The sequence below is a fragment of the Paenibacillus sp. VTT E-133280 genome, assembly GCF_002264385.1.
In the GTDB taxonomy this organism is placed as follows: domain Bacteria; phylum Bacillota; class Bacilli; order Paenibacillales; family Paenibacillaceae; genus Paenibacillus_AQ; species Paenibacillus_AQ nitricinens.
This window is the reverse complement of record NZ_NFUX01000003.1, coordinates 115,344-173,014: the sequence shown is the minus strand read 5'-3', so window position 1 is coordinate 173,014 and position 57,671 is coordinate 115,344. Positions and strand designations below refer to the sequence as shown.

The window sequence follows — 57,671 nt, the reverse complement described above, 5'->3', positions numbered from 1 at the left end:
GTTTCTCAAGCGCTGTACTGTGTACCGGCTAGTAATTATACTATCTTACCGGGATTATTCAGTAACTAGCGTCTTGCGCCAAACTTCTTGTTTAACACGCCAATTTGAAGGAGTATCTCCTTCCCAAAGTCGGAAGGCACGGTAGAACGAGTTCTGATCTTCATATCCGATCAAGAAAGCCACCTCTTTAACATCGAGGGAAGGATCTGCTAAATACGCTCGCGCCTGCTCATGTCTAGCTTGTGCCAGCAAATGCTTGAAGCTCGTATTTTCTTCAGTAAGCCTCCGTTGTAAGGTACGAGCACTCATCCTTAGCTCATTTGCAACGGTTTGAATCTCGGGTTTCCCTCCGCTAAGACTGCGTTTCATAATCCATTTGACCCTTTCCGTAATGGAGTGACTGCCCTGTTGTTCAGCAAGTGTCTGATCCAAAACGGGAGTCAGAATCTCTAGCAACTCTTCGTTATACGAGATAAAGGGCAGATCCAAATCACTTCGGCATAGTGTTAAACGGTTAGTCTCAGCACCGATCTGAATTCGACAGCCGAAATAAGCTTCAAGAACCTGTAAATCCCCTATGGGTTGTGAAAATTCTACAGACTGTGCTGTCATTGGTATACCTGTTCCCCGCCGCCCAAGCTCCAGTAAAAACGCCAGGGTAAGGCCAAGCAGCAGCGGTGGACCGGAATACTCGGGATGCTGCCAATTCAATTCGATTGTACATAGCTCTCCCTCCTCGAGAATATGCAAGCTTTCTGGAGGACACATTCGTTTATAGCGCACCATTCGGTTTAGAGCGTCACGATAATCTTTAGCATGATAAGTAGCTAAGACGGTCGGCGGATATTGTGTAGTTTCAAAAACGGTTGCTAGCTTGATGATTCCCTCAGCAGTATCTCCAACGAGATCCGAATATGCCTGCCAGATAGCGAAATATTGGGCTGTGCTGACTACTGACTCCGTGATAAGGCTCAGGGGAAGACCTGCTTTACTGGCTATATCTTGAGCGGTTATCCCTAATTGAATTAATCCAGCCCAAAATCCGGGAGGGATTTTAATGGAGTCAGAGGGATTAGTCTGCATCTATGTGGACCTCCTTAATTGCATGAAGAAAGGGCTAGTTAGAATCCAAGCAAGCACGGGCAAGCAACTCAAACGAATGCAGCCGTTTCTCATAGTCTGGAATCATAGTAACGATAATGAATTCTTCAACTCCATACAAGTGAGATAACTGTTCCAGCTTTTTTTTAATGCTTTTGGGTGTGCCTATCAGCAGTTTGCGTTCCAAAAGTTTGGATTTTTCTTCGGCTGAGCCTTCTTGTTGAAATAATGTCATACTGGAAGAGGCTAGCTGCATTGCTTCTTCCTCTGTCTCGGCGCAAATGACGCCAACTGCTACGATGGCCCGAGGCATAGCATTAACTGAAGAAGGCGCAAAGGCTTCTCGATAAGCTTGCAAAATTTCTTCCCCGGCTACATCGCTCATGAATTGACCAAACACATAGCCTGCACCAAACTCGGCAGCATATGCTGCACTCTTCTTGTTAGTGCCCAGCATCCACAACTCTGGCGATTCGGGTGGAGTCGGACGGGCGGTTATCTGACGTCCTTCATATGAATAGTTCCCCTGCAACAATTCGGTAACTCCCTTAAGCAGCTCTGGCATTTTCCAAACATTTTCGAGAAAATTTCCGCTCAGCGCTAAACTTACTTCAGCAGCACCACCAGGAGCCCGGCCTAATCCAAGGTCGATACGTCCAGGATATAAACTTGCCAGCAAATGAAATGATTCTACCACTTTTAACGGCTTATAGTGCGGCAGCAATAAAGCTCCCGACCCGATGCGGATATGCTGTGTTCTCGCTCCAATATGCGATAAAAACACCTCTGTGGAGGTACACGCTAAGCCCGGCATATCATGATGTTCGGCAACCCAATAACGAGTATATCCCAGTCTTTCAGCTGTTTGAGCCAGTTCCACCGCTTGTCCTAAAGCAAAGCTTGCATCCACATCATCAAATACAGGCACAAGGTCCAATACACTAAGCTTAATGGCTGTCATGGTCATAGCTACGTCCTACTCGAGGGTTTCGGTAAAATTCAATCATATCAATAAAAGTAACCTTGTAATCGCCAGCAACCGCTGCCAGATTATACATTCGTCCATGGCCGTCTTCTTTGGACGCGAACACAACATCGTGCCGCAGCTTATCCATAATCACTTTGCCGATGAACTGGTGCTCGTATTCCGCATATTTCTTTTTAAACGCTTCGTTAAATTCCAGCAGGTCCTGGTAAGAACGCTCAAGCATTGCATTTACCAAGGTCAGTTCATTGTCCTCTTTGTGTACCGCTACGTAATAATTCCCACGTTCATCCTTGATCAAATCCTTATACAACTCAATGTTCAAAGTTTATTTCTCCTCTCTGATTCCTAAGGGATAACTACTGCTTTAGAACCTATCCTTACATACTTGATGTCAGCACTGTTGGCTGTGTAGTAATTTGTACGTTTCCTGCTACAGCTCTGGAGATCATGCAAGAGCCTTCCGCTTTATGGGCAATATGGATAGCTTTATCGATATCGACTTGTGACGCGTCTTTAGAAAGTGTGATTACAGGTGAATGTTTGATGGCTTCATATGTAAAAATGTTATTTGTTACATCCACCGTCGCCTCTGATGTTAAGATCAGATTTGAAGTTATAAGCTCGGATCGCTCCAGCATGGCTGCAAGTGTAATGAGATAGCAGGTTGCTGCTGCACCCAGAAGCATCTCATCTGGATTCGTTCCAATTCCGGGCCCGCCCATTTCCTTCGGAATGGAAATTTGTGTCTTGAGCTGTCCGGCTTCAATCGTTCCATCACTATTACGTCCGCCGTTCCATACGGCATTTAATATAAATGGGTGTTTCATTTCTAGATGCCCTCCCTATCTTGAAATTGCATGACATATTTTTAATCGAATACTTTACATGCTAACATAGAAGAATGCGGGGAACAAACAGGCTCTGGCCTGCTGTTCGTGAGATTTATCTATTAATTAAATTTCAGGAGGCCTGATATCAAACACCTTCAGCGTTGTATTGAACTTACCCGAATTGTACTTGACGAGGGTAAGGATTCGACAAGATCAAGAAAGCAACATCTAAACTTTGTGGGGTATAAACTATAGTTGCTATATATACAGAGCCTTAAAGTTCTTATACCATTAGCATTGTAAGCGATTAACTTTATAGGAGGAAATGACTTGACAAAGCCTGCGCAACCCAATGTGCCTCTCGTAACTCATATTTATACTGCGGATCCTTCCGCTCATGTATTTGAAGGTAAAATTTATATTTATCCCTCTCATGACCTAGATCACGATATGATCTCTAATGACAACGGTGACCAATATAATATGGAGGATTACCATGTTCTATCTATTGATGGAGAGGGCTCCCCTTGTATCGACCACGGTGAAGTGCTTCATGTGAAGGATGTCCCATGGGCCAAGCAGCAAATGTGGGCTCCGGATGCAGCATACAAAAACAATACCTACTATTTGTTTTTCCCAGCCAGAGACCATGACGATATTTTCCGAATCGGGGTTGCTACCTCAGCTTCACCTTCCGGACCGTTTACACCTGAACCAAACTATATTCCCGGCAGTTATAGCATTGATCCTGCTGTTTTCGTTGATGATGATGGCAAATCATATATTTATTTTGGTGGTCTTTGGGGCGGTCAACTTGAAAAATGGCAAACTGGCTCATTTGTTGCGGATGCCGAAGGCCCGGCTGAGACGGCGCCAGCACTTGGACCTATCGTGGCGGAGCTGAGCGAGGACATGATGAGCTTTGAAGGTGAACCTAGAGAAATATCCATCATTGATTCGAACGGAAATCCGATTCTTGCTGGAGATGAAGAGAGAAGATATTTTGAAGGTCCATGGGTACATAAATATAACGGATATTATTATCTTTCTTATTCCACGGGAACTACCCATAATATTGTATACGCTATCAGTAAAGATCCGTTTGGGCCTTATGTATATCAAGGAATAATACTTTCACCAGTCCTGGGCTGGACAACACACCATTCTATTGTTCAGTTTAAAGAGAAATGGTATCTATTTTATCATGACAGTTCTTTGTCTGGTGGAGCTGACAATAAGCGTTCTGTAAAATATACGGAGCTGAAATACAACGATGACGGCACTATTCAAACTATCCATCCTTAGTTTTTTAATGAAATAGGCGGCATGCTGTAGTTCACTGGAGGGGATTCTGATGTCAATAACACAACAAGGTGCTTTTTATACGGGGGAATATCGAAATTTATTTAAGGAGCTTGGCTTCTCTGAAGATGAAATCAACGCTAAAATTGATATAACTTGGAATGATTTATTTTATGGAGATCCGAACGTACGAATCTACTATCCGCAGGACGAGAATAAAAGCTATATTCTGGATACAGGTAATCTAGACGTACGGTCAGAAGGAATGTCGTACGGGATGATGATGGCCGTTCAAATGAATAAAAAAGATGAGTTTGATCGTTTATGGAACTTCTCAAAGACGTTTATGCAGCACAAAGAAGGTCGTTATGCCAATTACTTTGCTTGGCACTGCAAGCCTGACGGTACAAGGATTTCTCAGGGACCTGCACCGGACGGGGAAGAGTTTTTCGCCATGGCCCTGTTTTTTGCCTCAAAACGTTGGGGGAACGGTCTGGAACCTTATAATTATTCTGAGCAAGCCCGAACGATATTGCGTGCTTGTGTACATAAAACTGAAACAGGCACTGGTGACTCAATGTGGGATGCGGAAACGAAATTGATTAAATTTGTACCGGAATCCACCTTCAGTGATCCATCTTACCATCTCCCCCATTTCTATGATTTGTTCGCTTTGTGGGCTGATGAAGGTGACCGCATGTTTTGGCGAGAAGCGGCGGAAGCCAGCCGCACATACCTACACACTGCATGCCATCCTATAACTGGCCTTGCTCCCGAATATGCCAATTTTAACGGAACCCCGGCAGATCCCCAGCCTCATGGTGATTTCAGCTATTTCTTCAGTGATGCTTACAGGGTTGCGGCTAATATCGGATTGGACTGGGCATGGTTCCAAAAGGACAGCTGGCAGGTCGATCAATGTAACCGGATTCAAGCTTTTTTTAGGAATATCGAAGTTTCCGATTACCGGCGGTATACCATTGAGGGACAGCCCTTCGAGGAACCGGCGCTGCATCCGGTAGGTCTTTTGGCGACCAACGCCATGGCTTCCCTTGCTTCTGATGGCCCGGAGGCAGAGCATTTTGTCCGTTTGTTTTGGAATACGCCTTTGCGCACCGGACAACGTCGTTATTATGATAACTGTCTGTACTTCTTTAGTTTACTGGCCCTTAGTGGAAATTATCGCATTTATTGAAGGAAATCGAACAAAACAATAGGACTCCATTCCTCAAAAAGGTCGAGGATTGGAGTCCTATTAATCGTAATAAAGCTTTGCTATTATTTAATAACTACATATTCCAAGTTAACAAGTTTTGCGTAAGCAATAATTTGGTCTGTTGTAAGTGTTAATGATACAACGGTGTGATGACCGCCACCATTTTCGATCCATGCTTTAACCCCGTCTTTGAAGTTTGGTTTAACATTCCAAAGGACACGAGCTACTGGAAGGTTTGGAGCTGGAACAGTTGGTTCAAAAGCAGTAACTTCATTGATCAAAAGTTTGTAATGAGTACCGAAGTCAGCCATGGAAACTACGACACCGTCTCCTGCTTTACCATCAAATACTAAACGTGCTGGATCGTCTTTACCACCAATACCTAGCGGTGATACGATGATTTTTGGTTTGTTGCTTGCCAAAGTAGGGTCTACTTCAAGCATGTGGGATTGAAGGATCGATTCTTGTCCAACCGTCAATTCATATGTGTAATCTTCCATAAAGCCGGTGGATTGATTATGACTCATCACTTTAAGCAAACGATCAAGTGCTGCAGTCTTCCAATCGCCTTCCCCAGCAAAACCATAGCCTTGTGCCATTAGACGTTGAACAGCAAGTCCAGGAAGTTGTTTCATGCCATGCAAATCTTCGAAGTTTGACGTGAAGGCATTATAACCACCTTGGTCTAGGAAACGTTTAATAGCGATTTCATAGCTTGCTTGAACTCTTACGCTAGCTTCCCAAGCTTCTTTGCTGTTAGTACCATAATCAAACTCATACAGCTCCGCATATTCAGCGAACAAAGCATCGATTTCTTCTTCTTTAACATCATTAATAATTTGCACTAGATCGCCAATACCAAAATAGTCCACAGTCCATCCAAATTGAATTTGGGCTTCAACCTTATCTCCTTCGGTTACGCCAACGTTACGCATGTTATCACCAAAGCGAGCGACTTTGATATTGAAGCTTTCATTATAAGCAACCGCTACGTCCATCCATTCTGCAATTTGCTTTTGGACTTCAGGACGTTCCCAGTAACCTACTACCACTTTGTTTTGTTTGTTCAACCGTGCATTTATGAAACCATATTCACGGTCACCATGTGCCGCTTGGTTTAGATTCATGAAGTCCATATCAATTGTTGCCCAAGGAATACTTTCATTATATTGCGTAGCTAGATGAAGCAAAGGCTTCTGCAGCATCTTAGTTCCGCGGATCCACATTTTTGCAGGTGAGAACGTATGCATCCAAGTGATGACACCGGCAACTTCGTCACGGTAGTTAACTTCTTTCATGATGTTGGTGATTTTATCTGCGCTGACAGCCAAATCCTGCAATACTAGTGGGTAAGGCAAAACTCCGCTTTTATTCAAAGCATCTGTCATCGTTTGTGCGTGTGCTTTAACTTCAGCCAATGCTTCTTCCCCATAAAGATGTTGCGAACCTACGACAAACCAAAATTCTTTTGCTACCGCTGTTGACATATTCATCCTCTTTTCGTCATTTTGTAGTTTTATTATTTTTGTCCGTAATAAGCGCCTTTTCCATGTTTGCGCAAGTAATGTTTATCTAGAATACGTTGTGGCAATTCCTCTGCAAAATGGTTCAGTTCTCTTGCATATAAATTCATTTTGGATACTTCATCCAAAACTACGCTGTTCATTACCGCCGATTTCGCATCTTTTCCCCACGTAAAGGGTCCGTGGCCTTTTAACAAAACACCAGGAACCGCCATAATATCTATCCCGCGCTGTTCAAAAGTCTCGATGATGACATTACCCGTTTCCGCTTCGTAACCACGATCGACTTCTTCTTGCGTCAAGAAACGCGCACAAGGAATGGAACCATAGAAGGTATCTGCATGCGTCGTTCCCATGACAGGAACATCTAGTCCTGCTTGAGCCCAGATGGTCGCCCAAGTAGAATGCGTGTGCACGATTCCGCCGATTTCAGAGTAATGTTTATAAAGCACTGCGTGAGTAGGAGTATCAGATGAAGGCCTCATATCCCCTTCAACCACATTCCCATCGAGATCAACAACAACCATGTCGCTGGCTTTCATTGTTTCATAGTCTACACCACTAGGTTTGATTACGAAAAATCCACTTTCACGATCAATCGCACTTACATTTCCCCATGTATACTTAATAAGTCCTTGTTTCGGCAATTCAAGATTGGCTTGAAAAACCTCTTCTTTAAGTTGTTCTAACATCTTGCCACCTCCATTTTCACACTAAATTGTCAACAGCGGACTGCTCGATCGCCAGACCCTTTTTATAACGTTCAATAAAGGTTTCAAATCCTTTAATGTCGGTTGCCTCTGGATGAATTTCTTCACCCTTAACATCTTTGAACACTTTTTGATCGAGGAAGTCTTCTAAACTTTCTTCCTGATTGTTATTCATCATGTAAGCGGCAAGAATAGCCATTCCCCATGCACCGCCTTCACCGGCAGTCGACATTACGGATACAGGAACATTCATTGAAGCTGCCATTATTTTTTGACCCACTACCGGAGTCTTAAATAAGCCGCCGTGGCCTAAAATACTATCAATGGCTACATTCTCTTCCTTCGTCAAAATGTCCATTCCAATTTTCAAAGCACCAAAGGCGCTGAATAGATGCGTACGCATAAAGTTGGACAGATTAAATTTGCTCTCCGGCGAGCGGACAAATAGCGGACGACCTTGTTCTAACCCAGTAATATTCTCTCCTGAGAGATAACCATAGCTTAGTAAGCCTCCGGCATCAGGATCTGCATCCAAAGCTTTATTTAAAAGCACGTTGTACAATTTATTTGCATCCACTTTGTGTCCCATGGCTTCATAGAACTCGCGGAATAACCCGAGCCAGGCGTTGAGGTCACTTGAACAGTTATTCGCATGAACCATGCCCACTGGACTTCCATTCGGAGTAGTAACCATATCGATTTCCGGATAAACTTTGGAAAGTTCTTTTTCTAACACAATCATGGCAAAAACAGAGGTTCCTACAGAGACATTTCCGGTGCGTTTTCTTACGCTATTCGTTGCCACCATCCCGGTTCCGGCATCCCCTTCTGGAGGACTGAGCGGAATGCCTGCCTGTAAATGTAACAATGGATCTAGAATTTTAGCTCCCGCTTCGGTTAATACACCTGCTTGCTCCCCTGCAACATACACCTTAGGAAACAGATCACTGGTCTTCCACGGATAACCTTTGCTTGCAACAAGCTCATCGAACTGCTGTATCATCGATTCATTATAATTTCGTGTGGATTCATCAATAGGGAACATGCCCGAAGCATCCCCAACACCAAGTGCTTTATTTCCAGTCAATAGCCAATGAATATATCCTGATAATGTCGTAACAAAACGGATCTGTGGCACATGTTCTTCTTTATTCAAAATCGCCTGATAAAGATGAGCAATGCTCCAGCGTTCTGGAATATTAAACCCAAACAGATCAGTCAATGCTTTGGCAGCCTTACCTGTTGTTGCATTACGCCAAGTCCGGAATGGAACAAGAAGTTCATTGTGCTCGTCGAAAGCCATGTATCCATGCATCATTGCAGAAAAACCGATTGAGCCAACCGTTTGAAGGGTGATTCCGTAATTTTGTGCAACTTCTTCCTTCATCTCGCGATATGCGTCTTGCAGACCTTTGATAATATCTTCCAAGTTGTACGTCCAAAAACCGTCCTTCAACTGATTTTCCCATTCGTAACTTCCAGAAGCGATCGTTTGAAAGCAATGATCAATAAGTACAACTTTGATGCGCGTGGACCCAAATTCAATACCAAGCGAAGTTTCTCCCTTATTAATCGCTTGTTCGATGCTTAATCGATTCGATATCACGTTTGTCACCTCTCTGAGAGCGCTTTTTTAAACGGTCATGATAAGAATTAACTTTCTTAATTGACAGCTACAGTATAATTTTTTGTACGTACATTTGTCAATTAAATTGTTATATATACATACAAATGTGGAGATAATAATGATTTAACTGTATAAAAAAAGAGCCCCTTTCTATTTTTTTCGCAGTCATGCTATAATTTGTACATACAAATTCACCAATTACACGAATAACTTAGCGAACAAGTATGGAAAGAGGAATTACATGAAACCAAAGTATCAATTGATATTAGATGACATAAAAAGCAAAATCCTTTCGGGAGATTACAATGTTGGTGAACAAATCCCTACTGAGTCTGCTTTACAATCCATGTATGAAGTTAGCCGGCAGACTGTTCGAAAAGCAATTTTAGAACTTTCCAATGAAGGCTTCCTGCGAAGCGAAAAAGGATCTGGTACTTATGTTAGCAACCACTATCGTTCGAAGACCGGCGGGAGTTCCCATAAGAAGACAATCGGTGTAATCACGACCTATATTTCCGATTATATCTTTCCTTCCATTATCCGTGGGATCGAGAGTCGGCTAAATGAGGATAATTATTCTTTACTATTAGCTAGCACCAATAACGATGTTGCTCAAGAAAAAAAGGCGCTGGAAATGATGCTGTCCTACGGTGTAGATGGTTTAATTATTGAACCGACGAAAAGCAATCTATATAACCCCAATATTGCTTACTACCTCTCTTTTAAGGAACAGGATATTCCGATAGTAATGATTAATGCCTTTTATGAAGAAATAGAACTGCCGTACCTTTGTCTTGATGACGTGCAGTCCAGCTATTTGGCAACAAAAGAGTTGATAACCAAAGGCCACACCCAAATAGGACTCATTGCAAAAATGGATGATTTACAAGGAAAGTATCGGATGAAGGGGTATATTAAAGCGCTCGGAGAATCCAAATTACGATTTTATCCTGAGCAGATTTTTTCATTCAACACGGAGACAAAACAGACGTTATCTACAGACTTGAAGGATTTTCTGAATAAAAATAGAGATACGCTCACTGCTATTGTTTGTTATAACGACGAGGTTGGATTGGAAGTGGTCCATGCCTGCAGACAGCTGGAAATCACTATTCCGGAGGAATTATCGATTATTGGACAAGACAATTCTTATATTGCCAAAAACGCGAACATCAAACTAACCACCTTGACACACCCACAAGAAGCCATGGGACGAGATGCAGCAGATTGGGTCATTAAGAAACTACAAGGAAAAAAAGACCTGCCCAACAACACTTATTATCAGCCTGTGTTAATTGAAGGTGAGACTGTAGTTGAGAGATAGATTACATTTGCAACCCACCAGTCATGGCTGGCGGGTTGATTTTTTCATTTTGTCTCTACATTAAGCAGTCCGTCTCCAACTTCCATGTGTGGAATATTTACTGGATTTCCAGATAATCAAGGTAAGCATCCCATGTTCCGTTATCAGCTGTTACGACGAGCTGGATCTCTTGATTTCCGGTTCCATGACTGACATTGTTTAGCGTATAAACGGCTGGACTGCTTCCCCCGAAGTAAAAGGTACCCTTGGTTACTCCCCCGATTTTCAAATCGACCCTCGCCATAGTGGAGTTATTCGAAGCCCCGCGTAGTGAAAAATTATGGGTACCGCTCGAGAAATTTTGTGTGTATTTCACTAAATCATTGTTGGCGTATAAAGCAACTCCGGAGAACGGTGAGCTTATATTGGCAGTATACTGACCACCTTTGGTCATGTTTTCAGCTTCAATCTTTGTGCTTGTGCCAGGACTTGGTGTAGATGATGGCGTTGGTGTTGGAGTAGGTGTCGTACCTCCGCTATCAGGAGCGACTACCCGGCCTGTGCTCGTCGAGATCATGCCAGAGCATAGACCGCGGTTCTTGAGATTCTGTGCAATCTGTGGAATCGCTTGAACCGTAGTTTGGTACTGATCGTGCATAAGGATCACGTCGCCATTTTGCATTGTACCTACAGCATTTACAATCTGAGCGGTACTGGCTCCATTCCAGTCCTGGGAGTCAACGTTCCATAAAACTTCAGTGAGACCATTTTGGGCCTCAATGGACTTTAAAGTTGCGTTAGTCTCACCATATGGCGGACGAAACAACTTCGGAGCCGTGCCCGTTATAGACTGTAGTGTCGTTTGCGTGTTTGTAACCTCTGATGACATTTGTGAGGTGGTCAGTTGGGTCAAATGCGGATGAGACCAGGAATGATTCCCAATCCACATGCCTGCTGCCTTCTGCTGGTTTACTAGGGACGGATTATTTTGGGCATTCTGTCCAAGGTTGAAGAACGTTGCACGCAAGCCGTTTTGTTGTAGTGCATTAAGTAGTGTTACAGTGTTGTTAGGGTTCGGACCATCGTCATAGGTTAATGCTACATAGCCGTTCGAACAATCGGCCGCGAGAGCCTTGTCACCAGTCATCGTCAGTGAGCCTGTAAATAAGAATACGACTAGCGACGCAATGGCCGTCCATTTTATTACGTTGGCTCTAATCATCTTTTCATCCCTCCTAGCAACTTTACCTCTTCAAATCTTTCCATTAAATAAACGCATTCTCTTTGGTCTCATTTGCTTTCCTCCTCTTGGTTGTACTGCAACTAGTCTTACTAAGATGCTGTGCAACCCGTTTGATCAACCTCCTTTTTATTCCATATTTATAAATGTAAGCGGAAACAATTAAATTCTAACATTGTCCCAATTTTTTCATATGCATAAACTAAAGCTTATATCGTGAAAAGTTTAGATCTTTTGTAGTTGGAAATAAACGAAATTAAATAAGCTGCTTCCGGTTGAGTACCGGAAACAGCTTATTGGTAAGAAAATTTTAATCACTGTCATGGAGTCCAAACTTAAAAGAAAATAACCTTCCCGCCGTTTACTCACCACGACTCACACGAAAACCTTGATCAGGTCCCATGCCATTTGCCTCAAACTTGCCCTGAAAAGATATCTCGTTGTTTGTGATGTTGCCGATCCAACCACCACCCTTTACAACCCGGAAAGAACCGATATCACTTCCCATGTCCCCGTACCAGTTCCAACACCATTCCCTGACATTTCCAGACATATCATAAAGTCCTAACTCATTGGGCTTTTTGACACCGACGGATTTTGTTTTATTATTGTTGTTTTCAATGATAGGCCAGTTCCATTCACCCGTTAAGTATTTATCTCCAGCATTTTTCCAATACCAAGCTACTTCATCTGCATTATTGCTTCCACTGTATGTGTAACTCTTGCTTAATTGACCTCCACCTGCAGCATACTCCCACTCTGCTTCTGTCGGTAAGCGATAACCATTAGCTCCCACATTGATCGTTACGGTCCATTTTATAATATCATTATCGCTCTTATTATTTGTGTCTTTCTTATTCTTATCTATATTGTAATAGGGTTTTAAACCCTCTTTTATACTCCGCTTATTACAGTACTCAACAACGTCATACCAGCTAACCATTTCAACCGGCAAATTGTCGCCCTTGAATTCTGAAGGATTGCTTCCCATTACCTCGATCCATTCTTTTTGAGTTACCTCATATTTACCAATATAAAAGTTGGATAAGGTTTCACCATTGTAGTTGGATTTTGAGTTTATAAAAGTCCCTCCCTCTACAAATACATTGTCATTACTCGTTTCAGGCTTTTCTTGTGAGCAAGCGCTGATAACAACTACTGTTGCTATGAATAGGAAACTCAATAGTTTTCTCATTGATTTATCTCCTTTGAACGGATAGGAAAATAATAAGTCGTGACGATGATCTTAGTAGTATGTAAGTAATCTTTTGGAATAAATAAGGCCGCCGGTTGTGAGACCGGCAGTCCTTAGTACTTTCATCGATTAAGAGCCTGATGTTTATTGGTTACCACACGGTTACGTTAGAGCTCCCACTACTTTGATATCCCTCAGTAGCTAACACTTGGTAAGCCCAACTACTACCCAAATTCATTCCATAATTCTTCCATGCATTAACGTGGTTGCTAAAAGTGATAGCGGCATTGCTTCCCGTTGCTCTCTTCGACTGTCTTACACTCCAGAACTGTGTGAATGTAGCAGTGCCGTCAATGGAAGGTGCGTTGGTTCGCGTAGTGGTATAAATATCATAGGTGCCTCCATCACTGGTCACGGTGCCTTTAAATGTTCCAGTTGGTCTATAAGTGCCCCAGCTATCAACAACGTAATACTCTATGAGTGAGTTTCTCGTCCATCCATAGAGTGTCAAATATCCATTACCCGACGGAGCCCAGACGCCGGCATTGTAGTTTATTGTTCTTGTAGGTGATCCGGTATTCCAGCCCTTACCGACAACAAAATTCCCGGTATTCGACCATGTAACACTGTAATTACCACCTGATCCATTGGTAGCATTTACTGTTCCACCACCATCGGTCCAATTTTGCCAATAATCTGTCGCTGCATTTGTGGTTGCTGCGAACAGGCTAAAGCTCATAGTTGCTGCGAAGAATACAGTCAAGATTTTCTTATTCATCTTAAACATAATCTACCTCCTAAGATTTTTTTGACTACATACTACTTGACTGAACTCTAATATTCCAAGCAATCGTCTGAGGTTTACTTTGTTGTTTGGTGAGAATCCCGGTATCCCACATCCTTCCATTTATATAATTGTAAGCGATTTCAATTAGAAGTTTATCATAGCTTACTTACATTTTATCTGTTCAAATTAAAGGTTTTACCCCAAAAAGTATTGTTCTTTTGTATTTGTAAATGGGGATATAAAGCAGTTGCTTACAAAAAGGGAGGATAGAGCCCCCCCATTTCAAAACTCCATAATAGAAGACAATAAATCCCTAAATGATCACATATAATGGAAGTTCGTTTAACGATATACTTTTATGTAAGCGTTAACATTCTGTTGCTGGAGGTGGCTCTTATTCGTGTATGCTCGTATCATCACCCTAGTGAATAATCTTAAACTCAGAACGAAGTTATTTCTGTCATTTGGCTGTGTTGTGCTTATTCCAGTCTTAATTGTAGGACTGTTCCTCACTATTGAACTACGGAATATGGCAATGGCTAATGCGCTGGAGCAGATTACCGCTAACGTGGATCGGGTGAAGAAACGGACAGGCGAAATGCTTAACGTTCCGATCGACATCGCTTACCGTCTATCAAATGACAGCCGACTTGAAGAGGTAGCTAATCATCATTATGAATCTGTCTATGATGTCGTGGAAGCTTACTGGAATTATCCTGATTTCCGTGATTTTGTCCGACTGTACAACGAAGTTTCCAGCATCCGCTTGTATATTGATAATCCAACGATTCTAGACAACTGGGAGTTTCTACAGACGAGCGAGAATGTTACACAAGAGCAATGGTACCAAACTGCGCTCAATCAAAGAGGACTGGTGTGCTGGAATTATATACGGGATAACCGTAATGGACGTTATTATCTAAGTCTAATCCGAAAGTTGAATTTTTTTAAGGAGAGAACCACAGGGGTCCTAGTTGTGAATGTAAATACGAATAAACTAAATGCTATCCTTAACCAGGAATCATTTGAAACGCTTATTATGGATGAGAACGACAATATTGTCGCCTCCAATCGGGTAGATACACAAGATAAATCACTGACGAACATTGACCTCATAACCCTATCTGATACAAGTCAAGGTCCCCACAATGTAACCATTGACGGTAAACCTTTCAAAATGGTGATCGATCACTGGCAGCCAGGCGGAAGCTTGAACAGCCTGCGTATCATTTCAATTTTTTCTGTTGCAAGCATTGTCGATGAGCCCAACCAAATTATTTTCCTAGCATCAATTGTAGTTCTTTCGGCATTGTTTATGGCTATTCTCTTAATTTATTATGTCTCGCGACTACTCACTGGAAGGATACTGCATCTTAGCAAGCATATTTCGAAGGTCGCTTCGGGTAATTTAGAAGCCACGCTTGTTATTGACGGCAAAGATGAAATCGGTCAGCTCGCCAGACAATTTAATCATATGGTACGGAACATTAATGAACTAATGAGTGAGGTTCAAGAATCCAACCGACAGAAAAATGCGATCCAGCTTAAGCAAAATGAGATTAAGTTCAAGATGATGGCCAGCCAGATCAACCCCCACTTTCTCTTCAATGCCCTGGAATCAATCCGAATGAAAACCCTAGTTAGGGGACAAGCGGATATTTCTCAAGTCGTTCGACTGCTAGGGAAAATGATGCGTAAAAACCTTGAGGTTGGCAATGGGATGATCAGTCTGCAAAGTGAGCTTGAAACCGTAAGCTGTTATCTAGTCATCCAAAAATTCCGTTATGATGACAGACTCACGTATGAGCTTCATGTGGACCCAAGGGCGAACCCTTTACAAATCCCTCCTTTGATTATTCAACCTCTGGTAGAGAATTGTGTCATCCACGGACTTGAGAATCGAATAGATGGCGGCATGATCCGTGTAGAAATCCGCTTAGAAGACCATTATTTAAAGGTTCAGGTATCTGACAATGGAGCCGGTATCTCAAAAGCGCGAATACAAGAAATTATCAAAATGCTAGATCATAATGATGACTATGAAACTAATAGTATTGGGATTCGCAATATTCATTTACGGCTCCAGCTGACCTACGGCCCGCAATTTGGGCTAACTTTAACAAGTCAAATCGGATTTGGAACGCAAATCAGCTTTGCAATCCCATTAAGGAGTGATTCATATGTATAGCGTGTTAATTGTCGATGATGAGCAGGCGATTCGTGAAGGACTTGTTGCTTTGCTAGACTGGGAGAGTCTTGGATATCAGGTCGTTGATTCCGCAGCGAACGCCTTAGAGGCAAAGCATAAATATGACCTTTACTCCCCTGATTTAATGATCGTAGATATCCGTATGCCCGGTAGAGATGGTCTAGAGCTTGTTGAAGAGCTGAGAGCTCTCGATCCTGAAATGCATATCATTATCCTCAGTGGCTATGCTGATTTCAGCTATGCCAAGCGTGCGATGTTTTTTGGAATTGATAACTATTTGCTCAAGCCGGTGGATGAAGCTGAATTGCAGTCATACTTAGAAAATCTGTCCATTGAGCTGCATGCACGTATAACCCATCATAAGAAACAGGCTGCAGTTAAGGAATGGAGCCGGGAAATGCTGGTTCAATCCTTGCTATTGGATCGAAGCATGCAGACTTTACCCATATTGGAGGCAACCGTACGCGAAGCAGGACTCCTTTGGGATTCCTATCAGGTGGTCCTAATTCGGCTGCTACTTCAGGACAATTCAGACCACGGACCTTCAACGGTCATAAAGACAAGACTTACAAATAGTTTTGAAGAACATGGCTGGGGCATAGTATTGTTGCTAGATTCTTATTTGGGAGTTTTGCTGCAGCCCTCATTTCAGAAAGAGCTTGTACGTAAATTAATGGTCCAAAATATACAGGAAGTAGTATTTGAACATGGACTTGAATGTATCATCGCTGCAGGTGATATGGTGAACAACTTGGAGGATATCTCGGTCTCCCACCAATCTGCTCTTACAAGGATGAAGGAGCATTTTTTCTACGATGAACCGGAGATGATTGGACCGGATTCCATAAAAATAAAGAAAGAGCTGATAGTTAGTCCAGAGGAAATAGAGAACAGGCTGGAGTCCGTTGTGGAACGAATATTTTTTTGTATGGATACTGGCAGCAGTGCGTTACTCTTTACCCTGATTCAAGAAGCTGGAGAGCTTATGATTACCGCCGATTATTCCGAGATGAGCGTGAAATCGCGTTATGTGCGTATTGTCTCTCATCTACTAAATAAACTCTCTCTTCAATATAAGGAGCAGAGTCCTCTCCACAACGACATGGATGAGCAAATTGAACAAATATATAAACATACCTCTCTGCCTCAATTGCAACGGTATACCACCACTCTTCTGGAGCATTATGCAAAAGATATTGCCCGTGACGATATGGAGGTCTTCCTAAAGCGAATGCTGGACCTCATCCATCGGCATTATAATGAGAATCTTAAGCTTGATACGCTTGCGGATGTATTCAGTTACAGTAGCGCTTATTTGGGGAAGCTTTTTAAGAACAGCACGGGGTATTCCTTTAACAGTTATCTGGATAAAGTCCGCATGGAAAAGGCCAAGGAGCTATTAATTCAAGGCTACAAAATTCATCAGGCCGCAAACGAAGTTGGCTTCAGCGATGTGGATTATTTCCGTGAAAAATTTAAAAAGCTTGAAGGTATCTCTCCCTCAGACTACCGCAGAAAGAACTTGATTTAATTTTACTTTTTCAGAAAACGCTTACGAAAATGACGGATTCCCCCCTGTTTTTTATATGAAATATTCGGGTGTTTCCTACACTTTCTATAGATTATGATTATGGCATATCGAAGGAGGGACATAAATGAAAGCGATTACCTCAAAAGCTCAATCTGAGCCGAAGAAGTCAACCTCACGCTTTTGGCCAACTTTTTTACAGCAAAAATACCTCTATATGATGGCCTTTCCATTTGTGCTCTGGGCATTTGTATTCAATTATTTGCCTTTATGGGGATGGACAATGGCTTTTCAGAAATACAAGCCCGGGAAATCCTTTTTCGAGCAAAAATGGGTCGGCTTACAGTACTTCAGAGAGCTTATTCAGGATGATCAATTCTTCAATGCACTTCGCAATACGCTCGCAATGAGCATCATGGGCCTATTGGCCGGATTCATCATTCCCATCCTCTTTGCCATCCTTCTGAACGAGTTGCGACTACAGTTTCTAAAACGGTTTGTGCAGACGGTCTCGTATCTCCCCCACTTCGTATCATGGGTGGTGGCTGCCGGGATTATTACCAAAATGCTCTCTACCGATAACGGTGCGGTAAACGACCTACTGCTGGGTCTTCATCTAATCAGTGAGCCTATTCAATTTATGGCTAAAGGTCATTTATTCTGGGGAATCGTCACGGCTTCGGACGTTTGGAAGGAAACCGGATGGAACACCATCATTTATCTTGCAGCCATCTCAGGCATTGGTCCAGAGCTTTATGAAGCAGCGCGGGTAGATGGTGCAAGTCGCTTGCAGCAAGTGCGAAACATTACACTTCCAGGTATCCAGACAACGATCATTATTTTGCTCATCATTTCCATCGGGCATTTAATTAGTATTGGGTTCGAGAAGCAGTTCCTGCTCGGTAACAACCTGGTGCGCGATTATTCTCAGACACTGGATTTGTACGCGCTGAACTATGGTCTGGGCATGGGTCGATTCTCCTTCGGTACGGCCATTAATATCTTTAATTCTGTAGTGAGCGTGATTCTGCTGTTTGTCGCCAACGGGATATTCAAAAAAATAACAAAGGAAAGCATCATATAGGAGGCCCTTATGCTAAGTAAAAAACTGGCCACCGTATCATGGTCGGACCGTATCTTCGATCTGGTAGTCTATATAGCGATCACTGTAGTGACCATAGTTACGCTATATCCTTTTCTGAATGTGTTGGCCATTTCCTTTAATGACTCCACAGATAGCATTAAGGGTGGAATCACGATCTATCCTCGCGTCTTCACTTTTAAGAACTATGAGACGATCTTTGCGTATTCTGGTCTGATGACCGGACTCAAAATCTCGATCTTGCGTACGGTGATTGGCACGATTCTTGGGTTGGTCAGTGCATCCATGTTAGCTTTCACTCTGAGTCGGGTAGACTTTCAAGCCCGAAAGTTCGTCTCTACATTTCTCGCGCTTACAATGTATGTCTCTGGGGGTCTCATCCCTGGTTACATCTTAATCAAGGATCTTCATATGATAGGAACCTTTAGTGTGTATGTCCTCCCCGGTCTTGTCAGTGCATTTAATGTATTTGTTATCCGTTCCTTTATCGATGGCTTGCCCTATGCGTTGCAGGAATCCGCTAAGCTGGATGGGGCTAATGACTTCACAATTTATTGGCGGGTTATTCTTCCGTTGACCAAACCTGCGCTAGCAACCATCGCTCTCTTTTTAGCCGTTGGCCAATGGAATTCATGGCTGGATACTTATCTCTACAATGGTTCCAAGGATGCGTTGACTACCCTGCAATTCGAGCTTATGAAGGTCATACAGAGTACGACAACTAATGCGGACAATTTCCGAGGTCGCAATATGACGGAGGTTATGGCACAAATTTCTCCGGAATCCGTCAAAATGGCAATCACGATCGTAGTCACAGTGCCTATTCTAATCGTCTATCCATTTTTGCAGCGCTACTTTGTTAAAGGAATGACTTTGGGTTCAGTAAAGAGCTAATACGCTTATGGTATCAGCAGGCTCAGCCTGTATACACAATAATTTTTTGACCAGAAAAAGGAGGGTTTCTATTCATGACAAGAAAGACAGTAAAATCGCATGTGATATGGATGGTCATGACTTTACTGATCAGTGTACTGGCAGGTTGTAGCGGATCAAGTAACAAAACAGCAGATAACAACGTAGAAAATAAATCTACGAATGAAGTCAGTGCCACTGCAGAAGCTACCGCGGAAGCAACTGCACAAGCCGAAGATTTAAGCCCGCTGACACTCTCCTTCTTCGCAGAAGATCCAAATCCGAACTGGAACAATATGAAAGACGACATCAGTAAAGTGATTACAGAGAAAACAGGCGTCACACTCGATGCTGAATTTGCGGTAGGTGATCCACAACAAAAAATCGCATTGATCGCTGCTGGTGGTGATTATCCGGATATTATCTCCGCCAAAGCGGATATCGGTAAACTTGTAGACGCTGGAGCAGTCATCGATCTAACCGAATTCATCGACAAGTATGCACCTAATATTAAACGTGTACTCGGCGACAACCTTGCTCGGGCAAAATATACGAATGAAGACCAATCCATTTATGCCATTCCGACCTGGGCGGCAGTTGATGAGAAGAAATTTGTGGCTGGCGGCGGTTTTGAGCTTCAACATCGTGTCTTGAAGGAAGCCGGATACCCTGAAATCAGAACAGTCACCGATTATGAGAATGTAATTAAAGCCTATCTGGAGAAGCATCCAACTGATGAAAACGGCAATAAGAACATTGGAGTCTCTCTGAACGCAGATGATTGGCATATGTATATTTCTGTCACTAACCCTGCTGTTGCTACGACAGGTGGTTCGGATGACGGAGAATATTATGTTGATCAAGAGACCCATGAGGCGATTTACCACTTCCGTCGTCCGGAGGAGAAAGAGTATTTCCGCTGGCTGAATCATATGAATGACATCGGTTTGCTCGATAAAGAGAGCTTTGTGCAAAAATATGACCAATACAAAGCTAAAGTAGCCACTGGACGGGTTCTAGGTTTGATTGACCAGGATTGGGACTACAATGATGCTCAGCAGGCGTTGAAGACGGCAGGCAAGTTCGAACAAACTTACGGTCATTATCCGGTAACTTTAACGAAAGAATACAAGGAAACTAGCTTCTGGCCTACCGGCTTCATGGGTGGCTATGGCATCTCGATCTCCAGCACAAACCCAGACCCGATTCGTACAATTAAGTTCCTTGATTTCCTCGCTTCTGACGAAGGACAAATCTTGAACAATTGGGGAATTGAAGGTAAGCATTATGTGGTGGAGAACGGCAAACGGGTCGTTCCAGCAGATGTACAAGAACGTATCAACAATGACAATACAGCCTTCACTAAGGAAACCGGAATCGGCTTCTACTGGAATATGATGGTTCATTACGGAGACGGCGCTAAGGATGCAAGTGGTAATTATTACACTAAAAACTTCCCCGAACAACTTGTACTTGGGTATAGCGATGTCGAGAAAGAAACTTTAGCCGCCTACAAGGCAACAACTTGGAAGGATCTATTTCCGAAAGAAGAAGAATTCATTGAAAAAGCCTATGGTGCAGCATGGAATATCGCGATTCCAGGTGAAGATGAGGTCACCATTCTAGGCAACAAAATGAGAGATATTACATGGAAACGTATTCCGGAAGCCATTCTTGCCAAACCAGCAGATTTCGATAAAATCTGGGATGACTACATGGCAGCTTTAGAGAAAGCCGGCGTAGAAAAAATGGAGAAAGGTTACACCAAATACGTGCAGGATCGTGTTGCCTTATGGAGTAATAAATAAAAATACTCTGAGTCGTGCGGATGTCCGCACGGCTCTTTACGTTTCCCCCTACTCAACTTCCCAGAATAAATCACCTCCAAGAATGGCATTATAAGGTAGACGGTTCCGGTTTATTTAGGAGGATGAGGAAAATCAAAACAAATATTACGTTTATTCAAGCCATTATGATTATTATGCTGAGCACAGGCCTTCTAAATCATGTCATTATCATCCCCATCCTATTGGACGCGGCAAAACGTGACGCATGGATCTCAGTGCTGCTTGCTGGGGCATGTGCGCTAGTTTGGATCTTTATCCTGCACATTAGTACTACCAAAATCAAAAAGCAACATCTTTTCGCTTGGCTGGCAAAAGCTTACCCTCCTATCGTGAGCCATATTCTTTCGGTATTCGCTTGTGTATATTTGTTTCTCTTATGCATGCTTACAACTAGGGACACTGTCTACTGGGTGCATTTAACCTTCTCTCCAGAGACACCTATACTGGTCCTTACTTTCATATTGCTTTTAATTTCCGTAATAAATGCATATTTAGGTATTCACTCTCTCGCTAACACCGCTGGTATTTTGTTGCCTTTTGTTGTGATATTAGGTTTTTTTATAATGATCTCTAACACAACACATAAAGATTATTCCTTGTTAAGGCCGATGCTTGAGCACGGTATGCAGCCCGTTTGGAATGGGACAGTGTACGTAGGCGCAGGTTTTGTTGAGGTCATCATGCTTTTCTTTATGCAACACCACATCAAATCACGATTGTCATATCTATCGTTTATGATCATGATCCTGCTTATCTTAGGCCTAACGATGGGACCGATTATTGGTGCAATTGTTGAATTCGGTCCGGATGAGGCTGATAAACTCAGATTTCCCGCGTATGAAGAATGGAGATTACTAACGATTGGACGATATATTGAGCATCTGGACTTTTTTAGCGTTTATCAATGGTTCAGTGGTGCTTTTCTGAGAATTTCCTTAACCATGTTCCTTATTCTCGATATACTCCAAATTCAAAGTAAAAAAGTGAAAATGTTGGTTCTTGGGAGCATTTCTTTAACTATTGTAGTGTTCACAGCCATACCTTTTAGTGATCAATTTTTTCTGAGCATGTTAGCTCATTATGTACTTCCCTTTTCTTTATGGGGCGTACTCGCTTTTTCTGTAATTATTGCAGGGCTGATTAGCTTGGCTCAACGAAAGGGGAAAGTAACATCATGAAAGAGCCTGAGCAAAAGGAGTTAAATACGTTCGAGAATATGTTCTCACGAATATTTGGTTCAAGCTCAGACATTAAGAGACTGACTCTCTCTTTGTCTGACTCTGACAATGCCGTTCAACTGGTTTATTGCCAGGGGTTGTGCGACGAAATCAAAGTAGAAGAATACATCATACCCGAATTAAAAAAGATTCCGGAATCTATCCTCACATCCCATGAACTCGATCTCATGCAAAAGGTTCCGTTTCACATGACCACCCTTCCATCAAGTGAAATTGAAATTGAAAATTCAATGATTGACACTGTGCTGAGTGGTGATCTTTTCCTTCTATTTACGCCATCAAATCAAAGTTATCTCGTGAAATTAGCTGATCCTCCTAAACGACAACCTGAGGAACCAAATACGGAAGTGTCCACACGGGGGCCTAAGGATGGCTTTACGGAAGAATCATTTACCAATATTGCCCTTATTCGAAAAAGGCTCAAGACCGAATTATTAGCGGTTGAAGAATTCACGATTGGAACCCAAACCTCGACTGAAGTTCATCTTTTATATCTCAAGGAAACGATTAAGCCTCATGTACTTAATGAAATCAAGTCAAAACTAAACAGCATTCAAATCCAAGGATTGGTAAGTAGTACCCAGCTTGAAGAAAGTTTGACTAGATTTTCATTCTTTCCATTATTCTCATATACGGGCAGACCTGACTATGCAGCGAATTCAATTCTTCATGGAAAATTCGTGCTGTTAACGAATGGTTCACCTACTGTAATTATTGCGCCAGTGAGCTTTAGCTTCTTATTGAATACTTCGGAAGATGCACATATGGTAAATATCTTTGTTGCTTTTACTAGGTTATTAAGAGTCCTAGGTGTGATGCTTTCCCTGTTTTTACCGGGCTTTTGGATTGCGCTTACTACGTTTCACCAAGATCAAATTCCCTTTACACTGCTTGCAACATTAGTGAATTCGAGACAAGGCGTACCTCTTCCGGCTCCTCTGGAAGCAATTGTGATGCTCATTTTATTTGAGATTTTTCGAGAAGCCGGGATGAGATTACCTACCGCTTATGGCCAGACCTTATCGGTAGTTGGAGGTTTAATTATCGGTCAGGCAGCCATTAGTGCCGGCATTGCAGGCCCAGGTACGATTGTGGTTATAGCCATTTCAGTATTAGCTACCTTTACATTGGTGAACCAGTCATTAGTTAGCGTCGTTAGCTTGCTTCGAATTATTGTACTCTTTATCAGTGGGTTTCTAGGATTGTTTGGTACAATGACATGTCTGCTTTCGCTGGTGCTCTTTATGGTCAATTTACGTTCTTTCGGCACCTACTATCTTTCCCCTTTATCCCCGCTTCACTTGAAGGATTTTTATAAAGTTATTTTCAGAATGCCGTGGGGAAAAGGGAAATTTACAGACAATACGGGAACTAAAGGACGAGATCGATCATGAAATTGATCCGATGCATACTTATGACCGCTCTGCTCTCCACGCTGCTTACAGGTTGTTGGGGATCAAAAGAAATTGAGCATATGATCTATGTGAATACATTAGGAGTCGATTATGTAGATAACAAAGTCGTTGTTTATATTCAAATGGTTAACTTTAGTGGTATTGCGAAGAAAGAGGCGGGTCAGAGCCAGGAACAAAAAACTTTCATTGGAAAAGCCGATGGTGATTCGTTTGATAATGCGATATTCAATTTATATGCTACTAGTCCACAAAGAATTGTCTGGAGCAATGTGAAAACGATCGTATTTAGTGAAGCAGCGCTAAAGAAAACTAGCGTCATCAATCAAGTATTAGATGTATGGGATCGTTATTATGAATTTCGTTACACCGTTTGGACTATGGCGACCAACGAACCCATGGAAAAGGTGCTGAATACCTCTTCAATCGCTGATCTATCGGTGATTTACTCACAACTTAACAGTCCCATGCGAACCTATGAACAGAGCTCGATTATCGCTCCGCTATATCTGTACAAATTTATATGGAAATGGAGAGAGAAGGCCGAAACGGTGCTATTGCCTTATCTTAAGATTGCGCCAGACTGGACCAATAACCAAGCGCCTTCTCCCAATATTAGCATGACAGGGATCTGTTTTCTGCAAAATGATCAATTCCGTGGATGCTTGAAGTCTAAAGATATTTTAGGAGTTCGATGGCTGGAAAAAAAGACACAAAGAACGCCAGTGGTAATCAAAGATGACAAAAAAGTATTAGCTGTGATCGTCATGAACAAAGTTAAATTCTCTATTCGTCCCAAGATGAAGAATGGCAAACCTGTCTTCGATATTAAAGTGTCTATGCAGGGCACACTTCCGGAGTTGAGCGCAAACCTTAATCGAGATGATCTTGAACTGAAAGCAATAAAAGTAATTGACGATCAGATTAGGGAAACTTACTTGAAAGGTTTAGAAATAAATGCCGATGTATATGGACTCTCAGGCATATTCTATCGTAGCCTTCCAAAGGAGTGGAACAAACTGAATGATAAGGGAATCTTACCGCTCGATTCAAGCAGCATCGAAAAGATTGATATCAGAGTGAATCTGACCAGTGGTGGGATATCTAAAATTGAAAATGAATATTCTTATAAGTTTAGGCACTAGAGGCTGACGAACAACTTTTGATTATCAAAGGTTGTTCATTGGCCTCTTTTCTTTCATTAGCTTCCCCCTCAGAAGGAGGAAATCATTGTCACAACGAATTAACAATATATCAAATTCTTTTTAAACTGGTGGGAGGGCTAAGATGCTGTATATAAAGGATTTTTTGTTACAATTACTGTTTGCCCTAACCCCCTTTGTCCTTTATACCATCTACTATCGTGACAAAGCTGAAAATTATTCAAGGCAATTCATTACCATAACCTGTATGATTTGTCTTTTCATGTCGATGTCATTTCCATTTACTGTGGAGGATGGAATTATATTCGACATTCGTTATGTGATCATGTTTTTCGGAATGGTGTATGGTGGTATGACTACTGGAGTTTTTCTTCTCGTTGAATTTTTAACCTATCGCCTGCTTATAGGTGGGCAGGGACTATTTTCAGCGATCATTATTCTTTCCATCACCTTTAGCTTATCTGCGCTTTTATCCAACGTATACCGTCGCCGTTCCGAATACCGAAAACTTATTACATTCGTTGCAGGTTTTAGCTTTTCCGTCATTCCTATAGCTACGATGTTTGTAACGGAATATCAATATTCGATTCAGCATTTAAAGTTTAACATCCTGGTGATGCCAGTACTAAATTTCCTTGGAATTTGGATATTGATTTCTCTTTTTAATAAAGCAGTATCTGATAAGGAATTGTATTTGAGGTATCTACAAAGTGAAAAATCTGAAACGATTGCTCATGTAGCCGCTTCACTAGCCCATGAAGTCCGTAATCCACTTACAGCCGTTATGGGTTTCTTGAAATTATTAAAGGACGATTCTATCACCAGAGAAAAGAGTCAGAAATATATTGCTATTTGTCTTGAAGAAATTAAGCGGACTGAGGTTATTCTTTCTGAGTATCTTTCGATAGCTAAACCAAATCATGCAGTGGTAGAGAAAATTGAACTTGTGCAGCAGATCAACTCGATTGTAGAGATTATGACCCCGTACGCCATTATGAATAACGTCTCTTTGGAAATGCAACATTTGGAGGATAAACTATATATCTCTGCAAATCCTACTGAAATCAAACAACTGTTCATTAATTTTATAAAAAACGCGATTGAAGCTTGCGCTGTTCTCGCAACAGGTAATGTAAACATTCGTATCGAACGTCAATCCGAATATGCAAAAATAACAATCATTGATGATGGAGTCGGGATGAGCAACGAGCAGATGGAGCGACTTGGAATCATTTATTTTTCAACTAAAAGCAAAGGAACAGGATTAGGACTTACCCTTTCTTATCAATTCATCCGTTCGATGAACGGTGATGTAACTGTACGAAGTAAATCAGGAGAAGGAACTGAATTCATTCTCACTTTACCTTTGACTAATTAATATCGGAAAAATGTTCCAACAAAGCAAAAAAGACGCTCAGCTCAAACTTAGCGTTTGAACCGAGCATCCCGCTGAATCATTTAGTTCATAAAATTCAAGTATTGTAAAATTTGTTTAATCATCACCGCTGCCTCAGCACGTGTTGCTGCATCTTGCGGAGCAAATGTTGTTTCTGTTTTACCTTTGATAATTCCTTTGGCTGCTGCTTCTGTTACTGCTTGGGTAGCGTAACCTGAGATGCTAGCTTGATCGGTAAATGGAGTGCGCAATTGAGCTTCTGCTCTATGCTCTCCTTGCACAAGCTGAACAGCGTTCATGATCATCACGACCATTTGCTCTCTCGTAATTCGTGAATCCGGACTGAATTTCGCTTCACCAACGCCTTGAACCAAACCTAGTTTTGCTGCTGTGTTCACATCCTGTGCATACCACGCAGTTGTATTAACATCTGCAAACACATTCGATAGCGACTCTGTCGATAACCCTAGTCCTCTTACCAGTAGTGCTGCAAATTGAGCACGTGTAACTTGGCCTGCTGGTGCAAACGTCCGGTCTGACATTCCGTTAATGATCAGTTTAGAGGCTAAGGTCTCAACATCCTTTAGTGCCCAATGTCCCATCATATCATCGAATGTTTTCTTGTTCTGAACGATCGCGTATACGCCATTTGCTTGACTGAATATGGAGACTTCAGTCTTACCGTTCTTCACGGTGAACACCGATGGCACGAAGCGCATTTGTCCTGTAATCGGATCAAATATAACAGCGGTCGCAGTCGCTGGATCTTGAGTAACGCCATCCATATTTATGACATGTGTCATAAACGGATTTCCAAAGCGTTGAAGCTCTTCTTCTTTATCATTCGATTTTAGAATGACTTTGTACGCGATGATGTCACTTACCCGCTTCAATCCTTGTTCTAATTTGGATTGTTCAAACTTCTGCTCATGCTGTGAAGTCGCTTGATCCATTCGAATGATCAAAGTTGCACCCGTAACTTTAGCTGCTTTCTCAAGTTCTTCACGATTTAGACTGGCAAGCGGAAGTTCATAACTGCCTAAATGGCCTCTTAGTGTTATGATTGTGTCCTTATTCGCTTTCATACTGTTGTACAAGACATCCAATGGCAGATTGACTGCATTCCATGAAATCATTCCCGGAATCTCGATGTCAAGATTAGGACTTCCTGTTGCTTGGTTAAGTGCTTCTAATTTCTTCGCTAAAGCTTCCTTATCAATGTTAATGGTCAGGCTCGTTGTTCCGTTCTGTGCATTTTCATTTTGTAGTTCTATACCAGTTGGCACATAACGATGTGGATCTTCTTTTGTAGGAGGGGTCGATGGTGTAGGTGTAGAACTCGTTGATGTCGTTGGGTTGCCTGGATTTGTTCCTGGGCTTAGAGTAGGCTCTGGGCTGTCATTTTGACCGCTTATCATAATCTCTTTTATTCCGTAAACTGTGGTGTTATCAACGGATGCTGCAACGACTTTCACAACGCCGTTCTTCGCAGCCGTCAACAACCCGTTTGTATTGATGATTGCTTTATCCGCTACAGTTTTTCCATCTGCTTCATAGACCGCCCACGTAACGGTTTTGTTCGTAGCATTAGCCGGTTGGACTTCCGCTTGTAACTGCAGCGTTCCTTTCGTCACTTCAATGGACGACGATGCGCTCGTAATCGAGATGGATTGTACTTTTACATGTTGATTCTTTGATGCCTCGAATACTTGAAGATCTGAATTTAAATCCAATGTTGCTTGTTCTAACTCAGTCTGGGTAGCTGAATCATTGTCAAGCACTTGCTGTGCTTCCATGATCGAATCCAATAATTTCTGTTTTGATCCAATCGGATACTGACTGACGTCCATTCCTTCCAAGGCTACATCATGAATGGCTTGAGCATCTGCGATACGCGCTGCAAGTTGTGCTCTATAAACATCCTCACTTACGATTACATTCGCAACAGCTGGAATCACCGTGCCGTCTACCACTCCACGCACGCTAAAGCTACCCGCTTCGGCATACTGTGAAGGATCGATTACGCCCCATACAACTGATTTATCTTGGGTTGTTCCATCGCTGTACACAGCCGTTACGACTGTTGGCAGCACTGGTGGAATTCCGGTCACCGTAGCTACATTGACTGGCATGATATTTGTAATCACTGGTGCGGCTACACGCACCCATTTCGCATAAAGAGTAATATCATTTGTTGGGACCGTATCAATAGTGAAATCCCATACTGTACTTAGTGCTTCGTCTTTATACCAATTTACAAACTTAAATCCTTCCCGAGTCGGTTCTGCAGGTGCAGTGATTTTCGTTCCGACTTCAGCCCCATACAAGGAAGAAATCGAACTTCCTCCATTACTGTTGAAGTTAATAGTCGTACCGGTATTGAGTTGGGAAACTTTCCACTCATCTTGCCAACTTATCGCAACTCTGCGATTCTCATTATCGAGTTCGAGCGGAAGCCAAACATATCTGGAATCACTCAGATTATTCGGGTACCAGCGATCGGCCATAAAGATAAATTTATTCGGCACGAGAGCGCCATTACCATCCCGATAAGGCAGTACAAATGTGCTTTGACTTCTGAAGGTAGTACCATCATAGTCGTTAACCATAGGATCGCCTTTATATTCCCACGGTCCAAACATTCCTTGAGTGGAGACGTGGTATTCGGCCCGATTAGGGTTCCAACCGGTCAAGCCGGACGAAATCATATAATAAGCACCGTCTTGTTTGAAAATAGCTGGCGCTTCTCTCTTGTAGCTAAATGCTCTCACATAGTGAGTTCCTTCTAAGGTTTCACCCTTCTCATTCTGAGCTGGACCTGTGTAATCATCATTCAACATCATGATCACGGTCGTTACATTTTCTTCGGAAGAATAAACCAAGTAGGCTTTATCATGCGTTGCTTCATTGCCATCTTCATCGACATACAAGGTCATATCTCGAAGCATTCCTTCATTGCCATCTTTATCACCTACATTTGGCAATCGGGATGTGCCAAGATATTTGAATGGTCCCGTCGGCGAATCGCTGACAGCAACACCACCTTCTGCTGTCCAATATTCACCAGCAATCGGCCCGTCTTGATGCCACCACATTACATAAGTGTTGTTCTTCTTGTTGTAGACGACTTTAGGACGCTCGACAACCTTATCCCAGTTGAAATTTTTATACATCTTTTGCTTCTCTTCATTCGAATAATTCACATACAGCGCATTTAACTCAGCGATTCGAGCCGGTGAATTGTGCTTACTGAGTGTATTGTTCGGCGCTTTCATGTTACCTGTGTAATCTTCATCTTTATTTTTAATTTCTACTTTCCTATCCGGATCATATGGTACCCCGCTATTCTTGTACGTTTCAGAATTTTCATCCAGATATAATGGAAGATCATTTCCAGCCGTCACTACATCTTCGCCAAGTTGAGGGTTATTGAAGACAGGCAATACGATGCCTTCATTTTGCCATTTGTACAAATCTTTAGACGAATATGCGTGAACTCCAGTAGGAAGATAACCTTCCGTCTTGTCTTCACCGTACCAGTAATATGTCTTGTTCTTTTCGTTATACAGAATACCTCCGCCATGCGCTTGAATCGGCACACCTTCCGTATCCAGCCATACTTCACCGCTCTTAATGGAACTTCTATTATTTACAGTCAAATAGACGTTATATAAATCGTTTATCTGCTTGGTGTAATGCGAAATGCTTTCTTCGGTTAAATCACTAAGATCACCCATCGTTGTGATTTGCTTTTCTATCGCAGCTTCCACCTTTGGACTAATAGATGACAATGTAAGCAAGTGATCGATTGCTGCTTGTAGTTTACTAGTATCAAAAGTCGCTGTTTGTTTTTGACTTACTGCAATTTCTGCTGTACTGAGTGTGTTACCGTCACCGCCAGTAGTTATAGCCTGAATCGCAATATATCGAGCTTCAACTGATTTGATTGTTGCAGATTGAACACTCGAGCTATAGTCATCAAAAGAGCCATTTGCTGCAAATTTAAAATTGTCGTCCAAATAAGCTTGCGTACCGACAGCGTCAGCAGGTAAATTCTTCAGGTTCGCATTGCTGTAATAGATTTTGAACTGTTTGATGCGGCCATTCGCCTTGTCTAGTCTTGGTGTAACAAGCACCTTCCCAACGTCAGGAACGCTCTCTCCCAGATCTATAACGATATAATCGCCCGATTTGTATTTCCGTCCATTCTTATCCCAGTTAGATTCGTAAAAGGTCGAAATATCGTTATCTACCATTAGACTAGCTGGATTCGCATGATAGGCTTCTGGTGTATAGAAAAGGCTCATTCCCTTAATATTTTGATTACTGTTTTGAATATTGGATATTTCAGTGAAGATAAGACTGGCAAATTTCACGATCTCTTCTTGAGTCGCTGATGCGCTCTTCAGCAAAGTATCAGCTTGAATAAGAATCGCGTCCAGATTCTTGAAGTAAGACTCATCTTTCTCAGAATTTGATTTGAACTTCTCTGCAGCTTGAATTGCGCTGTCTAAGCTGGAGAAATCCACTTTATATCCCTGCTTGTTAAAAATATTGATCTCTGCAGCAGATGCATATTGCTTACCTGCATCGCTTCTCGATTCAAGTGCAGTAAATCTAACATATTTAGCACCCTGTGCATTAAAGGTTGCTGTTTTCTCTGTCTTATCGGCATTCCAAGTTCCTTTTGCAACTACTTTGGTGAATTTATCACCATCGTCACTTACAGAAACTTCGAACTTAGTGATTACACCATTCCAGTCCGCATCCTGTCGTGGCAAATATTGAAGTTTATAGATACTGTTATATGCTTTACCGAGATTATAAGTAATGGAATGCGGAAGTGTAGAATATTCGTTGTTATATGCTGTATGCCATTTAGTCAAAATATCGCCATCAATAGTTTTCTCCGGTCCATCCTCAGATGCGGAATTGTCAGACGTTGCCTTCATCTGGCTTTGTGGGATAAGACCTTGGCCTAAAACGCTATATTCAACGTTCAGCTTGTAAACGATTTGTATGATCTCTTCCTGTGTTACTAAAGTGTTCTTTTGAACAACTTTGGCTTCATCCACCAAATCTTGCAAATGCGATACATTTACATTTACGTTATTAGCTGAGATATAGTCTTCTGCTCTAGAAATTGCATTAGCGAGTAGAGTCGTATCAACTGTGAAATTGGACTTTCTCATAATATTTATCTCTGCAGCCGACGCGTACTTTGCTCCAGACCCATTACTTTCATCTACCTTTAGCCTTACAAACTTCGCTTTTCGCGAAGAAAACGTTGCAGTTTTTTCAGATTTATCGTTCTTCCAGGTTCCTATCGCAACCGGTGTGAAGTTATCGCCATCCAAACTAACTTCAATGGTAAACTTCGTTACGATACCGTTCTCATCTTTATCTTGCCGAGGCAAATAGCTCAGCTTGTAGACATCATCATATTGCGCTCCAAGATCATAAGTAATCGAATGCGGTCCCGCATTATAAGGTTCCCATGTTGTGTGCCAAATCGTCCAATTATTCCCATCCAATGTTCTTTCAGCTTCTTCACCAGACTGAGCACTACTTGCGGTTACCGTCATATCGTTTTGAGGAATAAGTAAGTTGCTTGTAAAAGAAGCTCCATCAATTACGAAAGTTGTAATGGATTTCGCGCTAACCGTCGCTTGCAGCATTTTATCCAAAACAGGAATTTTGCCCTTTTGTACGACATTCTCAGTCGCGGAAGAAACATAAGGCGTTGCATCCCCAGTGACCGTATCGAACTGTGACAAATCTAAAGAAATATTTTGACTGGTTACATTTGGATTTCTATATACAATATGAACTTTATTAGTTGAAGGATCATATGCAGCTAAGGTGTTATCATCATTGTCCCCAATGAAGTTGGAGCCCTGTGGAATAAATTTGCTGAATTGCTGCATGGCGTAATACTTCTTCGTATACCACCATTCTTGCGTGTCGAAATCCGCGTGAAGGAGACCCCAGTTCATGTTCTCCTTATCCTTCTGCATGTTCTTCTCGCTTTCAAACGCTTGCCAAGTAATCCAAGCCTTAGGCTCTAACCAAGTAATGTCTGTCATAATTCTTTCTGCCAATGCTAGTGCTGGCTCGAAATCATCGTGATCGTGCGCAATCCCAGAAGGACCTAAGTCTACTTCAGACATCCATAACGTCTTGCCTGCTTCTTTGGCGGCATCTCTAATCTCGGCACGCTTTGACCCACCGTAGGAGTGGGTATTCATTTTACCAATATTACTTTTTGTTGTCTCATCATAAGAATTCCAGTTACTAACAAAGGTATCCAGGATGGATTCATCCATGGCAGCAATTTGTACAGATTGTAGATTAGCTGCATCCAATTTAGCGCGTGTTGCATTAATGATCTTCATTTGGGAAGCAACATCCCAATGGGAACCCTCTTGCCCTCCTCCAAATCCCCAATAATTCGTACTTGGTTCATTCACTGGTGAAAGATAATTGAAATCGACATTCCATTCTTCTTTAAAATGCTTAACCACTTCTGTCAAATAGTTAGCAAAATTTTCGTACTCATCCGGTTTCAAATTGTCTTTCGACGACTCCCAATGACCAGTCGTACTTCCACTGACCGTCATATAATACGGCGCAGAATTTGAGAATGCTTCCAGAATATTGGCGCCTCGTTCTTTAACCGCCTGCAGCCACCAACGCTGATTAGCATCTTGGGCCCAATCAAATACTCCAGGTGATGGCGAGAATCCGGGCACATCCCCTCCTTGGCGCATCGAATTGTAAGCAGGATTCTCTCCGCCGCCTATATTATATCTGGCAATATTAAAGTTTAATCCGTCTGGAGAATATAGTGCATCAGCCATTGCTTCTTTGACTTTATCGTTCCAACCGCCAGTGATATTACCGAACCAAGCAAGTGAGGTTCCCCATCCTTCCCAAGATTGCTGCATATGGTTTGGATCTAGTTTAATCGTAGTATTCGCTGCATCTACCTTCTGGCCTGTTAAACCCATAAACATAGGTACAACCAAAGAAATAGAAAGAAAAGAAATAAATAACCTTCGTTTAGCTGTAGTGATCATCCAAATTACCCCCTTCTCATAAAAATAATCATAGAAACCACTTCGTAACTATCTTCCGATCAACCTTGCAAACTATTTTTTAGATTCCACACACCTCCTTCATAGAATGTAAACGGTTACAAACATGCATAAATCAACTATTCTATCACTCACAAATAGGATTTGGTTGCCCCAACCTTATCCATTGAGGCAACTGCTATCCGTCTCTAATTATGCTCTACGAATTGTAAATTCAAAATCCAAATCTTTTGATGGATCAATTAGATATTCATCAAGAACTGGCGCTCCCCAGCTGTCATCACCGCCAACGCCCATTTGCCGACCGGCAATCGTAACAACGGTATGATGAATGTTCGGCAGCTCATATTGATGCGTCGCACTCTCCAGCTCCATTGCCGAATATGGCGATATGTTGGCTTCAACAGGGGCTGAGACTGGTGAGGATATTATAATCCCTTGACCAAGATCGTTGGTTATCGATACTTCGCGTACACCTGTACGGTTGCCCGATTCCTGCGGTACCAAATAGGACGATACATTGTCCACCGCATGATTCTGAAAGCGACACAATCTCGCGCCAAAGGAACGGTCAATATAATTTTCTTCTGGTCCATTCGCATACCAATTTAGCTGGTAATAATCCGCTGGTACCTTAAAGGTTAAAGCAAAGAGGGGAAACTTCGGTAAACCCGGCTCTCCATAGTAGCTTGATTTCACCTTTATGCTCCCATCGGAGAACACCGTGTATGTCACACTTACTCGCACTCCCTCTGACACACTCAGTTTATATACATAGGTCACAGTCGCTTGGTCTTCTTCTTCCATAAGCTCGAAGCTTAAGGTTCTTCGGCTCAAACTTGCTGCATACCAAGCGGAAGAGTCGAAATGCATTCCCGCACCCTTGTCGTTATCTGTCATCGCTCTCCAGAAGAGCGGTGCCGGCGGCGAAGAGATCATTTCTCTTCCTGAATATTTAACGGAGATTAATGTACCAGCCTGCTTCGAGAACATTACGGAGAAGTCACGACCGTGAACGCCAATATTTACATCCCCTTCAACTACGCGAAAATCATTCAGGGCAGGAGTTACCTTAGGATGGATGGAGTTCATATCAGTCAATGTGCTCTCCACTTGAAAAACATGCTGTCCAAAAGCGATTTCATAACCAGCGTTCGCCCATAATGAATCTTCCTTGAGCACGAGAGAAACATCTAAACTATACTCACCAGACTGATTAGTCTCTGGTAAATCAAGTTCTACATAACTTTCTTCTCCGGGTTTCACCTGGACGTATACAATACCATGATGGAATTCCCTGCCCTCATAATTCAGACAATAGTTCAATTTATACGCATCCAAGTTAACAAATAAATTCTCATTTCTGATGGTAACGCCGTGGCAATCCGGGGACAGTTTGACGTTCTGATACAGAAATTTCACTTCTTGCATTTTCGGAGACCATCTCCGATCCGCATACACAATTCCGTTTCCGGAGAAGTTATAATCGGTTGAGCGGTCATCAAAGTCTCCACCATAAGCCATGTAGGGCTTGCCATATCGATCATTTTTTACAATAACCTGATCCATGAAGTCCCAGATAAATCCACCCTGGTACATTGGATACTTCTGCTCTAGCTCTGTGTATTTATGCAATCCTCCGACAGAATTACCCATCGCATGCATGTACTCACAGCTAATATATGGCTTTAATGGATTATCTTTTAAATACATTTCAATATCTGCTGCTTTCGCATACATCCTGCTTTCCATATCACTCGCATCATCATAATCCCGGTTATGGAACACCCCTTCGTAATGAACCAACCGCGTAGTGTCCTTCTCTCGAAAATAATTCGCTACATTCCGGATGACTTCTCCGGCAAAAGACTCGTTGCCACAGGACCAAATCAGAATCGATGGATGGTTCTTATCTCTCTCCACCATGGAAATCGCACGATCCATTACGATATCCTGCCATTCAGGCTTACTGCCCGGTATGTTCCAAGACGGTTCTACAATGCCCATTTTTTGCCATGATCCATGCGACTCTAAATTCATCTCGTCAATAACATACACACCGTATTCATCACACAGTTCGTACCAGAGTGTTTCATTTGGATAGTGCGACGTCCGTACAGCGTTGATATTCGCCTGTTTCAAAGTCTTTATATCCCATAACATATCTTCTTTCGTAATGCTGCGACCGAAACGGGAATTAAACTCGTGCCGGTTGACACCTTTGAATACAATACGTTTACCATTTAGATGCATAATCTTATCTATCATCTCGAATTTTCGAAAACCAACCTTTTGCGGCACGACTTCTACAAGATCCCCAGATAAGTTGAAGACAGATACGTAAAGGGTATACAAATGGGGATCTTCTGCACTCCACAGATGAACCTTTGATGCTTCAAGCATCAGCGAAACACTATCACCTGAAACACCTGTCTCACCACGAACTACAAGATTTCCTGCTTTATCCTTAAGCTCTAAAAGAACTTTCGAAGCTGGCCCACCCATCATCTGCAAATCAGCTATCAGCGTTCCCTGCTCAAAATTCTCATCCAGATCAGTTTGAACGTGGAGATCCCGCACATGAACATTCGGCACAGTGTATAGATACACGTCACGAAAAATTCCGGAAAAGCGCCAGAAATCCTGATCCTCCAACCAACTTCCGGTACTGCGCTGATACACCTCAACCGCAAGCTTATTCTCACCTGCCGTCAAGTACGGTGTCAGATCAAATTCACTAGGCGTAAAGCTATCCTCGCTATAGCCAATAAATTCCCCATTTAGCCAGATATAAAAAGCAGATTCAACTCCCTGAAAAGAGATATACACTGGACGTTGCTCCCAGCCCGCAGGCACTTCAAAATATTTCACATAGCTGCCTACTGGATTGTGATCTTCGGATATCATCGGAGGTCTAAGATGCTCATGACCATCCCATGGATACATCGTATTCACGTACTGAGGCTGCCCAAAGCCCTGAAGCTGGATATGCCCAGGAACCTCAATATCATCCCATCCTCTACAGGACACGTTCTCCTTATAAAAATGCGCCTGTCGTTCCATAGCATTGTGAGCATAGCTAAATTTCCAGCTTCCGTTCAGGCTATAGCGCCAATGCATTTCTCCGAGTCCTTCAGCTTCAAGTTCCGTCTCGTAATACCGATGATCGGAGTGCGCGTGTGTTCTGCCTACTGCATAAATGGAAGGGTCTGACAACCATTCCAGACTTGGAGCGACGCCCCGTTCAACCTGCTGCTTCATCTAAATTTTCCTCCTTCTGCTGTAAAATGATCGCTAACTTATTTAACTGAACCCGTCATTCCAGCCACAAATTGTTTTTGCATCATGAAGAATACAAGTGCAGTCGGCAGCGTCGTAATGACAATCGCGGACATAATTAGACCATAGTCAGGCGCATAACCCGATCCAAGATTTGAGATTAAGAGTGGCACGGTCATATTTTCTTGCGATTGCAATACGATCAGCGGCCACAGATAATTGTTCCAGCTGTTTAAGAATGTGATAATCGCAGCGGCAGCGTAAGTTGATTTCATCGTCGGCATATAAATGCGGAAGAATAAACCGAATTCAGATAAGCCATCGATGCGACCGGCCTCCATCATTTCCTTAGGAAACATTTTTGTGTTTTGACGGAAAAAGAAAATTAGGAATGCTGTTGTAAATGTTGGCAGAATAACTGCTGCTGCTGTATCAATGCCAAGAAATGGGACAACGCTTGATACTTTGGCGAACATTTGAAATAGAGGTACCATGATCGCCGCAAATGGAATCATCATTGAAGCTAGCAAAATATTAAATACGATGTCTTTACTCCGGCTGCGGTACATTTCAAAACCATATCCAGCCGCCGATGCAACCAGCAATGAAAGCACAGTAGTCACCACTGAGATTTTTGCGGAGTTCCAAAGGGCTTGCCACATATCCACGGAATTGAACAGATTGTCAATATTTTTAAAGAGATGCGCACCTGGCAGTAATGTCCCTTTAGTTACATCAACCGACTGATTCGTGGCACTAATAACCATCCAGATAAATGGAAAGATAGAGATCAGCGCAGCGATGATTAGAAATAGGTAAGTAAACATGCGTTTAGTTTTCATTATCTCTTGTCTCCTCCTACTTTGTTCTGAATTAGCGTCAGAATGAGTACCATTACAACAATCGAGTAGGAGACGGTTGCAGCGTATCCAAAGTCAGGGGTGTATTCAAAAGAAAGGTTATAAATATATTGGGAAATCGACATGGTTGCATTGCCGGGTCCACCTTTCGTGATGTTAACCACCTCATCAAACAACTGAAGGGTTCCAATGGTCGATGTTATCGTCGTAAACAAAATAATCGGCTTCAATAGAGGAATTGTAATTTTGAAAAACTGAGTAAATGCACTGGCGCCATCAATGTGAGCTGCTTCATAAATAGATTTGTCTACATTTTGCAGGGATGATAAATAGAAAATCATATTATAGCCAGTAAAGCGCCAAGTGATGGCAATGATGATCGTAACTTTGGCCCAGAAGGGGTCTGTAATCCATTGAATCGGTTCGCTGATTAGATGTAAACTCACTAGAGACTTATTGATGATTCCTTCGGCTCCAAACATGTACTTGAAAACAACGGAATATGCTACAAGCGAGGTTACCGTCGGCAGAAATATGGCCGTTCTGAAAAATCCCTTGAATTTCAGTCTTTCATCATTTAGCAGGACGGCGATGAAGAGCGCCAATATCAGCATCACTGGGACCTGAATAATCAAGTAAATAAATGTGTTTTTGACTGCTGTAAGAAACGTGGTATCGCTAAACAGTCGAATATAATTATCAAACCCGGTAAAATGAAGATTGCTACCTCTACCCGTCTTAAAAGATAGAATTAAAGCTTGGATCATTGGATAAAAATAGAAAATACTGATCATAATGACCGGCACAAGGACGAATAACCAGCCAGTCAGATGGATCTGCCGTGACCCTTTTGAACGCTTATGTTTTTGCGGGCTTAACCCTGTCTTTATAGTTTCCACTCCACTCCGCACCCTTCTGTCTTATATATTAGAGATGAAAGCCCCTGCTACCTATCCTTCTGTAGAAATCCAATTTACAGGAGAAGAAGGAGCAAGGGCATCGGTTGTACAGCCTAAGTGCGATTATCGAATTTGAGTGTCCGCTTGCTTCTGCGCATCTTTCAGAACAGTATCTACATCTTTGCCACCTAGATAAGATTGTACTGCTACAACCATAATGTCCTCGATGGCGTAAGTGTTCATGCCATAGTTGACGTTAGGAATTTGCTCGGTCCATGCTGCAAAGTCTGATACGACCTTTTGGCCTTTGAAAAATTCATCCGCAGCTGAGTATGCTTCGCCGCTCGCCGCAGCTTTCAAGGTGCCGATAACACCTACTTTAGTATTTAACGTCTGATACAGCTCAGCATCAGAGGCAAAAGTCTTAGATAGGAACTCTGCTGCTGCTTCTTTGCCATCTACATTCATGACGTACCAGGAACTGCCTCCAAGGTTGGATGCGTGGACAGAGCCTTCAGTTGCACCTAACTTAGGCAGTGGAGCTACTGCCCATTTACCAGATTGGGAAGCTTCTGCTTTAATCGAAGGTGTAATCCAGTTACCTGTAGGTACACTAGCCACTTCCCCGCCATTGAATGCGCCTACAAACTGGCTCCAGTCTGAAATCACTTTTACAATACCGGAATCCATCATTTCTTTGTATATTACCAGTGCCTCTTTCAAAGCAGGGTTGCCTTCTATGGTCGGTGTCTGACCATCATCTCCGGTATACCATGCGCCCGTCGATTGAATCATCACTCGAATAAGTCCAAGATCGTTTGGATCAAGTGTTAGCATGCTTTTGCCGGTTTTCTCTTTTACAGCTTTACCGATCTCGATATATTGCTTCCAGTCGATATCCTGTAATGCATCCAGGCTGTAGCCTGCTTGCTCGAGATAATCTGTCCGTATATACATACCAGTTACGCCGGAGTCAAACGGAACACCGTATTGTTTGCCTTCTACACTGGTAGGGCCAATCTTATAATCCGCAAAGTCAGCTGCCTTTACAACATCCGTCAATTCATAAAAAGAATCCGGATACGCTTGTAAGAAGCTCTGAGCACGATAATCTTCGATCAATACAATGTTAGGCAAACCCTTTGTGGAACCAGAGTTTAATCCTGTATTCAGCTTTTGAACGATATCAGCTTGCGCGTTCTCAACAACGTTAACCGTTACGTCCGGATTAACTTTTGCATAAGCATCTTTGGCAACATTCATAGCAGCAATGTTAAACGCCGGGTCCCAAGCCCAAACTGTAATCTCTTTTGGCTTGCTGCTACCTTCGGCTCCGGAGTTACCAGAGTTGCTCGTTTCATTTTTTGTTCCACCTGTGGAACATGCCGACAGTAGAACCACACTAGCCAGCATTACGGATAATAATTTCTTCACTACGTAAACCCCCTTATAATCTGTAAAATAATAAAGATGGAAGCGTTTTCCTGAGTACGCTTCCATCTTATCATCTTGTATCCGTTTTCTTTGGCAGTATCTTTATTAGCTTTGGTGTTATTATTGGGTCCTGTTGTGTCACGCTTATCGACTCTGGTATTATTTTTAGGTTCTTGTAAAATCTTTGGCATTCACCAATGGAAGCGTAATCTTGATGTTCGTACCTTCATGCCGTTTACTTGAAATGTTAATCCCGTAGCTCTCTCCGTACAACAATTTGATTCTGTCATCTACATTTCGTATACCGATCCCGGAGAACAATTGACGTTTATGCTTCGATGCTGGTAGCTGCTCCTCCTTCATCAAATCCGGATCAAGATCCATCCCATCGCCATTATCTACAACTTCACATACAAGTTGATCTTCCTGAACGGCAATCATGATGAGAATCCTTCCCTCATCTTTAAGATTGAATGCATGGAAGAATGCATTCTCTATAAAAGGTTGAAGAATTAGCTTCGGCATATGATAATCCAAGCTCTCGGGCTCCACAAAGAAATTCACACGGATCTTCTCACCATACCTTACATGATTGATGTATACATAATGCTCCAGCGACTCTAATTCTTGACGAACAGGTATGGTAGAGTGAACATCACTGACTGTATTCTGCAGAAGTGAGATTAGAGCGTTTATCGTTCCAGCTGCTTTTTCCTTGTCACCCTGCTGCACCAAAAATTTGATTGAAGCCAGCGTATTGTATAAGAAATGGGGATTGATCTGCATTTGAAGAGCGGCGAGCTCTGCATTACGCTGCTGCTTCTGGGTCTCCATCAATCGATCAACATAATCTTGTAGTGAATCAAGCATAAAATTGAAGGCGCTTCCCAGCTCCTTAACTTCATAACTACTATTGGCGACATCTACATGATTATCAAACTCACCTGTAGGGATACTAGACATCTGTTCAACGAGAACACGTAGAGACTTCGTCATTGTTCGGGTAATTAAAAATACAATAATAAGCGATATCGCAACGATAGCCATGATCGTCAAGGTTACTGCTTTGGCATTTACCATCTGTCCGATCACGGCGTTCTTATCGATGAGATTCACCAAATAAAAATCAAATTCAGGTAAGTATTCAGAAAACACAATTCGTTCATTCCCCATAAAATAGGTGGATTCACCATCTTTTCCGCCACCTTGCACTTCTTGCAGCAATTGCTTATCGAGGACCCCAATCATCTCAGTCTTGCTACTGGATACAATTAACCCCTTCTCATTTAGCAGTACAACATCATTACCTTCACTCGTAAAGTTAGCATAAAAGGGCTTGAAATCGCGATCACTAATGGCTACGTACATGGTGCCATAGATTCTACCAGTCGAATGATCAAATAAAGCTTTGGAAGCCACCAACATAGGTTCTTTTCCGTTCGCTTTATTATCCCTTAGATCGAGCTGGTACAAGATTTGCTCAGGATGGGCTTTGGTCTCCTTCGTAATCGGATGATCCTTCAGTTCCTCGGCGGAAATGGACCAATACCAAGGATCAGTTGAATAACTCCTGCCATTCACGCCCACAATCATGATCCCAACATCAAAAGCACTGAGGTTAGAACGTATTGCCCGCATGCCTTCTGTCATTTGATATGTTTTGATGGCGAGGTTTACTGTGTCCGTCTCTCCGCTAGATAAGTAGTTTCGAATGGCTTCATTCTGAGCCATCATAGTGGCACCAGTGGCTACAACATTGTTGTAAGATTCCAGGTTTGTCTTCATCTGGTTCAGAAGTTTACCGTTGGTTATGCTGAAGGTCTGCAGAAATAATTTTTCTGACATGCTGATGGTAATAGACAACGTCAGGAGCGATACTGTAACGATGCTAATAAGTGTAACGAGAAATAACTTGAGGAATAGCCCCTGCTTTCTAATCTTATTCTTGATGTTTTTAATCATGCTCCTCTACATCCCGTCTCCGGTACCGGCTTGGAGAAATGCCCGTCTGCTTTTTAAATACCTTGGTAAAATAACTCTGATCTGAATAACCCACGCTGGCACTGATATCGGAAATAGAATGTTCTGTTGTCTCAAGTAGCTCCATAGCTTTTTCCAATCGAACTTTGTTTAAGTACTCACTAAACCCTTCACCATTATGAGCAGTAAAATAGCTGGATAGATAAGAAGCGTTAAAATGGAACTGCTTCGCTACCTCTGTAAGCGTGATTGGATCTGCATAATGTTCCTGAATATAATCAATTAGCATTGTCATATTTGGATTAACTGATGTATTCGTCTCTCCTATAGTGCGCTCAACTTCTCGAATGAACGCTTCAGCAACAGCTATTGCATCCCCTGCATACAACGCTTCATCTATTCTTCGGAAGTAATCGTATTTAGCTTCCTCCAGCCCACCGATTTCATACTTCATTTTTCCAAGTGTGGTCGCTACGTTGAATATAAAGTTCCCCAATAACGATTTGAATTCGAAAATGTCGATGCGATAATCCATCGAACGCAGATGAACATTTTCAAGAAAAGCTGTGAATGCCTTCTGGTATTGCTTACGTCTAAGCTGTTCCATTAATTCTCCGATGTCTAATTCTTGGTACGCCCCTGGAAGACCCGGTAAATGATCATTTTCTATTAGGTTTCGTTCCGGCAAATAGAAACTGTAACGTGCAAGCTTTAAATAATTGTCACGGTAAATCTCACCAAGTCTTTTAAATTCCATAAAGCTCTGACTAATAATAAAATGCGATTCTCTTGCCCCTTGCACCATTTCGGAGACCAGGTATCTAAGCTCAATTACAAGTTCGTCCCATGGCTCCGGATTAGCATTAAGTAAATAAATAACCGAATCGTTGACAAACTTTAGCCGAATAAACACAACATCGTCCAAAGCTAACTTTTGTATTCCTCTTTCGATTTCATTTGCGAACGTTAACTTATCACTAGAGTCTTTAATATGTCTCATATCCGTTCCGAAAAACGCGAACTGTCTGTAAGGAAACATCGATTGAAGCAATGTGGGCTCAACCATAGACTCATAACCTGTCATTAGCTTCTCGATGACTAGCAAAAGCTGTTTTTCCCCAGCATTGGAACCTTGATCAGTCGTCTTCATTCCTGTCATTTTGGCAGTAACTTTATTTAAGATAGACAACAGGTAATCGGCTTCTAGCTTAGGCTTTAGAATGTAGTCCGCAACACCACTCTGAAATGTGGATCGAACGTAATCGTATTCACTGAAACTGCTTAAGACGATGATTTCAATGTGAGGGTACTTCTCCTTTACAATCTTGACCAGTTTCTCACCGCCCATAACAGGCATTACGATATCTGTAAGTATGATATGAGGACTGACCTCGTCGATCATATTTAGTGCTTCAAGACCGTTAGAGGCCTCACCGACGATTCGATACCCTTCTTGTTCCCAATCCCAAAGATGTTTAATTCCCTGTCTAACCAGCATTTCGTCATCCACAATCATAATCTTAAATATTGGTTTCATATCTGCCCCCTTGCAGCTGTTAAAAAGTCATACCAATGATCAGAACGCCGTTCCTTCATTCTATCGAAGCATTGGATGTAACCGTTTTCTATTTATCTGTTACTGTTCAATCCATCCTACTTGGAGCGACCTCCTATACAAAAAAGCCTTGAGACTTACATGAATTTGTTTAAACCAAATAATAGTCCTCGCCAGCAATTATGGTCAAGTCCCCTTTTTCAAATCAAATTCTAAGCACAAGTTAATTCATTTGAATCACAATAATGATATATCGATTATCAATAAATTAATATTGATTTACGAGTTTGATTTGTGTATTATAGGGTTATTAAGAAAAGGAGAATGTCATATGAAAAAGAAATATCTATTAGCAGCTTCACCATTATTATTAAGCATCATCAGTTTAATGATCTCACGTATGGTCGGTTCAAGCGTGGGACCGGATGGAATCTTGCATGAGCCGGTTTTTTTCTTAATTCCGCTTAGTTACCTATTTTTTCTCTGCAGTATTGTAGCATTCCTATTCGTAGGTCTCGGGTCAGTCGTCAATAATAGAAAAAAAATTTCGTAATAGCGTTGTGTCGGGACATTAACGGTTATAGCAAAAAGAAAGAAGCCGCAATATTTCGCGGCTTCTTCTGCGTTAGATGTTCATTTTAAATTTGACATAGACTCTATAAACTCAACTTCTGCTGGAGCAAAACTACCAGCTCTTCAGCTGTATCCCAAACGATAGGACGGATATTTTTCACTTGTACGAAAAGATCATTAGCATCGCTGCTGTTTACAGTCCAAATTACTGGAATGTTCAACCCGAGTGCATATCCTGCAGTAAAATACACTTCAGGGGATTGGCCGGTTAAATCAGCGATAATCAGTTTGCTCTCTTCTATAAGCTCCAAGGAATACGGTTCACGGTTTTGCGTTGACGTATGCCTTAGTAGCCGTGGAATATAACCAAACTGCTCGATTTTAGGAAGCAGCTTATCCACCCACTCCGTGTGCAAATCCTCCGCATCTGACAATAGAACGATACAGGGTTTTAATTTTTTGCCTCCTGCGATTGCGGCAGCTTCATTCCATCCCTCGTCCGTCAGCTTAAAGGTCATGCCCTCCCTGATCATAAACTGCTCGTTTATCAGCTTATCTATGATATATACCAGTTCTTGCAGATTAGGTGAATACGTTAGGTTATAGCTACTGGAGAGTGGCTGAATAACAACGGATTCCCCTGGGGCTTCAGAATGTCTGTATAAGTATTGCAGTAAACGGTTGCCTTTATCTTCAATCGTCACTGGAATTTTCGAGGAATTTACAATGGATTCTAAATCACCGGCCGATAAACTGACCTTCTCTCCACGATCTGTCAGCTCCCGTATATAAGCCGATACTACATGAAACATATCGCGTTTCTTTGAATGCGCAAGAGAATTTATAGGCTCATAGCTGTCTCTCAATAAGCTATAGAACCCGTCAGGAGAACAATTACAGCCTAAATATCTATCGTAATCGCCTTCCGATGTAATGGATACCATCTCATCACAGAACAAGCAGTATTTCTTAATCATTACAACTCATCACCTCTTATTTATTGATATCCCCTTACCTTACCAAGAATATCTTAAAAAGTAGACAAGAAGATATTTCCTATTAGCACTGAACCTAGAAATTCAATATCATGAATGCCCACAAAAAGATACGGATTTGGCCGTTTCTTTTTATGATCCGGTGAGTATTTTTTTTGTTTTTGATATGCTCATTTAAAGCAGTTGACATTATTATTTTTATATAAATAGTGAAAAAAATCATATTGACTCATTATTTTATATTAAAGTATATTCTTAGCAAATGAACCATTATTTATTTATATTTAATCTATTTACTTTTGAAGATAGATTTTTCAGATTCTATTACATGATATGCAGTACATTTACCGATTTAGGAGGTGATTAAATTGAATACATAAAACTTTTTTAAAATTGGACAGGCCGCAATTAAATTAAATTGAAGAAGGAGTGTATTTTCATGAAACGATCTCTCATTCGCTACGGTTTGAAAACGATTTTGGCACTTGTGTTAGTTGTATCTGCATCATCACTCGCACTAACTTCAACGACGCACGCTGGAGTGCCAATCCCTCTCAGAATTATCAATGAACACAGCAATAACGTGCTGTCAGTCAGCGGAGCGGATTCACAAGCGGACGGTGCGCTTATCGTACAATACATCGATCAAGGATTAGATTATCAGAAATGGTATCTCGAAACTGCAGAGAACGGATATTATAATTTCAGAAACATAGCTAGCGGAGATTTATTGGATGTCAACGGATCATCATCATCCGATGGGGCCAGTGTTATTCAATGGCCGAGCAATACCGGGTGGAACCAACAGTGGGAACTTATTCCGACTGGTGAAAAAAACTCGTATAAAATTAAAAACCGGGCCAGTGGCAAGTTATTAGATATATCGGGACAAGATAAAACCAGCGGTGCGCAGGCCATTCAATGGAGCGATAACGGCGGTCACAATCAGCACTGGTATATAGAATATATACGGAAAAATTAAGCTATTGCCGAATACAAGAAATGACGGTGCTGGGATAACATCCCGAGCACCGCCATTTCCTAATTTAACATTTTTTTGGATTGTCATTCCTTTTGATAGCGGAACCAATCATAATATGCGATTGTTCGGTTGGTTGAGTAGTTATACATTCCAAAGAACACTCCGGTAAATCCGCCTGCCACTTCTGTAGAGATCAAGTGCGTCTCCGCTTCACCAAGTGGATGCCATAACTGATCTTCACCTCGATAAAAGAACAAATATTTCTCAGGTAATGCTTGAATCCTCAATTCTACGACTGTGCCTTCAAATGGAGAAGAATATTTCACATCACTTATGCTACCCACTTGTCTTCGCAGCGTAATCACATTTTCACCCTCTACCTGGGTTAGCCCGATTGCGTAGTGATACATCCGATCCATAAACACAACAAGACCTGCTTCATCACCATCTAGTGGGTTGAATTCCATTTTAGTAGAGATTTCACAATCCAAGTGGCGCTGTCTACAGCCAATAAATGCAGGCGTTCCCTGTTCGCTTAATCTCACATCCGCTCCATATAATGCTAGCCACCCTGGTCGCTCTTGCAAAGACCAATCGACTTTTTTAGCATTGCGGATAAAGTTCCAGCTCATTCTTAAATCAGATCGATTAAAATCATCGGTCTCAGGCTCATTTTCCCATAGCACTGGTGGTGGAGTGTCAGCTTCCATTTCTAATCCAACAACACCGTGATCTCCAATCATCGGCCATCCATCTTCACTCCAATGGACCGGAGCAAGGAATGTCTCTCTACCAAGATGATGTCGATATGGATATCCTACTGGTCGTATCCCTAACAATACCGCCCACCAGCTGCCATCCTGTGCTTCTACCAGATCGCCATGTCCCGTAGCTTGAATAGGGTAATCCGAGCTCCGGTGAGTCAAAATGGGATTCCAGGGAGAGGATTCAAAGGGTCCATAGGGTGATTTACTTCTTGCTATGGTCTCCATATGTCCATATTCTGTCCCGCCTTCAGCACACATTAAATAATAGTAGCCATTTATATTATAAAGATGTGGTCCTTCAGGAAATTTACCGCCACTGCCTGTCCATATTAAGCGAGAATCGCTCAGCTTATTGCCCGTTTCAATATCAATCTCACATTGGTAGATTCCCATACCATCTTTGGTGCCAGTGCTTGTAAAATACACTTTTCCACCGTCAAAAAATAAGGAGGGATCAATCCCTTCCTGATCCACGTAAATAGGATCCGACCACTCACCTGCTGGGTCTACCGTCCAAACGTAGAAGTGTCCACCGCTATCCTGATTTGTCGTCACCATGTAGAATCGACCGTTATGATGACGAATGGTTGGTGCCCACACCCCTCCAGACACGACCGATGTATCAAATTGAAGCTGGGAATCACGCGTTAAGCAATATCCGAGCTGCTTCCAATGGACTAAATCTTTACTATGCCAAATGGGGATTCCCGGAGAGTAAGCAAATGAACTGTTTACCAAAAAGTAATCCTCGCCTACTCTGCAAATGCTTGGATCTGGATAAAAACCTGGTAATATCGGATTGTTATATTTCATGAAGCATTCTCCTTTTATTGAACATTTGCATCTATGTCAAGGATTATACTCCACTAGCTAAACGATAAACCTTGATTATCCAGTCGTAAAATAGCATGATATAGACATTCATCTAGACATTCTTTTGGAGGGTTACGGATTGAGCGAATTTTATTTAAATTGGTTTACATCAGATCAGAAATTCCCATTTTTTATTCAATACGGCTTCCACGACAATGATACTGACCTTCATAGACATGTGGACTTTTCAGAGCTCGTAATTGTCTTGAGTGGTACTGCTACTCATATTGTGAATACCGAAGAATCATTCATCAAAAAGGGGAATGTCTTTGTTATTAATGGTTCAACCCCGCATGCTTTTAAAGATCCTCAGGATTTTAAGATCTGTAATATTATGTACAAGCCTGAAATGCTGTCGACAGCTGGATCAGATCTGCGAACTTCGAACGGCTTTCAGGCGCTGTTTGTATTGGAGCCGTTGTATCGTCATAAACACGCCTACACAAGTAAACTAAGCTTGCCAATTCCCATGCTGGAATTTGTCACTACACTCATTGCCGGTATGATTGAAGAATATAGCCACAAACTTCAAGGATATCAGACTTTGCTCGTCTCACGATTTATGGAGCTGGTTGTCTATTTATCAAGGCATTATGAAAAACAGGATAAAGGCAGCCTGGATAATCACCTAATACATTTAGCGAAGTCGCTCTCTTTTATGGAAGACCATTATCTTGAAGCGTTGTCGCTGGATCAAATCGCCGCACACTCAGGGGTATCCGTTAGACATTTAAACCGGATCTTTCGCTCTTACTATCATACGACTCCTATCTCCTATCTCCATCGATTGCGTCTGGAACGGGCTTGCAGCTTGTTGAAGCATTCTGACTTCAGTATTACTCAGATCTCACATGAAAGCGGGTTTAGCGATAGCAATTACTTTACACGACAATTCACCAAAACCTACGGTATGTCTCCCAAAGCTTATCGGAAGAATCTATAAAAGAACATCCTTAACACAACAATAAGCCCTCAAAAGAGGACTTATTGTTTACTCAATCGTTCAATTTTTGCATCCATCCGTTCCATTACTCTGTTCATCTCTTCCATTCTAGATAAAAGCTGCTTCCGCTGATCAATCAAGAGTTCTACTCTAGCATGATTAGCCTCATCGCCCTGTCTATACAGCTCGACATACTTAATCAAGATTTCAACAGGAAGCCCAATGCCTCGCATACACTTGATATGTTCAATCCACCTGCAGTCTTCTTCCGAATAATCTCTATTTCCACTTTTATTGCGATTCACGTGTGGAATAATACCGATGCGTTCATAATAGCGGAGCGTATCCGGCGTAAGATTAAATTTTTCACTTACTTCTGTAATGGTCATACTTTCATTATCCTCCGATCCTCAATATTAATTAAAACCAATGATTGGATGCGGTGTATAGGGTTCTTCCAAGAACGTAATTTCTTGAGGTGTTAACGTAATGGATAACGCTCCTACAGCATCTTCGAGATGAGACATTTTCGTAGCACCAATAATTGGAGCAGTTACCGGTTCTTTTTGAAGCAACCATGCAAGAGCAATATGAATCCGCGGAACACCATGCTTTTCGGCAATTGCAGCTACCCGCTCCACAACTAAACGATCAGCATCTGCAGTTCCATCATATTTGGATTTTTGTATTTGATCGGTCTCTGAACGATGTGTTGATACTGTCCAGTCGCGAGTTAATCTACCGGAGGCCAACGGACTATATGGAATAACACCAATTTTTTCTTCCTTACAAAGTGGTAACATCTCGCGCTCTTCTTCACGGTAGATAAGGTTGAGGTGATTCTGCATGGATACAAACCGGGTCCAGCCATTCTTCTCCGCTACATATAAAGCTTTCTGAAATTGCCAAGCATACATTGCAGAAGCACCAATATATCTTGCCTTTCCCGCCTTAACCACATCATGAAGTGCCTCCATCGTTTCCTCGATAGGTGTGTGATAATCCCAGCGATGAATCTGGTACAAATCCACATAGTCTGTTCCCAATCTTTTTAGACTCTTATCGATTTCACTCATAATTGCTTTTCGGGAAAGTCCGGCACCATTGGGTCCTTCATGCATACGATTATAAACTTTAGTGGCGAGGACAATTTCATCTCGATTAGCATAATCCTTGAGTGCCCGTCCAAGAATCTCCTCACTCGTTCCGTCAGAATACACATTAGCCGTATCAAAAAAGTTAATTCCGAGCTCTAGAGCTTTTTTTATGATCAGCCGACTCTGCTCCTCATCAAGCACCCACTGATGGATCCAGCGTTCTGCTACCCCAAAGCTCATACAGCCAAGACACAGCCGGGATACTTCTAAGCCAGTATTGCCAAGTTTCACATAGTCCATTTACAATGACTCCTCTCTTTCAATAGAAGGTAAGGTTCACTAGCAGTTATCTGTTATTATTTCACTTGGAGTTCACTCCAAGTCAAGCTATTTATAAAGTTGACTGCTTTTAACGCTGTTCACTCGCCCTTTTCCGAAGGAATTGTGTCGTTAAGTTCTTTGTTCCATAGAATAGCTTAATGATGTTTCTAGAGTTCTACTTGGCCAAAAGAGGTGAAACGATGAGTTTTTCTGTGAACGGGGGAACGCCCTCTGGATATTACCGGAGCATCTTGGAACTTGAAGCAGAATGGGGACAAAAAAGAACTATCCATAAAGCTGGACAGGTTATTCCCTTTGATTTCGGTAGGGCTGCCCATTTCATTGCTCCTAAAAGCACTGAATCGAGCATTCATCCTGCACTGACACCTTATTGTTTACAGCCTATTGGCGGATACGTAGCCACTATCTCGAGTGGAAGGGTATGGGGAGAATCTGGTGCTGTTCTATCTCCGGAAGGAAAGCTGATCTTTGATCTGTCACAGGAATATGACGCCATGCAAAATAGAATGCTAGAAGCAGAGGAACACCCTGTATTCCACCAGTGGAATGATCCAAAACTTCAATATTTAGAAGGAACTGTGGCTGTGTTGACGTTTTGCGGAAGCTATAACTATTTCCACTGGTTGTATGATGTGCTCCCTAGGTTGGCGATGCTCAAAATGAGTGGAATTCCTTATACCTCCATCCTCATGAATCCAAATCCATATGGACCATTTGTGGAACAAACCTGGGCTATGCTCGGGATATCAGAGTCTTCAGTAATCCGGACAAATCCTGAAGCTTTCTTTGAAGCTGATCAGCTACTTATCCCTTCTTTGATGATGAATTCCCACTATCCCCCGTGGACCACGGATACGCTACGTAAATTATTACTACCTCATAGGGAATCAACACTCGCTACACCTGAGCGCATTTATATTTCTCGAAACAAAGCAAGCACCAGGCGCTTGGTCAATGAAGAGGAAGTTATACGCTGCCTTGAAGAATATAGCATTCAACCTATTCACCTTGAGGATTGGACGGTTGCACAGCAAATCCAGTTATTCGCTTCGGCTAAGCTAATCTTGGGAGCGCATGGCGCTGGACTGGCCAATTTGGCGTTTTGTCAACCTGGAACACAAGTTATCGAAATTGTTCATAAACAGCATGTCGTTCCAACGTATTGGATGATCAGCAACCATAACGCTCTTGATTATTACATGATGTATGGTCAAGGCTGGCCAGATCCTGCTATTCGTTTTCCGGGATTCGAAGATATCTATGTGGATATGGATCGTCTGAAGCAGATTTTGCATTTGGCAGGATCGGTTACAGGAATTTATAGCTCCATTATCGGAAATCCGATAGATCCACAAAGCACCGCCTGATAAATTCTTCAGGCGGTGCTTCGCTTTTATTTTTCCGCAGAACGGTTCTTATTTCCGGTAATTTTTCGTTCTTTCATCCTCTATAACACCATTCCAATTCATTCCAAAGGCAAAATCATATACATGTCCTTCTGAATCCACATGACATTCCATGTCACGCGCCACATCTTCCAGCTGCTCTTCTACCGTTTGCATACCTGATGGCATTTGTACTGGAAGCAATCCAGAAGGCTCCTCCGCACCCGTTAAAACCTCCATAAGTGCTTGATCCTGCAACCCAAAGTTAACAAGGATAACATCAGCCTCTCCCTCAAATTCTGCAACAACCGAAGGATTGGACAGCAACATTGACACAATTACCGGTTTGTCTTTCATCAGCTTGCGAGCTTCCAGGACATGATCCAGATCGCTCTCATTATGCGTAACAACGGTTTTTCCTTTATAAGAACGGTTAAGTACATCGTTATCCCGCGCATCTCCAGCTAAGCTCTGCTCCCGAGCATGTTCCGCAGTGTACGGTCTATACTGCAAGCTGATCGGCACGTAGCCGTTACCGCCTTGATCAGAATCTTCCTGACTAAAGCCTACTCCTGATTTGGGACTGCTTATGATGACGAGAGCAAAGTCTGCTTTATCCGGCTGATCTGTCACATGATAATATTTAGACACAACCTCCAGGTTCACCGGATATTCTGTCTTTTCGGGCGTTGGGTTGCCGAACCAATCCTTTCCTGCTGGAGTATAACGCTTCGGAATAAATACGGTTTGTTTCGCTACCAACGGCAATACCCGATTTTTGTTCTTCAGCAGCACGATCGACTTCAGCTGTGCATCATAGCCTGATTGCATAAACGCCGGATTCCCAACAATCTGAGCGCTCGCCTCAGGCTTTAAATACGGGTTCTCGAAGAGACCCAGACGGAAAATATTAAGTAGAAGCCGAACAGCTGACCGCTCAAAGCGATTCCGCATCCATACCTCTCCATGCTCAGCTACTCCCATTCGGTATGCTTCAAGGACTGGCTCCATCTCATTGTTGCCGCCGAATTGGTCAACGCCTGCCATCAAGAGCTTGTAATGCCGTTCTGCGACGGACATACCCTCCACTCCCCAAGGTTTACCACTGAGAAAGGAATCCTTACTATCTGATTCGTCTGCTGTAATGAGCCAATCTGTGCACACAACACCATCGTAACCGTATTTTTCCCGAAGCAGATCGGTAATAAGATAGGAATTATAAGAATTTCCGACATTCTCCCCGTTCAACTGATCTTGATCTGTAGAAATTGTGTAATATGGCATGACAGCTGAAGACTGCTTGGTTGGGCCATCCAGCTTAAAAGCTCCTTCTGTAAAAGGAATAAGATGTTCTTCAAAGTTACCGCCCGGATAGACGGCATACTTGCCGCAAGCATAATGCGCATCCCTTCCGCCTTCCCCGGAACCACCGCCAGGCCAATGTTTTACCATAGCGTTCACACTATCATATCCCCAGCCTTCGTGAATCTCCCGCTCATCTTCCGAGCTCTGGAAGCCGTCGACATAGGCTCTTGCCATGTCAGCAGACAACTTAGAATCCTCACCAAATGTGCCGTTAAAGCGAAACCATCGCGGATCTGTAGCTATATCTATTTGCGGCGATAGCGCCGTACCTAGACCCAGTGCGCGATACTCACGCGAGGCAACTTGCCCGAACTGATAAGTGATCTTCGGATCGAAGGTAGCCGCAAGACCCAGCGTCTCAGGCCACATGGAGATTTGTCCACCAGCTCCAGCATTAAACTCCGAGCTAGAATCTGAGCCATGGCGAGGATCGGAGCTGTTGTTGGCTGGAATCCCTAGACCGCTTCCTTCTGCAAATGCTTGTACCTGGTTGTTCCACAGGGCGGCAATTTCCGGAGTTTCCACGGTGGTCACCAGAATATGTCTTAGATGGTCCTGTGCCAGAAATGCCAGCTGTTCATCGGTAAGCTCCCATGGCTTGGCTCCGCTCTCCTCATAGGATTTACCGTTATAAGTTCCTGAGAACCAGCTGCTGCTAACTGCTGGGATGGATTGATGACGACTATACAGCATGAGTCCAGCAATTTGTTCAATACTCATCTGTGAAGCCAAATCTTCAGCCCGCTCTTGTGGCGTCAATCGCCAGTCCTCATATTTATCCAGCTTGCCATTACGATTTAAATCTTTGAAGAACAGTCCGTCCTGCTGGAGAATCTGCACTCCAGATTCAGGGGAATAACCCAAGGTTGGACCGCCCTTATTGCTTACGTAAGAAATGGTATGATGGCTTTTAGTTTTAATAGTCTCTCTCTGATTCATTTGGTTTCCCTCCACTGTTTTCTTGTTTGTTTTTTCTTAGACCAAATTGGCTTTTTGTGATTGTGTTTCGACAGCCGTCAGTTCAGCAGTTTGAGCTCTTTTCTCTGTTCCCACTTCTGGAAGTGGCTTCACTGCCAGCATACCGAATATGGTGCAGACGGCAAGGAAGATATAAAAGAAGGTCCAGCTGCCAATGCCTAACAGCACGGGAGCAATTGCTGGAACAATGGACTGAGGCAACGCATTAGCTACGTTCATAATTCCAAAGTCTTTGGCTGAATCCTCTTTACTTGGAAGAATCCGTGCAACGAGTGCCATATCTACGGCTGAGAAGCAGCCAAAGCCCAATCCGATCACTGCAGCTCCGGCAATGTAGGCCGGATAACTTGGCACAAAGGCAAACAACAGAACCCCAATAGCAATGATGAACCCTGAAACGATCAGGAATGGTTTTTGCTTACCAAATTTATCTGACAACACCCCACCGAAGATACTTGTAATTGCAACACCCACTAGCATAACGATATTAATCGTAGCAACCTTTGCGGTAGCCAGCTCTTCCGTAAGTCCCATCCGGTTTACCAGCATGACTGTGAGGTATAAAGTGCTACAATATCCCATCATGATCAGGAACTTGGATACGAAAGCCCAAGAGAATTCCGGGAATTTGCGTGGACTAGGAAAAATCGTACTCAGCTTCTTACCCAGCGATATTTGATTATTTGTCTTGGGAACAAGTTCTACTTTACCTTCTTTAATAATCAACGTACTGAGGAGTGGACCTATGATGCCGATTACTCCGAGCAAAAGCCACTTAATTTCTGAAGAAACTGAGGTCATCACTGTCATCATGATCATCCCTACCGTCATAGCGATTGGAATAGTGAGACCGATTAATCCTGAGATTGTCCCTTGTTTTTCCTGAGATACTTGGTCTGGAATAAGCGCTGTATAGGCTGCCATCCCTACATTGAAGAAAAATTGTGCGACTGCCCAGCTAATCATGATCTGCCAAGGCTCGTTGGCGAAACCAGTACATACCAGCGCTGTACAGCCAACTAGTGGACCAAGGATAATCCACGTGCGCCGCCGTCCGAACGAAAGATGGGTTCGGTCACTGAGTGCACCGCCAATCGGATTTCCGATAAGTGCAAAGATTGCGCCAATTCCTGCAACCAGTCCATAGGAAGAGGTGTAACCATTCGGATCCACTTCAATCATTTTAAAGGTCAGCAGCAAGGTGGCAGGTGTCATCAGTGCCAGCATCATCATGCCGTAACCAAGCAGAATACCAAAGGTCAATCTACGAAAAGGGGTGAGAACCTGCCCTTTAATCGATGCTCCAGTCATTGTAATTCCTCCTCATCCTTTTAGAAAACGTTTACAATTCGATTATAAAATAAACCACCTCTTACAGGAGAGGTAGTCAATTACACACTTTTAGGTTCATTTTTAATCTAAATGAAAGCGTTTCAAAAATCTTTATCAAGATGAAGCTTAAAAATTGACTCATTTTCTCAAAACAATGGAGTCAGCTCAATGAGTTCTACGCTATGAGGTTCCATTCTAATGACAACAGAAAGCTCTTCACCTACTTCAAGAAGCTGAATCTGTCTGCCTGGAATAGAGGCAGCTTTTAGATAAGCAGTGTCCTCTGCAGTCAGAACGGTTGGAGCCCCCATCTCTACCCACTTGTCAAAACTGCTGCCATGTGCCCTGCTGATCGTATGGTTTACTTGCTTATATCTGCCAGATGGTAATCCAGTTAATGTGAGCTCAACTTTAAGAAGCCTCTCGTTTTTGAAGCCACTATAACGGCTAGTAGGTGTAATGAATGAAGTATCACCAAGCGCGTACAAATCATCAAAGTGACAGTAATTATAAGCCAGAATCTGATAACCGCCTCTACCAGCCGTCACGATATAACCCTCTTCGTGTGCGACTAGCCGATTCCCCAGCTTAGCGAGCATTTCATAGGCATGCATAGCTGCTTTCGGAATTCCATACTGAGCCATAAGTCCAAGCCCACCATGAAACATCCGGGATGAAGCCGCTGTTTCTTCAATATTGTCACTCAGTACCCAATATCCGAACCCACTGATGCTGTCGAGATTTTCGATGATATTCTTTACGATATATGCAGCTTTATATAATGTGTCATTGGTCAATTCGCGATGAAATGCTGTTGAATTCCATTCGGTTAAATATAGCTCTTGTCCGCTAAGTCCTAACTCAGCGAGCAGCCCGATTTCACGCACCAGTGATTCCTTCAAATAGTCAGGGTTTGGGGACACTTTGTTGAACCCCTCTACTGTCAGGGGAGACATTTCTTTTTCACTTGATAGTTCTTTTTGCCCCCAATTGTTACTAAGCAGATCATCCATGTCCTCATGCGGATAAAAATGTAACGGGATAAAATCTGGAAGACAACCCCGTTCTTTGCAGAATGTGAAAAACTGTTCACAAAACGCATTGGAGTTCAGCGTAATAATTCTACCAGGAGCGCCAATCTGTAGGTTCAGAGAGATGGCTTTGAGGGTGTCGAACGTTCGGGCATACAATTCGTTGTACGCTTCTTCCGTCGCAGGCCAGAACAATCCATATTCCGGTTCATTCCAGAATTCAAACCTCCAGCTTTCCACCTCTTCAAGACCGTACCGACTGAGACAATGGCGAATAAAGCGATCAACTAATTCACACCAACGGTCCATGGATTTAGGTGGACTCACGTAACTCTTTTCATAAAATACATGTTTACTGCTGTCTACTGCGAGATCAAAAGGCATAAAGCCCAGTTCTATAAAAGGTTTCAAGCCGATCGATAACAGAAAATCAAACAACTGATCTACAAAGCGAAAATTATAATGTGCCTGCCCTTCGTGATCCTCCCGGTACACCATCATTGAATCATCAAAAATTCCATGAAAACGTAAATAGCGAAACGGACACCGCTCTTGTACATATTTCAAATGAGCTTGTACATCACTTTGAAGTCCTTCATTTGCTTTACTGATTGTAATAATATTTTTCCAGCTATGCTGAATTTGCCGCTGAATCCTGTCTAACGAAATGCTCGCAGACAGCTGAACAACCGGATGCACGGGTTCAAGCTGGTGCGACTGACTACGCCGGAGGAATTGCCGAATAATGCCCAGTGCGCTGGATTGATTAAACGCTAAGTATCCGGAAGTAGAACCTTCCTGTTTCGAGTGAGTTTGCGGCCGATATTTTTTGCGATATTCATGTGGTGTGATATGATATCGGCTTTTGAATGCAGTGTAAAAAGATTTCGCGTTTGGAAAGCCCTGCTCAAGTGCCAGTTCAGCAAGGGAATGCTCTTGATCTCTTAAAAGGGCTTCTACGGTATTTTTTAAACGAATGCTGGTTAAGTACGTCTGGAAGTTGACCCCAATATTCTCGCTAAAAAATTTGGATAAATACGGCACCGACAAATACTCTCGTTCCGCGATTATCTGCAGCGACACCGGGTCTTTATAATGTTCATCTATATAAGTGATGATGCTCATCATTCGTTCCATATATTTTATATTCATCGCTTCGCCGGAATTTGGCAGCTTGAACTGTTTGACCAAAACAGAGAATAACCCAAGCATACGTGCTTCCATCCCCAGTTCATAGGCTTCCCCACCTTTGTATTTCAGCTGTACCATTTCAGC

40 protein-coding genes (1 of these 40 only partly in view) are annotated in these 57,671 nt (G+C 42.4%); 16 read left to right on the top strand and 24 right to left on the bottom strand.

The genetic code is table 11. From position 1 onward, the window contains the following. Positions 1-54: 54 nt before the first annotated feature. The 4 genes from CA600_RS02620 to CA600_RS02605 are packed head-to-tail and all read right to left on the bottom strand — an operon-like array spanning position 55 to position 2,916. Positions 55-1,083: an AraC family transcriptional regulator gene (locus CA600_RS02620; protein ID WP_094868783.1), complete on the bottom strand. Its 1,029-nt coding sequence runs from the start codon at positions 1,081-1,083 to the stop codon at positions 55-57. Positions 1,084-1,117: 34 nt separating this feature from the next. Then, entirely contained in the window at positions 1,118-2,068 is a 951-nt protein-coding gene (locus CA600_RS02615; RefSeq protein ID WP_179281497.1) for an LLM class flavin-dependent oxidoreductase, read from the bottom strand. Beyond that, a complete protein-coding gene (locus CA600_RS02610) occupies positions 2,049-2,411 on the bottom strand; it encodes a hypothetical protein (protein WP_094868781.1) in 363 nt (120 codons plus the stop codon). Before CA600_RS02610 ends, CA600_RS02615 begins: the two co-directional genes overlap by 20 nt. A gap of 55 nt (positions 2,412-2,466) precedes the next feature. Continuing rightward, on the bottom strand, positions 2,467-2,916 hold the full coding sequence (locus tag CA600_RS02605; protein WP_094868780.1) for an OsmC family protein: 450 nt from the start codon (positions 2,914-2,916) through the stop codon (positions 2,467-2,469). Between the two features lie 333 nt (positions 2,917-3,249). Between CA600_RS02605 and CA600_RS02600 the strand changes: the two genes are divergently transcribed. Continuing rightward, positions 3,250-4,224, top strand: coding sequence for a glycoside hydrolase family 43 protein (locus CA600_RS02600; RefSeq protein ID WP_094868779.1), 975 nt, complete (start codon positions 3,250-3,252; stop codon positions 4,222-4,224). Between the two features lie 49 nt (positions 4,225-4,273). Next, the gene (locus tag CA600_RS02595; protein WP_179281496.1) at positions 4,274-5,416 is read left to right on the top strand and encodes a glycosyl hydrolase family 8; all 1,143 of its coding nucleotides are present in this window, start codon (positions 4,274-4,276) and stop codon (positions 5,414-5,416) included. A gap of 83 nt (positions 5,417-5,499) precedes the next feature. Here the strand turns inward: CA600_RS02595 and araA are convergent, their stop codons facing one another. Genes araA through CA600_RS02580 form a run of 3 tightly spaced genes read right to left on the bottom strand, consistent with a single transcriptional unit; the run spans position 5,500 to position 9,276 of the window. Next, positions 5,500-6,924, bottom strand: a complete 1,425-nt coding sequence (araA, locus tag CA600_RS02590) for an L-arabinose isomerase (protein ID WP_094868777.1) — start codon at positions 6,922-6,924, stop codon at positions 5,500-5,502. 32 nt (positions 6,925-6,956) lie between these two features. Continuing rightward, the gene (locus tag CA600_RS02585) at positions 6,957-7,652 is read right to left on the bottom strand and encodes an L-ribulose-5-phosphate 4-epimerase (protein ID WP_094868776.1); all 696 of its coding nucleotides are present in this window, start codon (positions 7,650-7,652) and stop codon (positions 6,957-6,959) included. Between the two features lie 16 nt (positions 7,653-7,668). After that, positions 7,669-9,276 (bottom strand): xylulokinase, encoded by a 1,608-nt coding sequence (locus tag CA600_RS02580; RefSeq protein ID WP_094868775.1) that lies wholly within the window; start codon positions 9,274-9,276, stop codon positions 7,669-7,671. Positions 9,277-9,538: 262 nt separating this feature from the next. On the opposite strand from CA600_RS02580, the gene CA600_RS02575 reads away from it, so the two are divergent. Beyond that, the gene (locus CA600_RS02575) at positions 9,539-10,621 is read left to right on the top strand and encodes a GntR family transcriptional regulator (protein ID WP_094868774.1); all 1,083 of its coding nucleotides are present in this window, start codon (positions 9,539-9,541) and stop codon (positions 10,619-10,621) included. Between the two features lie 97 nt (positions 10,622-10,718). Here the strand turns inward: CA600_RS02575 and CA600_RS02570 are convergent, their stop codons facing one another. The 3 genes from CA600_RS02570 to CA600_RS02560 all read right to left on the bottom strand — a co-directional run bounded on the left by CA600_RS02570 (position 10,719) and on the right by CA600_RS02560 (position 13,822). Continuing rightward, positions 10,719-11,822 carry a polysaccharide deacetylase family protein gene (locus CA600_RS02570; RefSeq protein WP_094868773.1) on the bottom strand — a complete coding sequence of 368 codons (1,104 nt, stop codon included), beginning with the start codon at positions 11,820-11,822 and terminating at the stop codon, positions 10,719-10,721. Between the two features lie 379 nt (positions 11,823-12,201). Beyond that, positions 12,202-13,035: a formylglycine-generating enzyme family protein gene (locus tag CA600_RS02565; protein WP_094868772.1), complete on the bottom strand. Its 834-nt coding sequence runs from the start codon at positions 13,033-13,035 to the stop codon at positions 12,202-12,204. A gap of 151 nt (positions 13,036-13,186) precedes the next feature. Further along, positions 13,187-13,822, bottom strand: coding sequence for a glycoside hydrolase family 11 protein (locus tag CA600_RS02560; protein WP_094868771.1), 636 nt, complete (start codon positions 13,820-13,822; stop codon positions 13,187-13,189). Between the two features lie 400 nt (positions 13,823-14,222). Between CA600_RS02560 and CA600_RS02555 the strand changes: the two genes are divergently transcribed. The 9 genes from CA600_RS02555 to CA600_RS02515 all read left to right on the top strand — a co-directional run bounded on the left by CA600_RS02555 (position 14,223) and on the right by CA600_RS02515 (position 26,611). Further along, positions 14,223-16,010 carry a cache domain-containing sensor histidine kinase gene (locus CA600_RS02555; RefSeq protein WP_094868770.1) on the top strand — a complete coding sequence of 596 codons (1,788 nt, stop codon included), beginning with the start codon at positions 14,223-14,225 and terminating at the stop codon, positions 16,008-16,010. Continuing rightward, positions 16,003-17,562, top strand: coding sequence for a response regulator transcription factor (locus tag CA600_RS02550; protein WP_094868769.1), 1,560 nt, complete (start codon positions 16,003-16,005; stop codon positions 17,560-17,562). Before CA600_RS02555 ends, CA600_RS02550 begins: the two co-directional genes overlap by 8 nt. A gap of 124 nt (positions 17,563-17,686) precedes the next feature. Further along, entirely contained in the window at positions 17,687-18,643 is a 957-nt protein-coding gene (locus CA600_RS02545) for an ABC transporter permease (RefSeq protein WP_094868768.1), read from the top strand. Positions 18,644-18,652: 9 nt separating this feature from the next. Next, the gene (locus CA600_RS02540) at positions 18,653-19,555 is read left to right on the top strand and encodes a carbohydrate ABC transporter permease (RefSeq protein ID WP_094868767.1); all 903 of its coding nucleotides are present in this window, start codon (positions 18,653-18,655) and stop codon (positions 19,553-19,555) included. 74 nt (positions 19,556-19,629) lie between these two features. After that, positions 19,630-21,381: an ABC transporter substrate-binding protein gene (locus CA600_RS02535; protein ID WP_094868766.1), complete on the top strand. Its 1,752-nt coding sequence runs from the start codon at positions 19,630-19,632 to the stop codon at positions 21,379-21,381. A 122-nt stretch (positions 21,382-21,503) separates the two neighbouring features. After that, the gene (locus CA600_RS02530) at positions 21,504-22,598 is read left to right on the top strand and encodes a GerAB/ArcD/ProY family transporter (RefSeq protein ID WP_094868765.1); all 1,095 of its coding nucleotides are present in this window, start codon (positions 21,504-21,506) and stop codon (positions 22,596-22,598) included. Next, a complete protein-coding gene (locus CA600_RS02525; protein WP_094868764.1) occupies positions 22,595-24,052 on the top strand; it encodes a spore germination protein in 1,458 nt (485 codons plus the stop codon). The genes CA600_RS02530 and CA600_RS02525 overlap by 4 nt, the downstream gene beginning before the upstream one ends. After that, the gene (locus CA600_RS02520; RefSeq protein WP_094868763.1) at positions 24,049-25,215 is read left to right on the top strand and encodes a Ger(x)C family spore germination protein; all 1,167 of its coding nucleotides are present in this window, start codon (positions 24,049-24,051) and stop codon (positions 25,213-25,215) included. Before CA600_RS02525 ends, CA600_RS02520 begins: the two co-directional genes overlap by 4 nt. A gap of 142 nt (positions 25,216-25,357) precedes the next feature. After that, the gene (locus CA600_RS02515; RefSeq protein ID WP_094868762.1) at positions 25,358-26,611 is read left to right on the top strand and encodes a sensor histidine kinase; all 1,254 of its coding nucleotides are present in this window, start codon (positions 25,358-25,360) and stop codon (positions 26,609-26,611) included. 80 nt (positions 26,612-26,691) lie between these two features. On the opposite strand, the gene CA600_RS02510 is transcribed toward CA600_RS02515, so the two are convergent. The 7 genes from CA600_RS02510 to CA600_RS02475 all read right to left on the bottom strand — a co-directional run bounded on the left by CA600_RS02510 (position 26,692) and on the right by CA600_RS02475 (position 43,715). Continuing rightward, positions 26,692-33,708: a discoidin domain-containing protein gene (locus CA600_RS02510; protein ID WP_094868761.1), complete on the bottom strand. Its 7,017-nt coding sequence runs from the start codon at positions 33,706-33,708 to the stop codon at positions 26,692-26,694. Between the two features lie 210 nt (positions 33,709-33,918). Next, positions 33,919-36,987: a glycoside hydrolase family 2 TIM barrel-domain containing protein gene (locus CA600_RS02505; RefSeq protein ID WP_094868760.1), complete on the bottom strand. Its 3,069-nt coding sequence runs from the start codon at positions 36,985-36,987 to the stop codon at positions 33,919-33,921. Positions 36,988-37,025: 38 nt separating this feature from the next. Further along, complete coding sequence (locus tag CA600_RS02500; protein ID WP_094868759.1) at positions 37,026-37,847, bottom strand: carbohydrate ABC transporter permease; 822 nt, start codon at positions 37,845-37,847, stop codon at positions 37,026-37,028. Then, a complete protein-coding gene (locus CA600_RS02495; protein ID WP_256989697.1) occupies positions 37,847-38,659 on the bottom strand; it encodes a carbohydrate ABC transporter permease in 813 nt (270 codons plus the stop codon). Before CA600_RS02495 ends, CA600_RS02500 begins: the two co-directional genes overlap by 1 nt. A 228-nt stretch (positions 38,660-38,887) precedes the next feature. After that, positions 38,888-40,198, bottom strand: a complete 1,311-nt coding sequence (locus tag CA600_RS02490; RefSeq protein WP_094868758.1) for an ABC transporter substrate-binding protein — start codon at positions 40,196-40,198, stop codon at positions 38,888-38,890. Between the two features lie 165 nt (positions 40,199-40,363). Further along, positions 40,364-42,160, bottom strand: coding sequence for a sensor histidine kinase (locus CA600_RS02480; protein ID WP_094868756.1), 1,797 nt, complete (start codon positions 42,158-42,160; stop codon positions 40,364-40,366). Next, entirely contained in the window at positions 42,153-43,715 is a 1,563-nt protein-coding gene (locus CA600_RS02475) for a response regulator transcription factor (RefSeq protein WP_094868755.1), read from the bottom strand. The genes CA600_RS02480 and CA600_RS02475 overlap by 8 nt, the downstream gene beginning before the upstream one ends. 349 nt (positions 43,716-44,064) lie before the next feature. Between CA600_RS02475 and CA600_RS02470 the strand changes: the two genes are divergently transcribed. Next, entirely contained in the window at positions 44,065-44,286 is a 222-nt protein-coding gene (locus CA600_RS02470; protein ID WP_094868754.1) for a DUF3955 domain-containing protein, read from the top strand. A 103-nt stretch (positions 44,287-44,389) separates the two neighbouring features. Here the strand turns inward: CA600_RS02470 and CA600_RS02465 are convergent, their stop codons facing one another. Next, positions 44,390-45,283 (bottom strand): hypothetical protein, encoded by an 894-nt coding sequence (locus CA600_RS02465; RefSeq protein ID WP_094868753.1) that lies wholly within the window; start codon positions 45,281-45,283, stop codon positions 44,390-44,392. A 457-nt stretch (positions 45,284-45,740) separates the two neighbouring features. On the opposite strand from CA600_RS02465, the gene CA600_RS02460 reads away from it, so the two are divergent. Then, positions 45,741-46,283 carry an RICIN domain-containing protein gene (locus CA600_RS02460; RefSeq protein ID WP_094868752.1) on the top strand — a complete coding sequence of 181 codons (543 nt, stop codon included), beginning with the start codon at positions 45,741-45,743 and terminating at the stop codon, positions 46,281-46,283. 83 nt (positions 46,284-46,366) lie between these two features. Here the strand turns inward: CA600_RS02460 and CA600_RS02455 are convergent, their stop codons facing one another. After that, positions 46,367-47,863: a glycoside hydrolase family 43 protein gene (locus CA600_RS02455; RefSeq protein ID WP_094868751.1), complete on the bottom strand. Its 1,497-nt coding sequence runs from the start codon at positions 47,861-47,863 to the stop codon at positions 46,367-46,369. Positions 47,864-48,002: 139 nt separating this feature from the next. On the opposite strand from CA600_RS02455, the gene CA600_RS02450 reads away from it, so the two are divergent. After that, positions 48,003-48,866 carry a helix-turn-helix domain-containing protein gene (locus tag CA600_RS02450; protein ID WP_094868750.1) on the top strand — a complete coding sequence of 288 codons (864 nt, stop codon included), beginning with the start codon at positions 48,003-48,005 and terminating at the stop codon, positions 48,864-48,866. Positions 48,867-48,907: 41 nt separating this feature from the next. On the opposite strand, the gene CA600_RS02445 is transcribed toward CA600_RS02450, so the two are convergent. Then, positions 48,908-49,255, bottom strand: a complete 348-nt coding sequence (locus CA600_RS02445) for a MerR family transcriptional regulator (RefSeq protein WP_094868749.1) — start codon at positions 49,253-49,255, stop codon at positions 48,908-48,910. Between the two features lie 27 nt (positions 49,256-49,282). Beyond that, positions 49,283-50,263, bottom strand: coding sequence for an aldo/keto reductase (locus CA600_RS02440; protein ID WP_094868748.1), 981 nt, complete (start codon positions 50,261-50,263; stop codon positions 49,283-49,285). A 221-nt stretch (positions 50,264-50,484) separates the two neighbouring features. Between CA600_RS02440 and CA600_RS02435 the strand changes: the two genes are divergently transcribed. Continuing rightward, positions 50,485-51,672, top strand: a complete 1,188-nt coding sequence (locus tag CA600_RS02435) for a glycosyltransferase family 61 protein (protein ID WP_179281495.1) — start codon at positions 50,485-50,487, stop codon at positions 51,670-51,672. Between the two features lie 48 nt (positions 51,673-51,720). On the opposite strand, the gene CA600_RS02430 is transcribed toward CA600_RS02435, so the two are convergent. The 3 genes from CA600_RS02430 to CA600_RS02420 form a co-directional block, all read right to left on the bottom strand. Further along, positions 51,721-53,994, bottom strand: coding sequence for a glycoside hydrolase family 3 protein (locus tag CA600_RS02430; RefSeq protein ID WP_094868746.1), 2,274 nt, complete (start codon positions 53,992-53,994; stop codon positions 51,721-51,723). Positions 53,995-54,030: 36 nt separating this feature from the next. Further along, complete coding sequence (locus tag CA600_RS02425; RefSeq protein WP_094868745.1) at positions 54,031-55,344, bottom strand: MFS transporter; 1,314 nt, start codon at positions 55,342-55,344, stop codon at positions 54,031-54,033. 167 nt (positions 55,345-55,511) lie between these two features. Then, positions 55,512-57,671, bottom strand: the 3' portion of a protein-coding gene (locus tag CA600_RS02420; RefSeq protein WP_094868744.1) for a GH39 family glycosyl hydrolase. Its footprint extends 372 nt past the window's final position; 2,160 of the gene's 2,532 nt are visible here — the last part of the coding sequence; its start codon lies beyond the right edge, outside the window — the gene reads right to left on this strand; the stop codon is at positions 55,512-55,514.

What these genes read in the sequence shown, in the direction of transcription:
- CA600_RS02605 (WP_094868780.1), bottom strand. Translation starts at nt 2,916, where the DNA reads ATGAAACACCCATTTATATTAAATGCCGTATGGAACGGCGGACGTAAT.
- CA600_RS02495 (WP_256989697.1), bottom strand. Translation starts at nt 38,659, where the DNA reads ATGATCAGTATTTTCTATTTTTATCCAATGATCCAAGCTTTAATTCTA.
- CA600_RS02540 (WP_094868767.1), top strand. Translation starts at nt 18,653, where the DNA reads ATGCTAAGTAAAAAACTGGCCACCGTATCATGGTCGGACCGTATCTTC.
- CA600_RS02595 (WP_179281496.1), top strand. Translation starts at nt 4,274, where the DNA reads ATGTCAATAACACAACAAGGTGCTTTTTATACGGGGGAATATCGAAAT.
- araA (WP_094868777.1), bottom strand. Translation starts at nt 6,924, where the DNA reads ATGTCAACAGCGGTAGCAAAAGAATTTTGGTTTGTCGTAGGTTCGCAA.
- CA600_RS02440 (WP_094868748.1), bottom strand. Translation starts at nt 50,263, where the DNA reads ATGGACTATGTGAAACTTGGCAATACTGGCTTAGAAGTATCCCGGCTG.
- CA600_RS02510 (WP_094868761.1), bottom strand. Translation starts at nt 33,708, where the DNA reads ATGATCACTACAGCTAAACGAAGGTTATTTATTTCTTTTCTTTCTATT.
- CA600_RS02585 (WP_094868776.1), bottom strand. Translation starts at nt 7,652, where the DNA reads ATGTTAGAACAACTTAAAGAAGAGGTTTTTCAAGCCAATCTTGAATTG.
- CA600_RS02505 (WP_094868760.1), bottom strand. Translation starts at nt 36,987, where the DNA reads ATGAAGCAGCAGGTTGAACGGGGCGTCGCTCCAAGTCTGGAATGGTTG.
- CA600_RS02520 (WP_094868763.1), top strand. Translation starts at nt 24,049, where the DNA reads ATGAAATTGATCCGATGCATACTTATGACCGCTCTGCTCTCCACGCTG.
- CA600_RS02445 (WP_094868749.1), bottom strand. Translation starts at nt 49,255, where the DNA reads ATGACCATTACAGAAGTAAGTGAAAAATTTAATCTTACGCCGGATACG.
- CA600_RS02425 (WP_094868745.1), bottom strand. Translation starts at nt 55,344, where the DNA reads ATGACTGGAGCATCGATTAAAGGGCAGGTTCTCACCCCTTTTCGTAGA.
- CA600_RS02615 (WP_179281497.1), bottom strand. Translation starts at nt 2,068, where the DNA reads ATGACCATGACAGCCATTAAGCTTAGTGTATTGGACCTTGTGCCTGTA.
- CA600_RS02620 (WP_094868783.1), bottom strand. Translation starts at nt 1,083, where the DNA reads ATGCAGACTAATCCCTCTGACTCCATTAAAATCCCTCCCGGATTTTGG.
- CA600_RS02515 (WP_094868762.1), top strand. Translation starts at nt 25,358, where the DNA reads ATGCTGTATATAAAGGATTTTTTGTTACAATTACTGTTTGCCCTAACC.
- CA600_RS02570 (WP_094868773.1), bottom strand. Translation starts at nt 11,822, where the DNA reads ATGATTAGAGCCAACGTAATAAAATGGACGGCCATTGCGTCGCTAGTC.
- CA600_RS02470 (WP_094868754.1), top strand. Translation starts at nt 44,065, where the DNA reads ATGAAAAAGAAATATCTATTAGCAGCTTCACCATTATTATTAAGCATC.
- CA600_RS02525 (WP_094868764.1), top strand. Translation starts at nt 22,595, where the DNA reads ATGAAAGAGCCTGAGCAAAAGGAGTTAAATACGTTCGAGAATATGTTC.
- CA600_RS02475 (WP_094868755.1), bottom strand. Translation starts at nt 43,715, where the DNA reads ATGAAACCAATATTTAAGATTATGATTGTGGATGACGAAATGCTGGTT.
- CA600_RS02460 (WP_094868752.1), top strand. Translation starts at nt 45,741, where the DNA reads ATGAAACGATCTCTCATTCGCTACGGTTTGAAAACGATTTTGGCACTT.
- CA600_RS02480 (WP_094868756.1), bottom strand. Translation starts at nt 42,160, where the DNA reads ATGATTAAAAACATCAAGAATAAGATTAGAAAGCAGGGGCTATTCCTC.
- CA600_RS02565 (WP_094868772.1), bottom strand. Translation starts at nt 13,035, where the DNA reads ATGAGAAAACTATTGAGTTTCCTATTCATAGCAACAGTAGTTGTTATC.
- CA600_RS02535 (WP_094868766.1), top strand. Translation starts at nt 19,630, where the DNA reads ATGACAAGAAAGACAGTAAAATCGCATGTGATATGGATGGTCATGACT.
- CA600_RS02530 (WP_094868765.1), top strand. Translation starts at nt 21,504, where the DNA reads ATGAGGAAAATCAAAACAAATATTACGTTTATTCAAGCCATTATGATT.
- CA600_RS02560 (WP_094868771.1), bottom strand. Translation starts at nt 13,822, where the DNA reads ATGTTTAAGATGAATAAGAAAATCTTGACTGTATTCTTCGCAGCAACT.
- CA600_RS02550 (WP_094868769.1), top strand. Translation starts at nt 16,003, where the DNA reads ATGTATAGCGTGTTAATTGTCGATGATGAGCAGGCGATTCGTGAAGGA.
- CA600_RS02575 (WP_094868774.1), top strand. Translation starts at nt 9,539, where the DNA reads ATGAAACCAAAGTATCAATTGATATTAGATGACATAAAAAGCAAAATC.
- CA600_RS02430 (WP_094868746.1), bottom strand. Translation starts at nt 53,994, where the DNA reads ATGAATCAGAGAGAGACTATTAAAACTAAAAGCCATCATACCATTTCT.
- CA600_RS02465 (WP_094868753.1), bottom strand. Translation starts at nt 45,283, where the DNA reads ATGATTAAGAAATACTGCTTGTTCTGTGATGAGATGGTATCCATTACA.
- CA600_RS02435 (WP_179281495.1), top strand. Translation starts at nt 50,485, where the DNA reads ATGAGTTTTTCTGTGAACGGGGGAACGCCCTCTGGATATTACCGGAGC.
- CA600_RS02545 (WP_094868768.1), top strand. Translation starts at nt 17,687, where the DNA reads ATGAAAGCGATTACCTCAAAAGCTCAATCTGAGCCGAAGAAGTCAACC.
- CA600_RS02500 (WP_094868759.1), bottom strand. Translation starts at nt 37,847, where the DNA reads ATGAAAACTAAACGCATGTTTACTTACCTATTTCTAATCATCGCTGCG.
- CA600_RS02455 (WP_094868751.1), bottom strand. Translation starts at nt 47,863, where the DNA reads ATGAAATATAACAATCCGATATTACCAGGTTTTTATCCAGATCCAAGC.